The following is a 56040-nucleotide window of genomic DNA, read 5'->3' as shown; positions in this document are numbered from 1 at the left end:
CGTCGGTACAGCCGTTCGCCCCTTCAGGGCGTTGGTGTCCCGCCCCTCAAGCTGTTGCCGTAGGCCCGCGGCCCGCCGCCGTGCGTCGCGGACCGTCAGGGGCGGGGGCGTCCACCCCGTGAGGCGGCCGAGGCCGACGACCGGGGGGTAGACCGGGGAGACCGCCATCACCTCGGCCGGGGTGCCCAGGACGGGGGCGGCGCCCGGGGCGGGGAGCAGGACGACCTGGTCGGCGTAGTGGATGACCCGCTCCAGGCGGTGTTCGGCCATCAGGACCGTCGTGCCCAGGTCGTGGACCAGGCGTTGGAGGACCGCGAGGACCTCTTCCGCGGCTGCCGGGTCCAGGGCCGAGGTGGGCTCGTCGAGGACGAGGACCTCGGGGTGGGGGGTGAGGACCGAGCCGATCGCGACGCGTTGTTGCTGGCCGCCGGAGAGGGTGGCGATGGGGCGGTCGCGGAGGTCGGTGAGGCCGAGGAGGTCCAGGGTCTCCTCCACGCGGCGGCGCATCACGTCGGGGGCGAGGCCCAGCGACTCCATGCCGTAGGCGAGTTCGTCCTCGACCGTGTCCGTGACGAAGTGGGAGAGCGGGTCCTGGCCCACCGTGCCGATGACGTCGGCCAGTTCGCGGGGCTTGTGCGTGCGGGTGTCCCGGCCGGCCACCGTGACGCGGCCGCGCAGGGTGCCGCCGGTGAAGTGCGGGACGAGGCCGCTGACGGCGCCGAGGACGGTGGACTTGCCGACGCCGGACGGGCCGACCAGGAGGACGAGTTCGCCTTCGGGTACCTCGAAGTCGATGCCCTGGACGGTGGGCTGGAGGGCACCGTCATAGGTCACCGATACGTCCTCGAAGCGGATCACGACGGCTCCTTGGGGGTGATGAAGGCGGGGAGGAGGCCCAGGAGTACGGCCGCCGAGGGCCACAAGGGCAGGGTCGGGGCGGTCAGGGGGACCACGCCCGGGTGCAGGGCCTCGGGGCTCCGGGAGGCGGCCAGGGTGAGCAGCGCGGCGACCGTGATGCCGCAGGCGGCGACCAGCCAGGCCCGGGTGTCCCAGGGGTCGGGGCGGTAGCGGGTGCGCGGGGTGCGGCGGCCCCCGAGCCACAGCCCGGCCAGCGCGGCGGTCAGGCCGGCGAGGAGGACGGGGAGGCCGTAGGCGGTGCCCTGGGCGGTGAGCACGCCGTACGTTCCGGCGCAGACGCCCAGGAGGCCGCCGAGGGTGAGGGCGGTGGTGGTACGGCGGACGGGGGCGGGGACCTGTGCGGTACGGCCGTATCCGCGCGCGTCCATCGCGGCGGCGAGGGCGACCGAGCGCTCCAGCGCGCCCTCCAGGACCGGGAGCCCGACGTGCAGGAGGCCGCGGATGCCGCGGTCGGGGCGGCCACGCAGCCGGCGGGCGGCCCGCAGGCGCTGGGCGTCGGCGATGAGGTGGGGCGCGAAGGTGAGGGCGACGACCACCGCCACGCCCATCTCGTACAGCGCGCCGGGGAGGGACTTCAGCAGGCGGGCGGGGTTGGCGAGGGCGTTCGCCGCGCCCACGCAGACGAGGAGCGTGGCGAGTTTCAGGCCGTCGTACAGGGCGAAGACCAGCGCTTCGGCGGTGACCGTGCCGCCCAGGCGGATGCCCTGGGCCCAGTCGGGGAGCGGCACTTCGGGGAGCGTGACGATCGTGTGCGTGCCGGGGATGGGGGAGCCGAGGGCCACGGCGAAGAAGAGCCGGATGAGCAGCACGGCGAGGGCCAGCTTCACGAAGGCGGCGTAGGAGCGGGCCCAGGGGGCGTTCGAGCGGCAAGTCGCCACCACGTAGGCCGAGGTCGCGATGAGGAGGGCGAGCAGGAGGGGGTTGGTGGTACGGGTGGCCGCGACACCGAGGGAGAGTGCCCAGAGCCACCAGGCGCCGGGGTGCACGGCGCGTCGGCCCCGACGTATGTCCCCATGGCTAGCCATTTCTGCGCCGCCGTGTCTGCCAGAACGCTGCCGCGCCCAGCGCTGTCACCACGGCTGTCCCGGCGATCAGTCCGAGTGACGGGCCGTCGTCCGATGGTTCCTTCCGCGGTTCGGAAGCCGCTGATTCGGTGCCCGCCGATTCATCGCCCCCGGCCACCTGCTCCCCGCACCCCTTCTCCGGATACCCCGCGATCGCGCACAACAGCGCGTTCGTGTCGTACCGCAGGGGCTTGGCCACCGAGGCCAGGGCCTGTGCCGTGGTCGCGTCCGGGGCCACCCGTGCGCACGCGGCGCGGCGGGCCGGGGGCGTCTCGCCCGACGGGGCGTCCGCCGCCGTACCGAAGTCGATGACCAGGGCCACCCTCTTCTTGCCGTCCTGCGCGGGCGTCCGCGCGCAGATCACGGCGAACTCGGCGGCGCCCTCCGGCTGGGCCGCGTCCTTCGAGTCCTCGCTCACCGCGAAGCGGAAGCCCTGGACGTCGCCGTCGGAGGGGCGGGCGAGGGAGGGACCCTGGGTCGCGTAGGTCCACCGGTCGCCGTCGCGGTCCCAGAAGGACCAGTAGCGGTAGCCGGTCGCCTGCGCCTGGGCCGCGCCGGTCAGGACGACGAGCGCGGCCAGGAGGAGGGCGAGAGTGCGGCGGGGCACGGTCACTTGCCCTTGTTGCGGCCGCTGAGCAGGAAGCCGATGCCGATGCCGACGACGAGGAAGATGCCGACGTACCACCAGACGCCGAAGGGGCTGTCGTCGTTCTCCTTCTTCTCCTTGTCCTTCTCCTGCTCGGAGGCGGTCGCCGCCGACTGCGGGGCCGGGCCCGTCGCGTTGAGCTGCTTGACGAGGTCCGTGCCGCCGAAGTCACGCGGGTCGGTGCCGGTGGCGTGGGCGGCGAAGATCAGCTGGGCGTAGGCGGCGGGGCCGTTCTGCTTCGCCCAGGTGGCGGCGTTCTTCTCCAGCCACTCCAGGGGTTTGCGGGCGGCCGACTCGCCACCCTGCACGGCGAGCGCGACGACCGCGTCCGCGGCTGGTCCTCGGCGCCGGCGAGGGCGGACTTCAGGTAGCCGTCCTTCTCCAGTGCCTTGCCGAGGTACGCGGCGCCGTTGGCCGCGGCCTGCTCCGGGGTGCGGCGGGAGCCGTCGGCGCAGTCGGCCGCCGCCTTGTCGCCTGCCCGCGTCGTCAGCATGCCCTGGCCCGAAGCGGCGACCACGGCCGCCGCCGTGGCGTCCGCGTTGGCCGACAACCTGCCCTTCTTGTCCGGCTGGTAGGCGAAGGCACCCCCGTCCGCACACGGCAGGGACAGCTTCACCAGGGCGTCGTAGGGCGACTTGCCGTCCTTCTGGACATTCGGGGCGTGCAGGCCGCCCGAGGAGTTGAGCGCGCCGATCACGACGGACGTCGAGTTGGCGTCGCTGGCCCCGCCGGCCGTGTAGCCCCAGCCGCCGTCCTTGTTCTGCACGGACCTCAGCCAGGTCTTCGCCTTGCCGATCTCGGTGCCGTGCCCGCCGGCCGCGGCCAGCGCCTGCACCGCCGCGGCCGTGCTGTTGGTGTCGACCATGGTCTTCGCGTCGCACGCCTTGGCGGGCTCGGCGCGGAACGCCGCGAACGCCCCGTTGGCGCACTGCTGCCCGACCAGCCAGTCGACCGCCGTGGCGGCGGGCCGTACGTCCACCCGGTGCTGCGCGATCAGCGCGAGGGACTGGCGCCAGACGCCGTCGTAGGTCGGGTCGCTCGTGCCGTACAGGCCCGAGGGGAGCGTCACGGACGGCGACGCGGACGGGGACGAGTCGGCGGCGAAGGCGGGCGTGACCGTGCCGATCACGGTGACGGCGGCCAGAACCGCGGCGCTGCGGCGGACGTACATGATCGGCGGATGCCCTTCCCTGAAGGGGCCGGGCAGCACAGGGGAGACCCCCGGGCGGCTCGGCTCCGTATACCTCGACGGTGCCGTGCTCCGGCCGGCTGCCGGGGCACGTGAGCCGGTCACGAATCCGTACGGGGCGATCCGGCTCACCGGCTGTTCGACGACCGGTTCACGGTTGCGGGTCAGCGCCGGATTTGCACCGGCTTCCCCCTGTACGGGTGTGATGACGACGCGGCCACTCTACCGGCCCGTAGGGAAGCGGCTGGGGGGAGGCCGTGAGCGGCGGTAGGTTCGGCCGCATGGGGATCACGGGGAGTGCGGGGAGCGCGGGGCGGCGGCTGCTCGGGTCGGGGCGCGCGTCCGACGTGTACGAGATCGACGAGGCGTGGGTGCTGCGCCACGACCGGGAGGGCTACAGCGACGCACGCGCCGAGGCCGAGCTGATGGAGCGGCTGCGCGCGCACGGCTACCCGGTGCCCCGGGTGCGGCTCGCCGACTGCTCGCGCTCCGAGCTGGTGATGGAGCGGCTGTACGGCCCGACGATGCTGGCGGCCTTCGTCGCGGGCCGGACCGACCCGCGCGAGGCCGGGCAGACCCTGGCCCGCCTGCTCCGACAACTGCACGCCGTCCCCGGCCGGGTGGTCCACCTGGACCTCCACCCGGAGAACGTGATGCTCACCGCCGACGGCCCCTACGTCATCGACTGGGCCAACGCGGAGGAGGGCGACCCCGGCCTGGACTGGGGCATGTCCGCGGTGATCCTCGCGCAGGTGGCCCTGGTCGGCGAGCGGTTCGCCACGCCCGCCCGTGCGATGCTCGCCGCCCTCCTCACCGACCCGTCCGGCCTCACCGAGGACGGCCTCACGGAGGCCCGACGCCGACGCGCGGCCAACCCGACGATGAGTGCGCGGGAGGTCGAAGTGCTCGGGGAGGCGGGGGAGTTGGTGCGGTCGTTCATGGCCTAGGCGGGCTACCGGGGCAGGCGCGAGGTCGGGCCGGCGAAGGCCAGGTGGAGGACCCGGGCGGACAGGAGCCAGGCGCCGTCCGGCGACCTGCGGAAGGTGTCGTCGTAGTGGCCCACCTGGACCAAAGGGCCCGGCGGGACCAGGCCGCCCTCGTGGCCTCGACGCGGTACGTCGTGAAGTACGAGGTCGCCGTCGCGGAGTCGGGGGACGTCCCGCCGCTCGACGAGCCGCTCACCCGCAGGCCACTCCCAGGTGCCGTCCTCGGTGAACGGCTCGGTGACGGAGGACGGTTCGCCGAGGTCGAGGCGGTGGACGAAGTCGGTGACGACACCACGTAGGTCATTGGACGGCCACGTACGCAACCGGCTCGCTCCCCGCCACCGCCTCCGCCCGCCCCAGCTTCACCAGTCGCCGCAGATGCGCCTCGGCCTCCGCGATCGCGATGTTCCTTGATCCGTACGGGATCTGGTCCCAGGGCCGGTTCCACTCCATGCGCTCCGCGAGCTGCCAGGGGGTGAGGGGCTCGGCGAGGAGGACCTGGAGGTCGGTCAGGCGGGACTCGTGGTGGGCCAGCAACTCCCGTACGCGGGCGGGGGCGTCGGTGAACGTGTGCTGGTGGGCGGGGAGGACCTCGGCCGGGACGAGGTGGGCGACGCGTTCGAGCGAGGCCAGGTAGTCACCGAGGGGGTCAGTGACCGTCGTGTCGTCGGGGTCCTCGTACAGGCCGATGTGCGGGGTGATCTCGGGGAGCAGGTGGTCACCGGAGAACAGGCGCCCGTGGCCGGGGAGTTGGGCCGGGTGCTCCTCCTCCAGGTGCAGGCAGACATGGCCGGGGGTGTGACCCGGGGTCCAGATCGCGCGCAGGCGGCGGCCGGCGAGGTCGAGGAGCTCGCCGGGGACGATCTCGCGGTCCGGGGCGGCGGGGGAGAAGCCGGGGAGGGTGCTCGGGCGGCGGGCCGCGCGCAGCGGGGCCACGTGGGCGTCGGGCGCGCCGGCCGCGGTGAGCTTGGCCGCCATGTAGGAGAACCAGCGCTCGGGTCGGGTCGTGCGGGTGCGCCGTACGATCGCCGCGTCCGCCGCGTGCATCGCGATCCAGGCGCCGGACGCCTCGCGCACCTTGCCGGACAGGCCGTGGTGGTCGGGGTGATGGTGGGTGATCACCACGCCATGGATGTCGGCGGGCCCGGTTCCGCAGGCCGCCAGTCCCTCGGCGAGGGTGTCCCAGGAGGCCGGGTCGTCCCAGCCGGTGTCGATGAGGACCGGGCCGCGGTCGGTGTCGACGACGTACACGAGGGTGTGGCCGAGCGGATTGTCGGGGATGGGGACCCGCAGGGACCGGACGCCGCCGCCGTGGTCGTAAGTCTGCGCCATGGGCTCCCCAATCGCCGCGACACGTTCCGGCCGACCGGTTCACTATAACTAGAACAGGTTCCGATGGGGGCCCGAGTCATCTACCAGCAGTCCGGCGAGAGCAGGGAAGGGAAGTGCTCGCACGGGTCCCAGGCCGGCATCTCGGCGGGCTCGGCCTGTCGGACGCGCTCGGGCGTCCAGAACTTCCTGATCTCCTCCGGGCTCTTCGTCTCCCGGTGCACGGACACGCCGTTCTCGCGCTTCACCTCGCCCCAGGCCGATGCCATCCATACGGCGCCGCCGACGGCCGTCGCCATGGCCGTGGCGAACACCGCCCAGTCGCGCCCGCGCACTGCCATCCCGTGCCCCCTCACCGTCTGGCCCAGCGTAGGGGCGAGGTGTGTGCGCTCCGTGGACTCCTCCGGGTGGAACTGGTATCAGTTCGGTGTATCTGATGGATCGTCAGAGTCACGCTCCGGGGAGGCAGTCGGCCATGACCGAGCTCGTGGAACACGGACAGCTGTTCATCGGCGGGGAGTTGAGCGACCCCCTGGGCAAGGACGTCATCGAGGTCGTCTCGCCGCACACGGAAGAGGTCATCGGTCGCGTGCCGCACGCCTCCCCGGCCGACGTCGACCGGGCGGTCGCGGTGGCGCGGAAGGCGTTCGACGAGGGGCCCTGGCCGCGGATGAGCCTCGACGAGCGGATCGAGGTCGTCACCCGGATCAAGGACGGAATCGCCGTACGGCACGAGGAGATCGCCCGCGTGATCTCCGCCGAGAACGGCTCCCCGTACTCCTGGAGCGTCCTCGCGCAGGCGCTCGGCGCGATGATGGTGTGGGACGCGGCGATCACGGTCGCGCGGAACTTCACGTACGAGGAGGCGCGTGACGGCGTCCTCGGCAAGATCCTCGTACGGCGCGAGCCGGTCGGCGTCGTGGCGGCCGTCGTCCCCTGGAACGTCCCGCAGTTCGTCGCCGCCGCCAAGCTCGCGCCCGCGCTGCTCACCGGCTGCACGGTGGTCCTGAAGCCGTCGCCCGAGTCGCCGCTCGACGCCTACCTCCTCGCCGAGATCGCGAAGGACGCCGGGCTGCCGGAGGGCGTGCTGTCGATCCTGCCTGCGGACCGTGAGGTGAGTGAGTACCTGGTCGGGCACCCGGGGATCGACAAGGTCTCCTTCACCGGCTCGGTCGCGGCGGGCAAGCGCGTGATGGAGGTCGCGGCCCGCAACCTCACCCGCGTGACCCTGGAGTTGGGCGGCAAGTCGGCGGCCGTGGTCCTCCCGGACGCGGACGTCGAGACGACGGTCGCCGGTGTCGTCCCCGCGGCCTGGATGAACAACGGCCAGGCGTGCGTGGCCCAGACCCGCATCCTGCTCCCGCGCTCCCGCTACGACGAGTTCGCCGAGGCCTTCGCCGCGGCGGCCGGCGCGCTGGTGGTCGGCGACCCGCTGGACCCGGCGACCCAGGTGGGCCCGCTGGTGGCACAGCGGCAGCAGCGCAGGAACCTTGATTACATCCGGATAGGCCAGGAGGAGGGCGCCAAGATCCTCACGGGGGGCGGGCGGCCGGCCGGGCTGGACAAGGGCTGGTACGTCGAGCCGACGCTCTTCGGGGACGTCGACAACTCCATGCGGATCGCCCGGGAGGAGATTTTCGGCCCCGTCATCTGCCTGCTTCCGTACGGCGACGAGTCCGAGGCGGTGAAGATCGCGAACGACTCCGACTACGGCCTGAGCGGCAGCGTCTGGACGGCCGACACCGGGCACGGCATCGAGGTCGCCCGCCAGGTCCGTACCGGAACGTACTCGGTGAACACCTTCAGCCTGGACATGCTGGGCCCGTTCGGCGGCTACAAGAACTCGGGCCTGGGGCGGGAGTTCGGTCCCGAGGGCTTCGGCGAGTATCTGGAGCACAAGATGATCCACCTCCCGGCGGGCTGGGAGGCGTAGGGGATGGGCGACCGCTGGCACGTCGAGGTCGACCGGTCGGTGTGCATCGGCTCGGCCCAGTGCGTCCACCACGCCCCCGCCGGCTTCCGCCTCGACACCGCCCGCCAGTCCCACCCGGCCGACCCGGAGACCGACGCCAACGAGACGATCCTGGCCGCGGCGGAGAGCTGCCCGGTGGAGGCGATCGTGATCACGGTGCTGGGGAGCGGGGAGCCGGTGTTCCCGCCGGAGGAATAACGCCAGAAAAATCCCTTTTGGGGGGTTCATTTCCGGGTGGATGTTCTATTCTGGAGGTAGGCCTACGGGACGAGTGAGGGAGTTCGAACCGGAGTAGCCGACTCTGGCAGGAGACAGACGGTTTCCGCTGGGGCCGACGTCGACGGTCCGGGCTGAGAGGCCGGAAGGCAGCAGTCAGGCCGGAAGGCGACCCCTGGAACCTGATCCGGGCAATACCGGCGAAGGGAACCCGTCTCGTAGGTCGTTCACGTGCCTACGCCCGCGCCTCCGGCGCCGTCAGGTCGATCAGCCGGCACACCGTCTCGATGTCGATCTTCACCTGGGCGATCGAGGCGCGGCCCGACAGCCAGGTGATCAGCGCCGAGTGCCAGGTGTGCTCGATGACGCGGACCGCCGAGAGCTGCTCGGGCGTCGGGTTCTCCAGCCCCATCGAGTCCAGGATGATCACCGTGGTCTGCCGGGAGACCTGGTCGACCTCGGGCGAGACGCTGCGGTCGGCGAAGGTCAGGGCGCGGACCATCGCGTCCGCCAGATGCGGCTCGCGCTGCAGCGCACGGAACGCGCGCATCAGCGTCTCCGCCACCCGCTCCGCCGCCGTCTCCCCCCGCGGCGGCTTCTTCCGCAGCGTGCCGTGCATGTGCTCCAGCTGGTCCTGCATCGTGGCGACCAGCAGATGCACCTTGGACGGGAAGTAGCGGTACAGCGTGCCCAGCGCCACCTGGGAGGTCTCCGCGACCTCCCGCATCTGTACGGCGTCGAAACCACCCCGGCTGGCGAGCTGCGCGCTGGCGTGCAGGATGCGACGGCGCCGGGCCTCCTGCCGCTCGGTGAGGGGCGGTGAGGCGGGGCTTGCGCTACTGACTTCCGCAGGCATGGATCCCGTTCCGTGACAGTCGGTGAGGCCGGGTGACCGGACAGAGCATGCCAGTGCGTCGGCCGTGGCGTGAATCACCCGATCCATCGCTCACAGCGGCGCTACCTGCCGGTAGATTCAGAGCCTCTTGAACGATCAAGTCTGAAACTTGTTCTAGATTAACGTCCCGCGTAATGTCGCGGGACATCGCAGGGAGAACGCAGGGAGAAGGGGGTCCGGAGTGACCGCTGAGGCCAGGGAGGCCGGGCCCTCGGAGGACCCTGCCGCCGACGGCGGGCGACCGCTCGACATCGCGCTTCTCACCTATAAAGGGAACCCGTTCTGCGGCGGCCAGGGCGTCTACGTACGGCACCTCTCCCGCGAACTGGCCCGCCTCGGTCACCGCGTCGAGGTCATAGGCTCCCAGCCCTACCCCGTCCTCGACGAGGGCGCGGAGTACGCCGGCCGCCTGAGCCTCACCGAACTCCCCAGCCTCGACCTCTACCGCCAGCCCGACCCCTTCCGCACCCCGGGGCGCGACGAGTACCGCGACTGGGTCGACGCGCTGGAAGTGGCGACCATGTGGACCGGCGGCTTCCCCGAGCCGCTGACCTTCTCGCTCCGCGCCCGCCGCCATCTGCGCGCCCGGCGCGGCGAGTTCGACGTCGTGCACGACAACCAGACGCTGGGTTATGGGCTGTTGGGGGACGTCGGCGCCCCCCTCGTCACCACCATCCACCACCCCATCACCGTCGACCGGCAGCTGGAGCTGGACGCGGCGGAGGGCCGGCGCCGGCGGATGTCGGTGCGCCGGTGGTACGCCTTCACCCGCATGCAGAAGCGGGTGGCCCGCCGCCTGCCCTCGGTGCTCACCGTGTCGGGAACCTCCCGCGCGGAGATCGTCGACCATCTCGGCGTACGGCAGGACCGTATCCACGTCGTGCACATCGGCGCGGACACCGCCCTGTTCTCGCCGGACCCCTCCGTGCGGCAGATCCCCGGCCGGATCGTCACGACCTCCAGCGCGGACGTGCCGTTGAAGGGCCTGGTCTTCCTCGTCGAGGCGCTCGCCAAGGTCCGCGCCGAGCACCCCGACGCCCACCTCGTCGTCGTCGGCAAGCGGCCCGAGGAGGGCCCGGTCGCGCAGGCGATGGAACGGTACGGCCTCGAAGGCGCCGTCGAGTTCGTCAAGGGCATCACCGACGCGGAGCTCGTCGACCTGGTCCGCTCGGCGCAGGTGGCCTGCGTGCCGTCGCTCTACGAGGGCTTCTCCCTGCCGGCCGCCGAGGCCATGGCCACCGGGACGCCGCTCGTCGCCACCACCGGCGGGGCGATCCCCGAGGTCGCCGGGCGGGACGGCGAGACGTGCCTGGCGGTGCCGCCGGGGGACCCCGGGGCCCTGGCCGCCGGTCTGAGCCGACTGCTGGGCGACGCCGGGCTCCGGGACCGCCTGGGAGCGGCCGGACGTGACCGCGTCCTGCGGAACTTCACCTGGGCGAAGGCCGCCGAGGGCACGGTGGCGCGCTACCGCGAGGCCATAGCCCGCTCCGCGGGCCACGACGCCGGCCGCGCCACCGGCCGCCTCGCCGCGCCGAGCCCCGCCGGTGCCGCCACCCCGAGCACCGGCCGCCCGGCGGCGACAGGCACCGACCTCGTCGCGTCCGCGACCCCCACAGCTGTTGAAGGCGTCAACTCCGAAAGCAGGGCCACGTGCTGACCGTCGACTTCTCCCGGTTCCCGCTCGCCCCGGGCGACCGCGTTCTGGACCTCGGCTGCGGTGCCGGCCGGCACGCGTTCGAGTGTTACCGGCGCGGCGCCCAGGTCGTGGCGCTGGACCAGAACGGTGAGGAGATCCGCGAGGTCGCGAAGTGGTTCGCGGCGATGAAGGAGGCGGGCGAGGCCCCCGAGGGCGCGACCGCCACGGCCATGGAGGGCGACGCCCTCGCGCTCCCCTTCCCGGACGAGTCCTTCGACGTCGTGATCATCTCCGAGGTCATGGAGCACATCCCGGACGACAAGGGCGTCCTCGCGGAGATGGTCCGCGTACTGAAGCCCGGCGGCCGGATCGCTATCACCGTCCCCCGCTACGGCCCCGAGAAGGTCTGCTGGACGCTGTCCGACGCCTATCACGAGGTCGAGGGCGGCCACATCCGCATCTACAAGGCGGACGAACTGCTCGCGAGGATCAGGGAAGCCGGGCTCAAGCCGTACGGCACCCACCACGCCCACGCCCTGCACTCCCCGTACTGGTGGCTGAAGTGCGCGTTCGGCGTCGACAACGACAAGGCGCTGCCGGTGCGGGCGTACCACAAGCTGCTGGTCTGGGACATCATGAAGAAGCCGCTGGCCACCCGGGTCGCCGAACGGGCGCTGAACCCGCTCATCGGCAAGAGCTTCGTGGCGTACGCGACCAAGCCCCATCTGCCGCGTCTTTCCGAGGACTCCGAGAACGAGGCGGCCGCCAAGTGACCACCCCCCGGACAGAACACCTCGTCCTGCCCGGGGTCCTCACCGCCGAGCAGGCCGCCGCGACCGTGGCCGGCATTCTCGCGGTCCAGCGGGAGGACGGGGCGATCCCGTGGTTCCGCGGGCACCACCTCGACCCGTGGGACCACGTCGAGGCGGCGATGGCCCTGGACACGGCCGGTGAGCACGAGGCCGCCGAGCGGGCGTACACCTGGCTGGCGACCCACCAGAACAAGGACGGCTCCTGGTACGCCGCCTACGCGGACGGCGCCCACGACGACGTCACCGACACCGGCCGAGAGACCAACTTCGTCGCCTACATAGCCGTAGGCGTCTGGCACCACTACCTCTCCACCGGCGACGACATGTTCCTGGACCGGATGTGGCCGTCCGTCTACGCGGCGATCGAGTTCGTCCTCCAGCTCCAGCAGCCGGGCGGGCAGATCGGGTGGCGGCGCGACGAGGACGGTACGGCGACGGCCGACGCGCTGCTGACCGGCTCGTCCTCCATCCACCACGCCCTGCGGTGCGCGCTGGCCATCGCCGAGCAGCGGGAAGAGGCGCAGCCGGACTGGGAGTTGGCGGTGGGGGCGCTTCGGCACGCGATCCGCCGGCATCCGGAGCGGTTCCTGGACAAGGACCGTTACTCCATGGACTGGTACTACCCGGTGCTGGGCGGGGCGCTGACCGGTGCCGAGGCCAAGGCCCGGGTGGAGGAGAGCTGGGAGCGTTTCGTCGTTCCCGGGCTCGGGGTGCGGTGTGTCGTGCCGAATCCCTGGGTCACGGGCGGTGAGTCGGCCGAACTCGCCCTGGCGCTCTGGGCGATGGGCGAGTCCGACCGGGCGCTGGAGATCCTGCAGTCGATCCAGCATCTGCGGGATGTGGAGAGCGGGCTCTACTGGACAGGGTACGTCTTCGAGGACGACGCGATCTGGCCGCGGGAGCTGACCACTTGGACGGCCGGGTCGCTGCTGCTGGCGGTCGCGGCGCTGGGCGGGCACGAGGCTACGTGCGCGGTGTTCGGAGGCGAGCTGTTGCCGCTGGGGCTGGACCCGGACTGCTGCGCCTGAGCGCTCGGGGTGTCAGTGGCGGTGGACCCGGTTCGCGATGGCATGACCCACGAACAGGTACACGACCGCTGCCAGGCCGTACCCCGCCACGACCCTCGCCCACTCCTCGTCGAACGTGAACAGGTCGTGGGACCAACCCGCCAGCCAGCGGGCCGCGTCGTGGATGAACTGGACGAAGTCGTTGGCACGATTGGCGTCCAGCAGGTACATCAGGATCCACAGGCCCAGGACGAGGGCCATGACGTCGGCGACGATCGCTATGACCGTGCCGGCCTGATTCGCACCGTTGCGATATCGAGGGGACATGCCCCCCGGGTAACCTCGGGGGCGCGACCGAAACCCCGTCACCGCAGCCCGAACGGGACATTACGTTCAACTGGCGTTCCCCGTAAGGTCGTTCGACGGTAAAGGCGGTCACCACGATCCTCCTCCCGGAGAGGGCAGGAGAGCCGGTGGCTCTACCCCACCCCCTACGCGCTCACCGAGCCGCAGCTCATCTCCCTCAGCGACAACGGTGACCGGCTCGTCCGCGTCATCCAGGAGGACCCCGAACTGCGCCAGCGCGCCATCGAGCTGGGCTTCCGCGTCCGCTTCTCCGGCGAGGACGGCACCAGCGACCAGCTCAACGACTACCTGGTCGAGCGCGGCATCCAGGTGCCGACCCCGAACCGCGACGAGACCAAGGTGTACGAACCCGACCTGGACGTCCTGGAGAAGATCATCAACACCGTGGGCTCCTGCACTTCGTACTGCGCGCCCGCTACGGCAACGACGAGACGGCCCCGTGCGTGAAGATCACCTGCGAACAGCCCTGGTCCGCAGGAGGTTCCCCGTCGACAACTACTCGGAGGACGAGAAGTTCCCCGCCACCTGCCTGGGCCTGGTGCGCTCATGGAACGACAGGACGGCCGAACTCACCCTGGACCCGGTCGCCATCTTCCAGTGGTGAACACCCGCCCCGTACCTATGTGTTGAGCTCCGCCAGCACCCGCAACGACTCCCGGTCCGGCGCCAGCGCCAGCAGATCCGTCACCGGCCCCTTCCGCCACGACTCCAGCCGCTCGGCGATGCGTTCACGCGGCCCGACAAGGGAGATCTCGTCGGCGAAGGCGTCCGGGACGGCGAGCACGGCCTCCTCCCGCCGGCCGTCCCGGAACAGCCGCTGAATCCGCCGGGCTTCCTCCTTGTACCCCATGCGCGCCATGAGGTCGGCGTGGAAGTTGCGGGCCGCGTGGCCCATGCCGCCGATGTAGAAACCGAGCATGACCTTGACCGGGAGGAGCCCCTCGGAGACGTCGTCACATACCTGGACCCGGGCCATGGGCGCGACGAGGAAGCCCTGCGGGAGGTCGCGCACCGCGTCCCCGTAGACCTCGGGCCTGCTCGGCGACCAGTACAACGGCAGCCAGCCGTCGGCGATCCGGACGGTCTGCGCGACGTTCTTCGGGCCCTCGGCACCGAGCAGCACGGGGAGGTCGGCGCGCAGGGGATGGGTGATCGGCTTCAGCGCCTTCCCGATGCCGGTGGCGTCCGGACCGCGGTACGGGTGGGCGTGAAAACGCCCGTCGAGCTCGACGGGCGCCTCGCGCCGCAGCACTTGCCGTACGACATCGACGTACTCGCGCGTGGCGGTCAGCGGCGAGCGGGGGAACGGCCGCCCGTACCACCCCTCCACCACCTGCGGCCCCGACAGCCCGAGCCCGAGCATCATGCGCCCACCGGAGAGGTGGTCGAGGGTCAGAGCGTGCATGGCGGTCGTGGTCGGGGAGCGGGCGGCCATCTGCGCAACCGCCGTACCGAGCTTGATCCTTGACGTCTGCGCGGCGATCCAGGTGAGCGGCGTGAACGCGTCCGAGCCCCAGGACTCGGCCGTCCACACGGAGTCGTAGCCCAGCCGCTCGGCCTCCTGAGCGAGGGGCACATGGTCCGCGGAGGGGCCGCGGCCCCAGTAACCGAGTGCGAGCCCGAGCCGCATGTCCGCCTCCTGACGCTCCGTCAGTTATGCATTGGGCTTGCGACTGTACGACGACGGCCCCTCACCGGGAAGGGTGAGGGGCCGTCGTCGTACGGCTTGTCTTACGGTTCCCGCGGCTCAGCCGCGCTGGATCCCCGACGTGTCCTGGAGAACACCACGGCGACCGTCCTGCGTCTGCGCCACCAGGGCCGGGCCACGCTGCTCGACGGCCAGGTACCAGGTGCCCGGCGCCAGTTCGGCGATCGGCGTGGGCGAGCCGTCCTCCGCGAACAGGGGGCGCGCCACGGGCACGGCGAACCAGAACGGGGAGAAGTCCGCGGCGGGCGCCTGCGCCTGCTGCGGCTGCTGCGGGGCCTGCCCACCGAAGGGCTGCCCCGGCTGCGGCTGACCGCCGTACGGCTGCTGGGCGCCCGGCTGCTGGGCACCCGGGTAGCCGTAACCACCGGGCGGCTGGGCGCCGTAGGGCTGGGGGGCGGCGGGCTTGGGAGCGGGGATCAGCGCGGCCTGGAGGGCGGGGACCAGGGGGGTGGCGATGGCGGCGCCGGCCATGGCCAGGGTGGCGATCAGCGCGAGGATCAGCCCGGTGCCCGCGTCGGGGCCGGAGGAGGAACTTCCGCCGAAGTTGTTTGCGCCGCCCGCCGGGTCGAAGATGTTGCCGAGCGCGCTCCAAGCGGCGAAGACGGTGAAGGCGACACCGAACTGGCCGAGGTCCAGACCGGCGACCTTGGGCGCCTGCGGCAGCCCCCGGGCGACGACGATGAGCGCGGCGCCGATGAGACCAGCCAGCACGACGCCGAGCAGGAGCGGTCCGCTGCCCCAGGCATTCGGCATCTCGATGCCCTCGGCACCGTCGTCGGAGTAGATGTCGAGGAACGACGCGATGAACAGCAATACCGCTGCTCCGATCACCACGCCGTCGCCTCGAGTGAGGGAGCGGATATTCACTTCAGGTCCTTCGTCAGTCGTCTCAACATCGGCATCGCTGGAGGCGTCGCTGTCACCATGTCGCCGTGAGGCCCTTGTGTGAAGCGCGGGGGTGGCCCCTCATCGTAAGGACGACCTTATCGTCCGACCGACGAGGGTGTCCGCCGGGATCGGCCCGTGGACCATTACCCGCGCAGGAAACTCACGATTCCCTCAGAGATCCCTTGCGCCGCCTTCTGCCGCCACGCGCCACTGGTGAGCAACGCCGCGTCCTTGCTATCGCGCATGTTGCCGCACTCGATGAACACCTTGGGAACCGTTGACAGATTGAGACCGCCCAGGTCCTCACGCGTGACGAGACCGGTGCCGGAGCCGACGTAGTTGGAGGGTGCGCTGCCCGTGACGCGGACGAAGGAACCCGCGATGCGCTCGCCGAGGTCGCGGGAGGGGGTGACGATGGGGCCGGTGTCGGCGGCGCCCTCGTTCACCTTGCCGGGGAGGATGACGTGGAAGCCCCGTTGGCCGGTGCCCGCGCCGTCCGCGTGGATGGAGACGACGGCGTCAGCGCCCGCCTTGTTGCCGATCCGGGCGCGTTCGTCCACGCACGGGCCCCACGGGCGGTCGCCGTCCTGTGTGAACTCGACCGTGGCGCCCTGCTTCTCCAGCAGGGTGCGCATGCGGTGGGCCACGTCCAGCGTGAACTCGGCCTCGCTGTAGCCGTCGTTCGTCGAAGTCCCCGTCGTGTCGCACTCCTTCCAGTTCGTGCCGATGTTCACCTTGCGGTTGATTTCGGCCGTGTGCTGGAAGTTGTTCGGGTTGTGGCCCGGGTCGATGACGACGACCTTGCCCTTGAGCGGGCCGGAGGCGGTGGTGGACTCCGCGGTGGGGGTGGGGCCCGGGGGCTTGTCGTCGTTCGTCGCGGAGATCGTCGGCGCCGTGTCCGACGGCGTCGCGGACGAGGGCCGTACGGCCGCGTTGCCGGAGCCGCCTTTGTTGCCGGGGCCGCCCACGGCCTGGTACATCACCCAACCGAGCAGGGCCCCCGGCACGAGCGCGGCGATCGCGACGGTCAGGGTTCGGCGGCGGCTGCGGCGGGGCTGGGGAGGATCGAAGTCCGGGCCTACGTACGACACGCCTGCCACCTTACGGGCCGACCGCGGCCTGCGCGGGGAAGGCACGGTCGAGCGGGGCGGGAGTTCAGACGCCCGTCCCCGTCCGCTTCAGCACCCGCAGCGATTCCGTCGCCGACACCTCCGTGAAGGCCCCGGACTCCAGCGCCCGCAGGTACACGCGGTAGGGGGCCTGCCCCGTGAACTCGTCCGCCGGGTCCGGGAACACGTCGTGGATGAGCAGCAGGCCGCCTTGGGCGACGTGGGGGGCCCAGCCCTCGTAGTCGGCGGTGGCGTGTTCGTCGGTGTGGCCGCCGTCGATGAAGACCAGGCCGAGGGGGGTGCCCCAGACCTTCGCCACCTGCGGGGAGCGGCCGACCAGGGCGATCACGTGCTCCTCCAGGCCCGCCTTGTGCAGCGTGCGGCGGAACGCCGGCAGCGTGTCCATCAGGCCGATCTCGGGGTCGACCGTCTCCGGGTCGTGGTACTCCCAGCCCGGCTGCTGCTCCTCGCTGCCGCGGTGGTGGTCGACCGTGAGGGCCGTCACCCCGGCCTGGCGGGCGGCGTCGGCGAGCAGGATCGTGGAGCGGCCGCAGTATGTGCCGACCTCCAGGAGGGGGAGGCCGAGGCGGCCCGCCTCGACGGCCGCCGCGTAGAGCGCGAGCCCCTCACCCGTGGGCATGAAGCCCTTCGCCGCCTCGAACGCGGCCAGGATCTCGGGCTTGGGGGCCGGGGTCATGGGGTCCCTCTCGGTCGTACGGGTGTATGGGCGCCCATGGTGCACCACGCCCCCCGTCAGCTCTCTGACGGGGGTGCGGCAGCGTGCCCCGAAGGGGCGCGGGGAACTGCGCGACAAGCAACGACGCACCCGCAGCCGCCGGACGGCGCGTCGCGGCACCCCGCCCCGCGCTACGCGGTCACAGTCGCACCGGGCAACGCCAGATCCACGTCCACCGTCCTGTCGTCGCCCGCGTGCGTCGCCGAAGAGGCGAGCGGCCCGTGGCCGTCGGCCCGCGCGGCCAGGACGTAGGCGCCCTGGGTGGGGACGGTGAGCGTGTAGGTGCCGTCCTCCGAGGAGAGGGTGGCGCCGGCCTGGCGGCCCCGGCGGTCGATCAGGGTCACCTTGGCGCGGGCCACCGGCGTGCCCGTGGCGTCCAGGACCCGGCCGCGGAAGCCGCGCAGTGCCTCTTCGGCGCGCTCCAGGTTGGCGTCCTCCTCGCTGCTGGCGCGCAGCTGCGGGTGGGCGGAGGCCGGGCGCTGCTTCGGGAGGAAGAGGGCCAGGAGCAGGCCGACCGCGACCGCGGCGGTCGCGATCAGGAAGGAGACGCGGAAGCCGTGCATGGTCGGGATCTCCACGCCGCCGACGTTGTTCGCGGTGTTGGCCAGCACCATGCCGATGACGGCGCTGGAGACCGACGTACCGATGGAGCGCATCAGGGTGTTGAGGCCGTTCGCCGCGCCCGTCTCCGAGGCGGGGACCGCGCCGACGATCAGGGCGGGGAGGGAGGAGTAGGCCAGGCCGATGCCCACGCCGAGGACCACGGAGATGACGAGGCTCTGCCAGGGGGCGCTCATCAGGCCGAGGCCGGCGCCGTAGCCGATGGCGATGATGAGCATGCCGAGGATCAGGGTGGTCTTGGGGCCGTACTTCGCCGAGAGACGGGCGTAGACGGGGGCGGTGAACATCATCGTCAGGCCGAGCGGGGCGACCAGCAGGCCCGCGACGACCATCGACTGGCCGAGGCCGTAGCCGGTCTCCTTCGGCAGCTGGAGCAGCTGGGGGAGGACGAGCGAGACGACGTAGAACGAGACCCCGACCATGATCGAGGCGAGGTTGGTGAAGAGGACGGCCGGGCGGGCCGTGGTGCGCAGGTCGACGAGGGGTGCCTTCGTGCGCAGCTCGTAGACGCCCCAGAGGAGGAGGACGACGGCCGACGCGCCGAACAGGCCGAGCGTGGTGCCGGAAGCCCAGCCCCAGTCGCTGCCCTTGGTGATCGGCAGGAGGAAGAGGACGAGGCCGGCGGAGAGGCCGAGGGCGCCGAGGACGTCGAAGGAGCCTTCCGCGCGGACCTTGGACTCCGGTACGACGAGGAGGGTCAGGGCGATGGCGAGGACGCCGACGCCGGCGGCGCCGTAGAAGAGGGCGTGCCAGTCGGAGTGCTGGGCGACCAGGGCCGCGGCGGGCAGGGCGAGTCCGCCGCCGACGCCGATCGAGGAGCTCATCAGGGCCATCGCCGAGCCGAGCTTCTCGCGGGGCAGCATGTCGCGCATCAGGCCGATGCCGAGCGGGATCGCGCCCATGGCGAAGCCCTGGAGGGTACGGCCGACGATCATGGGGAGCAGGGTGCTGGTGAACGCGCTGACCAGGGCGCCGACCACCATCACGGACAGGCTGGCTATCAGCAGGCGCCGCTTGCCGTAGAGGTCGCCGAGGCGGCCCATGATCGGGGTCGCGACGGCGCCCGAGAGCAGCGTGGAGGTCAGGACCCAGGTGGCGTTGCTGGGCGCGGTGCTCAGCAGCTGCGGCAGGTCCTTGATGACCGGGACGAGCAGGGTCTGCATCACCGCGACAACGATGCCCGCGAAGGCGAGGACCGGGACGAGGGGGCCGGTCGCTCTGCCGGTGGGCTGGTCGTTCGTCGTTTGTGTCATGTGGGGGATCAACCCGGTGTGCCTGGGCAACTATTCCGATGCTTTGGCCAGCTAACGATTTCTTGACCTTCTCTTGGGGAACGGGCCTGGGCCTGGGTCCTGCCTGGGTCCTTGGGAGGAGGGGACCTAGGTCCATTTCCTGATGCCAGGAGCGTCGGTCGTTGAGAGCATGACACTCATGCTCCGAGCCGCTGACGCCACCACCCGTACGTCCCGCCGTGGCGCGCCCCCCACCTGGCTGGTGGTGGCGCTCGCCTGCGCCGGGCAGTTCCTGGTCGTGCTCGACGTGTCCGTCGTGAACGTGGCCCTGCCGTCGATGCGGGCCGACCTGGCGATGAGCGCGCAGGGTCTGCAATGGGTCGTGAACGCGTACGCGATCGCCTTCGCGGGGTTCATGCTGCTGGGCGGGCGGGCCGGTGACCTGTACGGCCGTAAGCGGATGTTCCTCGTCGGGCTCGCCGTGTTCACCCTGGCCTCGCTGGCCGGCGGGCTGGCCCAGCAGGAGGGGCAGCTGCTGGTCGCGCGGGCCGTGCAGGGGCTGGGCGCGGCGGTGCTGGCGCCCTCGACGCTGACGATCCTGACGGCGGCCGTGCCGGAAGGGGCGGCGCGGGCGCGGGCCATAGGCACCTGGACGGCCGTCGGCGCTGGAGGCGGCGCGGCGGGCGGGCTCGTCGGCGGGGTGCTGGTGGATGTGCTGTCGTGGCGCTGGGTCCTGCTGATCAACGTGCCGGTGGGCGCGGTCGTGCTGGCCGGCTCGGTGCTCTGGCTCGTGGAGAGCCGGACCGGGGCGGGGCGGCGGCTGGATCTGCCGGGGGCGGTGCTGGTGACGGCGGGGCTCGCGACCTTGGCGTACGGCATCTCGCAGACGGAGGCCTCGGGCTGGACGGCGACGGCCACGGTCGTGCCCCTGCTCGCAGGTCTCGCCCTGATCGGCGTCTTCGTCCTCGTGGAGTCGCGTACGGCGGCTCCGCTGATGCCGCTCGGGCTGTTCCGGGTACGGGCGGTGTCGTCGGCGAACGGGGCGATGTTCCTGTGTGGGTCGGCGATGTTCTGCATGTGGTTCTTCATGACGCTGTACGCGCAGAACGTGCTCGGCTACACCCCGCTGGAAGCCGGCCTCGCACTGGTGCCGAGCTCGCTGGCCGTGCTCCTCGGCTCCAAGCTCGCGCCGCGCCTCATGCCGTGGCTCGGCACGCGCAACGTGGCGGCCGCCGGCACGCTCGTGGCGGTCGCCGGTTTCGCCTGGCAGTCCACGCTGAGCGCGGAGGGCGCGTACGTCACGTCGATCATGGTGCCGGGCATCCTGATGATGCTGGGCGCGGGCCTGGCGGCGACCCCGCTCGCGGCGCTGGCCACGTCCGGGGCGGAGCCGGGGGAGGCCGGCCTGGTGTCGGGGCTGGTCAACACCTCACGCACGATGGGCGGTTCGCTGGGCCTCGCGATCCTCTCCACCCTGGCGGCGGCCCGCTCGGGCGGCAGCGCGACGCCTCAGGCGCTGACGGAGGGGTACGCGCTGGCGTTCCGGACGGGGGCGTGGGTGCTGGCCGGGGGAGTGGTGCTGATGCTGGTGTGGCTGCCGCGGCGGCCGGCCGCTCACTGAGCCTTGCCGACAACCGAGCTGCCCTGCCGGTCACTGAGCCCTCCCCTACAGCCACCCCTGCTGCCGTGCCTCCCGCAGTGCCTCCATCCGGTTGCGGGTGCCCGTCTTGCCGATGGCGGAGGAGAGGTAGTTGCGGACCGTGGACTCGGACAGATGCAGCTTGGTCGCGATGTCGGCGACGGTCGCGCCGTCCGTCGAGGCGTTGAGGACGTCGCACTCGCGGGCGGTGAGCGGGTTGGGGCCGGCGCTCAGGGCGGCCGCGGCGAGGGCCGGGTCGATCACCGTCTCGCCGGTCAGTACGCGGCGGATCGCGACCGCCAGGTCCTCCACGGGGCCGTCCTTCACCAGGAAACCGGCGGCGCCCGCCTCCATGGCCCGGCGCAGGTAGCCGGGGCGGCCGAAGGTCGTCAGGATCAGCACCCGGCAGTCGGGGACCTGGTCGCGCAGCTCGGCCGCGGCGTCCAGTCCGCTGCGGCCCGGGAGTTCGATGTCGAGCAGGGCGACGTCCGGGCGGTGGACGAGGGCGGCGTCCACGATCGCGTCGCCGGCCGACACCTGCGCCACGACCTCGATGTCCGGTTCCATCCCGAGCAGTAAGGCGAGAGCCCCGCGCATCATGCCCTGGTCCTCGGCGAGCAGCACCCGGACGGACTTGGCGGGCCGGTGGTCCCGGGGCATCTCGTTCACGGTGCAAGAGTAGGTCCCGCGGCGCTCCACGGCCCGTGCCGTGCGGCGTAAGCCGGCCCGTCCGGTGCTCGCCCCCGCCGCCCCTACCCGTCCCATCCCTTGAAGGGGCTGCGCCCTTTCGACCCCGCTGGGGCTGCCGCCCCAGACCCCGCTTCGGCCCCGAAAGGGCCTCGTCCTCAAACGCCGGACGGGCTGAAAGTGCCTGAACCGGCGCCGGACCGATCGCTCGCCTCCGCCGCCCCTACCAAACTCCCCCGGAGGGGGTACCCCCAGACGGGCTGAGGCCCGCCGGGTCGCGCAGGTCCGTCAACTCCCATGACTCCAGCGGCAGTTCCGCGGTCACCACGAACCCGCCGCGTGGCACCGGTCCAGCCGTCAGCGTGCCGCCGGCCGCGGCGAGGCGTTCCGTCAGGCCCCTCAAGCCCGTGCCGCCGATGCCCTCGCGGGGTGTCGTGACGGGCGTGCCGGTGCCGTCGTCGGTGACGGTCAGGCGGACGTGTTCCGGGGTGCCGGAGAGGGCGATCTCGCAGTGGGCCGCGTCGCTGTGCCGTACGACATTGGTGACCGCCTCCCGTACCACCCAGCCCAGCAGGGCCTCGGTCCGCGGGGCGAGCGGAGGGCCGGAGCGGTGGATCCGTGGAGTGACGCCGGCTGCCGACAGGGCCGAGCCCGCGCGGTCGAGTTCCGTGGCGAGGGTGGCATCGCGATACCCCGTCACCGCCTCCCGGATCTCCGTGAGCGCCTGCCTGCCGACCGACTCGATGTCGCCGACCTGGGCCAACGCGGCGTCCACATCGCGGGCCGCCAGCCGCCTGGCCGCCTCCGACTTCACCACGATCACCGACAGGGTGTGACCGAGCAGGTCGTGCAGATCGCGGGAGAAGCGCAGACGTTCCTCCTCGACCGCGCGCCGCGCCAGCTCCTCGCGGGCCGCCCGCAGTTCCCGTACCGCCTCCGACAGGGACAGGATCGCCGCCGTCACGATCGTCGAGATCCACGTGGCGTACGCGATGTCCAGGCCGCCCCAGCCGTCCCGTACGAACGCCGTCGCACCGGCGAGCACGGTCACCGCGGCTCCCGTCAGACGCAGCCGCGGCATCCGTACCGCCGCCCCCGTCGCCAGCCCGAGCAGCGGGAAGAACAGCAGCCAGGAGCCGCCGTAGCCCATGCCGAGTCCGCAGGTCACCGCGGCCAGCAGGAACAGCGCCAGCTGTGTGGAGCGGGCCTCCCGCTTCTCCTTCACGAACGCGCGGGTGGCCACGTAGATGTAGAGCGAGTTGAAGGTGAGGAGTCCCAGGCCGCCGATCCATGGGTTGGGCGTCTGGCCCTGGAAGAGGTTGGAGAAGGAGCCCATCCCCAGCAGCAGCCACGGCAGCAGGGCGAAGCTGGAGGGATGCGGGCCAGGGGTGTCCGGGAGCCGTCCGGCCCGCAGCGGGGTCGGCGTGCACGACACCTTGCGCATCCAGGACATGCCCCGTCCCCCGTTCACCGGTTCGGCCTTCGGCTCGGTCTTCGGTTCGGCCTTCGGTTCCGTCCTCAGTGTCATGCCTCGGACGCTAGGGATCGAGGCCCGCGTCCGGCAGGGCCGCTTGTCCGCGCTCCGGCAGGACAAATGTCACGGGTGCTGGACCAGAAGAACCGAGCAGGCGTCGCCTGACGCACCGTCAGGAGCCTTCACAAGTGCGGTGGGCTCGGCTATACAGAGGGCGCCGGACTGGAACGCGTTCTAGATCGGCCCGCGACGACCTCGGTGCGGCCGACGGTGCGGACGGCCGTACCGGGGTCTTGACTCCGCCACTGTCAGGAGCCGTATGCCCATCGACGCAGCCAAGGCCCTCGCCGCCGGACCCCGGACCGGCGAGATCTCCTGGAACTCCAAGGACGTCCAGCTCTACCACCTCGGCATCGGGGCGGGCGTGCCGGCCACCGACCCCGACGAACTGCGCTACACCCTGGAGTCCCGGCTGCACGTCCTGCCCAGCTTCGCCACCGTCGCCGGCTCGGGCTCGCCGGGCGTGATCAGCGGACTGTCCATGCCGGGCATCGACGTCGACCTCGCCCGCGTCCTGCACGGCGGCCAGAGCCTGGTGATCCACCGGCCCCTCCCGCCGGCCGGCACGGCCACCGCGACCAACCGGATCGCCGCCGTCTACGACAAGGGCAAGGCGGCCGTCCTGGTCATGCGCACCGAAGTCGCCGACGCCGACGGCCCGTTGTGGACCAACGACGCCCAGATCTTCGTACGCGGAGAAGGCGGGTGGGGAGGCGACCGGGGCCCGTCCACCCGCCTCGAACCCCCCGCCGGTGAGCCCGACCGGACCGTCGAGCGGGCGATCCGCGAGGACCAGGCCCTGCTCTACCGCCTCTCCGGCGACTGGAACCCCTTGCACGCCGACCCCGAGTTCGCCAAGGTCGCCGGATTCGAACGGCCCATCCTGCACGGCCTGTGCACCTACGGCATCACGCTCAAGACGGTCGTCGACACGCTGCTCGGCGGCGACGTGACCCGGGTGCGCTCGTACGCCACCCGGTTCGCCGGGGTCGTGTACCCGGGGGAGACCCTGCGCATCCGTATGTGGCGGCAGGAGGGCGCCGTACGGGTCGCCGTCAGCGCGGTCGAGCGGGACGACGCGCCCGTCCTCGCCGACACCATCGTCGAACACACCTGAGTCCAGAACGCCGTACGAGGGGAGCCGCACCATGCGCGCAGCCGTACTGCACGAGATCGGCCAGGACAAGCTGGAGGTCCTCGACGACGTCGAGGCGGTGGGCTTCGGGCCCGGCAGGGTGAGGGTGCGGGTGCGGGCCACCGGGCTGTGCCACTCGGACCTGTCCGCGATGTCGGGGGTGCTTCCGCAGCCGGGGCCGTTCGTACCCGGTCACGAGGGTGCGGGCGAGATCGTCGAGGTCGGGGAGGGGGTCACCGGCCTGAAGCCCGGCGACCGCGTCGTCGTCTGCTGGCTGCCCGCCTGCGGCGCCTGTCCCGCCTGCAAGCGCGGCCAGACCGAGCTGTGTCTGGCCGGGTTCATGAACGCCGGCACCCCCAACTTCAGGCGCCCCGCCGGGGACGTCTTCGGCTTCGCCGGCACCGGCACCTTCGCCGAGGAGGTCGTGGTCGACGCCGGCTGCGCGGTGCCGATCCCCGACGACGTCCCCTTCGACATCGCCGCCCTCATCGGCTGCGGGGTGACCACGGGACTCGGGGCGGCCCTCAACACGGCCGATGTGGAGGCCGGTTCGTCGGTCGCCGTCATCGGCTGCGGCGGCGTCGGCATCTCCGCGATCCAGGGCGCCCGGCTCAAGGGCGCCGCCGAGATCGTCGCCGTCGACCCGGTCGCCTCGCGCCGCGCGTCCGCGCTCAGGTTCGGCGCCACGAAGGCCGTCTCACCGGACGAACTGGCCGACGCCAAACAGCAGGTCACCGCGGGCGAGGGCTTCGACTACGTCTTCGAGGTCGTCGGCAGGTCCGCCACCGCCCGCACGGCCTACGAGAACACCCGGCGCGGCGGCACCCTGGTCATCGTCGGCGCGGGCGCCATGGACGACTTCCTCCAGCTCAACATGTTCGAGCTGTTCTTCGACGAGAAGCGGATCCTGCCGTCCATGTACGGCGGCGGGGACGTCCTGCGCTCCTACGAGCGCACGATCGCCCTCTGGCGCGCCGGCCGCATCGACCTCGCCGGCCTGATCACCCACCGGGTGCCGCTGGCCGACATCAACGAGGCCCTGGACCAGATGCGGACGGGCACGGCGCTGCGTACGTGCATAGAGATCTGACATCGGAGGGGCGGCGTTCATCGAAGGGGCCGCATTCATCGAAGGGGTCGTATGTCACTGCCACTTGAGGGCCTGGCCGCGATCGTCACCGGCGCCGGGCGCGGGCTCGGCCGGGCCGAGGCGCTGGAACTCGCGCGGCTCGGCGCGGCCGTCGTCGTCAACGACTACGGACAGCCCGGCCGGGACGGCTCGGGGGAGGCGTCCGCCGGGCCCGCCGAGGAGGTCGCCGCCGAGATCCGCGCCACGGGCGGCACGGCACTCGCCCACACCGGCGACGTCGGCGACTTCCAACAGGCGGGCGCACTCGTCGAGTTGGCCGTCGCCGAGTTCGGCAAGCTGGACATCCTGGTCAACAACGCGGGCATCCTGCGCGACCGCATGGTCTTCTCCATGACGGAGGAGGAGTGGGACTCGGTGATCCGGGTCCATCTCAAAGGCCACTTCAACACCATCCGTTTCGCCGCTGCGCACTGGCGGGAGCGGTCCAAGGCGGCGGGCGGGCCGGTGTACGGGCGCATCGTGAACACCTCGTCGGAGGCGTTCCTCGCCGGGTCCGCCGGCCAGCCCAACTACGCGGCCGCGAAGGGCGCGATCGTCGGGCTCACCACCTCCACCGCCCTCGCGCTCGCCAAGTACGGTGTGACCGCCAACGCCATCTGCCCGCGCGCCCGCACCCGCATGACCGAGGACGTCTTCGCGGGCCTGGCCCAGCCGGAGGACGGGCTGGACCCGCTCGCCCCCGAGCATGTCGCCCCGCTCGTCGGCTACTTGGCCTCACCGGCCGCCGCCCGGATCAACGGCCGGCTGATCGTCGTACACGGCGGCATGGTGGCACTCGTCGAACGGCCGCGGATCGACGCGAAGTTCGACAGCAAGCAGGAGACGTTCACCTACGACGAGCTCGACGCGCTGCTCACCCCGCACTACGCGGAGCGGCCGGCGGGAGAGACGTTCGGGGCGGCGGAGGTGCTGGGGCTGAAGCGGGGGTGAACACGGGAACGGCCCTGCCCCCACGAGGGACAGGGCCGTTGTGCCATGGCCGGCGTGTGGCCTCAGGCCGCCGTCTCGGTCTTCTCCTCGATCGGCTTGCGGTGACGGCCGCGGGGAGCCGTCTCGCTGTCCTGGGCCGACACCGGACCCCGGTGCCTGCCGTGACCGGCGCCCTTCTGAACGTCGTGAACGTCGGCCGGCCCCGGCTGGGTCGTGCTGGCGTTGCTCATCGGAAAACTCACCCCGTCAACATGATCTTTCTTACAGCCGGGCGAGTTTAACCAGACGACCACGGGCCGAATCCAGGCGGCCACGCCAACCGCCACTAGTTCGTTACAAGACCGCCCAACGGCGCTTGCTGCAAGGGCACGGGGCGTGTCCGCGCGGGGGCCGAGGGTGCCTCCGTGAGTGCCGGGTCGGGCCGGTGGTCTTGTGCGGCGCCGTCGTGGCTCGTCGCGCCCGCGCGGCGGTAGCCGCAGTTCGAATCCGGCCCCGCGTCCCTTTGGGGCGCCTCCGTGACCGGAGTTTCCCAGCGCGCCACCCCGCACCCCACCTCGGCCGTCGCATACGGCAGTTGAAGCAACCCTTCCCGACTCCACCACCCCGCCCCGGTCAACCACCCCTCGGGCGCCGGAAGATGACGTACCTGTCGTTCGGCGGGCCGCCACACCCCCACCCGGCCGCCGACGGGCCCGTCGATGCGCAACGCCACCCCGCAGCCCTCCGGCGTCAGCACCTGACCCGGCTGGATCGCGAACGGCGTCACCGCGCAGTCGGGCATCCGCAGGCACTCCGGGAAACGCACCGGCAGCGTGCTGCCCAGCACGCCCCAGCCCAGTCGTTCCCGCCCCGGCGAGGGGGCGTCCGACCGGATCAGCAGCAGACCGCTGTCCGGGTCGGCGAGCAGCAACCGGTCGTCACTGTCGTCCGTGATCTGGAGCAGCGGCGACACCTCGCCGCCCCGCTCCAGGTCGACCACTACGGCCTTCGTACGGCCCCCGGACTCCCGGTCCAGGGCCAGCATCCGCCCGCCCCGCTCCAGCCACACCCCGCCGGAGCAGCGCCCGGGGACCTCCGCGAGCTGCTCCGGCCCGAAGGCGCCGCCCGCCACCAGCCACACCGCGCTGGAGCGCGGGCCCACCGCGAGGGCGTACGCCTTGTCGCCGCCCGGCGCCGGGGGCAGCAACCGCAGCCGGGTCCGCTCGTCCGGGCACTGGACCGCGCCCAGCAGCAGTTCACCGGTGCCGGGCCCGGTCGGATACAGCAGGGAGAAGACGTGCCGTCCGTCGGTCGGGCGGCAGATCAGGACCCGCCCGTCGCCCATCGGCTGCACCTCGGTGCCGGGTTCCTCCGGCTGGTGGGCGGGCAGCGGTACGGCGTACGGCTCGGGGCCGTCCAGGGTCCAGCGCTCCGGGAACCAGCAGTCGCCGGCCGACGCGAGACGGGCGGCGTAGGAACCGTCCGCCGTGATGGTGCATCCCGCCCGGGGCGCGTCGTCGTCCTCGTGCTCCGCCGCAGGCTCGATCGCACAGGCCGTCATGGTCCGGTCACCTCCGGTCACGAAGCTAGTTTTCGCACGCACAGGCGTGGGATCGGCAAGGTTCCGCTTCACACGAAGGGGTGGCCGAGGAACGATTCGCCTGAGGTGACGGGGGTGCTTGTGCTGGGCGGGGCCGGGTCGACGCCGCCCCGATCGCCTGTGCCACTCCTGCGAAGATCACCGCAACCATCGGTTGCGGAACCACGACGGTGATCAGCCACATCCGCGAGAGCGGCGCCGGTTCAGGTGCACAGAGGTGCCCAGGTAGCCTTGCCCTCGTGCCCCGTCTGTCTGAAGTCATCGCCGCGCTGGAGAACCTGTGGCCCGCCGAGCGGGCCGAGTCCTGGGACGCGGTCGGCACCGTCGTGGGCGACCCCGACCAGGGGGTCTCCCGGGTCCTGTTCGCCGTCGACCCGGTCCAGGAGATCGTGGACGAGGCGGTGAAGCTGGGCGCCGACCTGCTGGTCACCCACCACCCGCTCTATCTGCGCGGTACGACGACGGTCGCGGCCTCCACCTTCAAGGGCCGGGTCGTCCACACGCTGATCAAGAACGACATCGCGCTGCACGTGGCACACACCAACGCGGACACGGCCGACCCGGGCGTCAGCGACGCGCTGGCCGGCGCGCTGGACCTGCGGGTCGTACGACCGCTGGTGCCGGACCCGACGGACCCGGAGGGCCGCAGGGGCCTGGGCCGGATCTGCGAACTCGACCACCCGCTCACCCTCCGCGAACTCGCCGCCCGCGCCGCCGAGCGACTGCCCGCCACCGCGCAGGGCATCCGCGTCGCCGGCGACCCCGAGGCGACGGTCCGCACGGTCGCCGTCAGCGGCGGCTCCGGCGACAGCCTCTTCGACGACGTACGCGCCGCCGGCGTCGACGCCTTCCTCACCGCGGACCTGCGCCACCACCCGGCGTCCGAGGCCGTGGCCCACAGTCCTCTCGCGCTGCTCGACGCGGCGCACTGGGCCACCGAGTGGCCCTGGTGCGAGCTGGCCGCCGCCCAGCTCGACGAGATCTCCGACCGCAACGGATGGGACCTGCGCGTCCACGTCTCGAAGACGGTCACCGACCCCTGGACCGCCCACGCGGCATCCGCCCTCACCGACACATCTGGAGCCCCCAACTGAACGCCGCGCCCGCCGACCAGATCCGCCTCCTCGACGTCCAGGCCCTCGACGTCCGCCAGCAGCAGCTCGCGCACAAGCGGAGGTCGCTGCCCGAGCACGCCGAGATCGAGTCGCTGACCAAGGACCACACGCAGCTGCGTGACCTGCTCGTGGCCGCGCAGACCGAGGAGAGCGACTGCGCCCGCGAGCAGACCAAGGCCGAGCAGGACGTGGACCAGGTGCGCCAGCGCGCCGCCCGCGACCAGCAGCGCCTGGACTCCGGTGCCGTCACCTCCCCGAAGGACCTGGAGAACCTCCAGCGCGAGATCGCCTCCCTCGCCAAGCGGCAGGGTGACCTGGAGGACATCGTCCTGGAGGTCATGGAGCGCCGTGAGTCCGCGCAGGAGCGGGTCGCCGAGCTGACCGAGCGCGTCGGCGCGGTCCAGGGCAAGGTCGACGACGCGACCGCCCGCCGGGACGCCGCGTTCGAGCAGATCGACGGCGAGGTGGCCTCGGTGACCAAGGAGCGCGAGGTCATCGCCGCCGCCATCCCGGCCGACCTGCTCAAGCTCTACGACAAGCTGCGCGAGCAGCAGGGCGGCATCGGCGCGGCCAAGCTGTACCAGCGCACCTGCCAGGGCTGCCGCCAGGAGCTGTCGATCACGGACATCAACGAGATCCGCTCGGCCGCGCCGGACACCGTCGTGCGGTGCGAGAACTGCCGTCGGATCCTGGTGCGTACGGCCGAGTCCGGCCTCTAGGAGCCTGTGCTGTGCGGGAGTTCATCGTCGAGGCCGACGGCGGGTCACGGGGCAACCCGGGGCCCGCGGGCTACGGTGCGGTCGTGATCGACGCGGCGACGGGGCAGACCCTGGCCGAGGCGGCCGAGTACATCGGCGTCGCCACGAACAACGTCGCCGAGTACCGGGGCCTGCTGGCCGGTCTGCGCGCGGCGTACGACCTGGACCCGACGGCCACGATCCGCGTCCGCATGGACTCCAAGCTCGTCGTCGAGCAGATGTCGGGCCGCTGGAAGATCAAGCACCCCGACATGAAGCCGTTGGCCTTCGAGGCGGCACGCGTCTTCGCGGCTCCTCAGGTGACGTACGAGTGGATCCCCAGGGAGCAGAACAAGCACGCGGACCGGCTGGCCAACGAGGCGATGGATGCCGGCAAGCGGGGGGAGCAGTGGTCGGCGGCGGCTTCCACGGCAGAGCTTGCGGCGGCGGACGCCAAGGCCGAGGCCGAGGCTGACGTCAGGTCCGAGGTCAGGGCGGCCGATGCGAGGGCGGCCGATGTCAGCGCCGCCCGCACCGTGGCCGCGCCCTCGTCCGGCTGGGCCCCCGCCGACATGGGCGCACCCGCCACCTTCGTACTGCTCCGGCACGGGGAGACCCCGCTCACCCCGCAGAAGCGGTTCTCCGGCAGCGGCGGCACCGATCCGGCCCTCTCCGACGTCGGCCGGGACCAGGCCGAGCGCGTCGGTGCCGCCCTCGCCCGGCGCGGCACCATCCAGGCCGTCGTGGCGTCGCCGCTCGCCCGTACCCGGGAGACCGCGGGCATCGTCGCCGCCCGCCTCGGCCTCGACGTGACCGTCGACGAGGGCCTGCGCGAGACCGACTTCGGCGCCTGGGAGGGCCTCACCTTCGGCGAGGTCCGCGAGCGCTACCCGGACGACCTCACCACCTGGCTGGCCGACCCCGAGGCCCGCCCCACCGGCGACGGCGAGAGCTTCGCGGAGACCGCCACCCGTATCGCCGCCACCCGCGACAAGCTCATCGCGGCGTACGCCGGCCGCACGGTCCTCCTCGTCACGCACGTCACGCCGATCAAGACGTTCGTACGCCTCGCCCTGGGCGCCCCGCCCGAGTCCCTGTTCCGCATGGAACTCTCGGCGGCCTCCCTCTCGGCGGTGGCGTACTACGCCGACGGCAACGCGAGCGTACGGCTCTTCAACGACACGTCACACCTGCGCCCGTAGCCCGGCCGCCGCCCGCGCCAGCTCCTCCACCCGACCCCAGTCCCGCGCCGCCACGGCGTTCGCCGGAAGCATCCAACTCCCGCCCACGCACGCGACGTTGGGGAGGGAGAGATAGTCGGGGGCCGTCGCCGGGCCGATCCCGCCCGTCGGACAGAAACGGGCCTGCGGCAACGGCCCGTTCAGCGACTTGAGGTACGCCGTGCCACCCGCCGCCTCGGCCGGGAAGAACTTCATCTCCCGCACCCCGCGCTCCAGGAGGGTCACGACCTCCGACGTGGTGGACACCCCGGGCAGGAACGGCACCCCGGACCCCCGCATCGCCTCCAGCAGTACGTCCGTCCAGCCCGGGCTCACCAGAAAGCGGGCCCCGGCGGCGACGGCGGCGTTCACCTGGTCCGGCGTGATGACCGTGCCGGCCCCGACCACCGCGTCCGGCACCCCGGCGGCGACCTCCCGGATCGCGTCCAGCGCCGCCGGTGTCCGCAGCGTCACCTCGATCGCGGGGAGCCCGCCGGCGACGAGCGCCCGCGCCAGCGGTACGGCGTCGGAGACGTCCTCGATGACGACGACGGGTACCACGGGCGCGAGATCCAGCACGGAGGCGGGCAGGGGAGAGGCCATGCCCTCATCCTGCCGACGGTGAGCACTGTGCGCAAAGGTCATTGCGCACAGTGCAACGCGCGCCTCGTGCGGACCCGCTAGTGGATCTCCGCCACCAGCACATCCAGCGTCCACGCCTTCCCGGCCCTGGCCGGCGCCTCCACCTCCACCTCGTAACCGAGGTCCCGCAACGCCTCCACCAGCTCGGCCGGACCCTTGGGCGCGACCCCCGCCGTCAGCAGGCTCCGTACGATCCGCCCCTTCGTGGCCTTGTTGAAGTGGCTGACGACCTTCCGGGTCGGCGCATGCAGCACCCGTACCGTCGCCGTCCGCCCGGCCACCTCGCCCTTCGGCTTCCACGCCGCCGCGTACGCCGACGACCGCAGATCCAGCACCAGCCCGTCCCCGGCCGCCTCGGGCAGCACCTCCGCCATCGGCGCCCGCCAGTGCGCCCCCAGCGCCCCGAGACCGGGCAGCTTCACGCCCATCGAGCAGCGGTAGGAGGGGATACGGTCGTTGACGCGCACGGCCCCCCACAGCCCCGAGAACACGAGCAGCGACCGAGCAGCCCGCCGCTTCGCCGCCGCGTCCAGCGACGCCAGGTCGAGGGCGTCGTACAGCACGCCGGTGTAGATCTCCCCGGCCGGCCGCGCCCCGGCCGTGGGCAGCTCGACGTTCTTCGCGACTTCCCCCCGCAGCCCCTCACTGAGCCCGAGGACGTCCCGCGCCTTGTCCTCGTCGCCCCGGCACAGCTCGACCAGCTCACTCAGCACGGCCTCCCGGGCCCGGGTGAGCCCCGGCAGGGACAGCGACTCCAGCTTCAGCGAGGCACCCCGGCCGGACGAGGCCTTCCCTTCGGAAGGCGGCAGCAGGACAAGCACACGTACTCCTTCTCTCGAACTCCGCCCACCGAGGGTACGGCGTACCACCCGGCGCCCCTCGCCCCACGTGCGGCTCATACCCGCTCCTCAACGCCGAAGGGGCTGGATTGGGCCGACAGCGGGGGCCTGGGGGCGCAGCCCCCAGGGATCGGGCGCCGCTCGGGCTCGGGCAGCAGCCCCTGATGGTGGTAGTGCCGCACGGTCCGCGTGGTGACGCCGACGGCGGCGGCGAGTTCTCCGATCCGCATGGGATCAGTAGAAACGTTGACGTCGCGACAGGGTCAAGCGGACGGCTCGGCGCCTGACGCCGGTCGTGCTGCTGTGCCACGATCGAGGGAACGGTATCCGATCTCTCGGTCAGGTGATCTTCCTATGTCCCAGTCCGGCGAGCGACAGAAGGAGGGGCGTGACATGACTGCCATGGCCCATGAGCCGCTCACGCAGGAAGAGGTCCTGCTGGAGGGCTTTCTCGCCCTGGAGACCCCGGAGGGTTTCCGGGCCGAGTTGATCGAGGGGGAGATCGTTGTGACACCGCCGCCGGACGGGGATCACGAGGATTACATCGAGCTGATCGTGAATCAGGTGTACAGGCGTTCCCGGACCGACATGCAGTTCTCCGGGAACAAGGGGCTGAAACTGCAGAGCGGAGGCGGATGCCCGAAGGACCATGTGATCCCGGACGGCACCTTCGCTCCCAGGAAGCTGCGCCTCTACAGGGGCGCCGAATCCTGGATGCCCTGCGACGGCGTCGCCATGGTGCTTGAGGTGACATCCACCAAGCCCAGGGCCGACCGCGAGGCCAAGCGCCGGTGCTACGCCCGCGGCGGCATCCCGCTCTACCTGCTCGTCGATCGCGAAGCCACCTCGATCACGCTGTTCAGCGATCCCGAGAAGGACGACTATCGCGAGCACTCCACCCGCCCCTTGGGCAAGCCGCTCAGTCTTCCGGAGCCTTTCGGCTTCGAGCTGGACACGGCGGACTTTCTCTGACGCTCCCGGTGTTGCGCCTCCAGGACGACGAGAGGGGCGCGAAGTGGGGGAACAAGCGCTGTGGACCAGGGCACGGCTCGGCCGGGGCGGCCCCCCGCTCGACCTTCTGACCGCCCGCTTCGACCGGCACGTCTACGCCCCGCACGCCCACGACGAGTTCACGATCGGCGTCTGCGTCGCCGGCAGCGAGATCATCGACTACAGGGGCGACCACATACGCCCAGCCCCCGGCTCCATCGTCGTACTGGCACCGGGCGAGATGCACACGGGCGGCCCGGCCGCCGCCGAGGGCTACGCCTACCGAGCCCTGTACGCCGAGACATCCCTCCTGACCGACGGCACCCGCGGCACCGCCGTCCCGTACTTCAGTGAGCCCCTCCTCGCCGACACCGAACTGTCCACCGCCCTGCGCATCGCGCACTCCGAACTCGCCGCCTGCCCCGACCCCTTGGAGGCCGAGTCCCGCATCCCCTGGCTGCTGACGGCCCTCGCCCGCCGCCACTCCACAGCACGCGCGGCGAGCGACACGGTGCCCGGCGCCGGCCACATCGCGCACGCCCTGCGCGACCGCCTCGCCGACGAACTCACGGCCCCGCCCTCCCTCGCGGCCCTGGCCGCCGACCTGGGCCTGTCCCGCTACCAGCTCCTGCGTGCCTTCCGTACGACGATGGGGATACCCCCGTACGCCTGGCTGGCCCAGTACCGGGTGACCCGGGCACGCGGCCTCCTGGAGTCCGGCCTGCGGCCGGCCGAGGTCGCGGGGATGGTCGGCTTCGCGGACCAGGCGCACCTGACGCGTTGGTTCCGGCGGGTGCTGGGCGTGACTCCGGCGGCGTACCGCAACAGCGTTCAAGACACCGCGGCCTGACCCGGCCGAAACTCGCCGCATGACTGCACGCGGCTGGTTCCTGTTCGCCCTGATGGGCGTGGTCTGGGGCATCCCCTATCTGATGATCAAGGTGGCGGTGGCGGAGATCTCCCCGTCGGGGGTGGTATTCACGCGGTGCGCGCTGGCCGCCGCGCTACTGCTCCCCTTCGCGATCCGGCAGGGGGGCCTGACCCGGACGATCCGACGCCACTGGCGCCCGATGCTGGCCTTCGCGTGCATAGAGATCATCGGCCCCTGGTGGACCCTGACCGACGCCGAACGCCACCTGTCCAGCTCGACAGCGGGTCTGCTGATCGCAGGCGTACCGATAGTCGGCGTGGCCCTGTCCCGCTTCTTCGGCAGCGCGGAGCACCTGGGCACCCGCCGCCTGACAGGGCTGGTCCTGGGCCTGGCCGGCGTAGCGACCCTCACGGTCCCGCACCTCACCGGCGGCGACGCCCGCTCGCTGGCCGAGGTGCTGCTGACGGTGCTGGGCTATGCGACGGCCCCGCTGATCGCGGCGCGGTGGCTGAGGGACGTGCCGTCCGCGCATCTCACGGCGGCGTGCCTGTCGCTGGCGGCCCTGGTGTACGCCCCCGCGGCCGCACTGACCTGGCCGGCCGCCGTGCCCTCCGCCGAGGTCCTGGCCGCCCTGGCCGCCCTGGGCGTGATCTGCACGGCGGTCGCCTTCGTGGCGTTCCTGGAGCTGATCAAGGAGGTGGGGCCGACGCGCGCGACGGTGTTCACGTACGTCAACCCGGCGGTGGCGGTGGCGGCGGGCGCGGTGTTCCTGGACGAGCGCCTGACGCCCGGGGTGCTGGCCGCGTTCCTCCTGATCCTCGCCGGATCGGTCCTGGCGACGGCAGCCCCTCGCCGGCCGGTAACATGGTCCCCACGGCAGACGAGCCGGGCGGGCGGCCGCGTGGAGTCCCCTAGGGGGCTTCCCGAGGAACGTCCGGGCTCCACAGGGCAGGGTGGTGGCTAACGGCCACCCGGGGTGACCCGCGGGACAGTGCCACAGAAAGCAAACCGCCCGGTGCCTCGGTACCGGGTAAGGGTGAAACGGTGGTGTAAGAGACCACCAGTGCTCAGGGTGACCTGAGCAGCTAGGTAAACCCCACCCGGAGCAAGGTCAAGAGGGGCCGCCTCCTCGAAAGAGGGGCGTCCCTGCGCGGACGTTCGAGGGCTGCCCGCCCGAGTCCGCGGGTAGACCGCAGGAGGCCGGCGGCAACGCCGGTCCTAGATGGATGGCCGTCGCCAGGGGGTTCGTGAGGACCTCCTGGAACAGAACCCGGCGTACAGCCCGACTCGTCTGCCGCTGCCTGCGGCTTTGCCTGGGAAAGGGCCTCTGACCTGCGTCGGAGGCCCTTTCCGATCTTTCGGGGGCTTGCCGCGTTAGGCAGCGAAAAGTCCCTCGGGAGTCCCTCGGACAGCGCTGAAAGTCCCTGAAAAGTCCCTGGAGCGGAGGGGCGTGCTCGGGGGGTGACGGACCGCGCAGCTCCCGGAGCCGGGGTGCTACTCCAGCCGGTCCGGGAGCCGGGCCGACGGGCATGTCCTCTCCCAGACCCGGTGACCGGGTGGAAAGCCCATCGCCGTGAGGGTGTTGATGAGCAGGCCATGGGCCAGGAAGGCCGTCGTCTCCTTCTCGGCGGCCCCGAGCGGCAGATGGACGGTCTCCCGGAGCCTCATCCAGCCGGCCCGCACGACCTCGCCGAACTCGTGGTCGTCCTCCGCCTCGGCGGCCGCCACGGAGAGGTATGTCTGCAACTGCATCCGGAGCCGCTCGGGGTGTTCCGTGATCAGTCGCGTGTACGCCTGTGCCATGGCGAGCAGGGCCGCCTCGCCGTCCAGGCCCTCGGCCGCCTCCTCGAGGGCCAGCCGCGTCTGCTCCAGGCAGCGCGACGAGGCCGCGACGAAGATCGCCTTCTTGCCCGGGAAGAGGCGGAAGAGATACGGCTGCGAGACCCCCACACGCCGGGCGATCGCCTCGGTGGACGTACCGAAGTAGCCCCGCTGCGCGAACTCGGCGATCGCCGCCCGGATGACGCTCTCGCGCCGCTCCTCCGCGCTCATCCTGACCATGCGCTCACGCCTCTTCGGACTCCGTGGCCGCCGGACGGGGCCGGTGCGGGATGCCGAGGGCGCACAGCGCGCCGCCGAGGACCACCGCGACGCCCACCCACACGGCGGGGTGCAGTCCGTCGACGAACTGCCGCGGGTCCTGTGTGCTGCCGTGCGCCACGAACACGGTGCTCAGGACGGCGATGCCGAGCGCGCCGCCGATCTCCCGGACGGTGGTGTTGGCGCCGGACGCCTTGCCCGCGTGTTCCCTGGCGACGGAGCCGAGGACGACCGCGGCCGTCGGGGCGAAGACGAACCCCATGCCCACACCGGCCACGATCATCGGGCCCACCAGGGAGGAGTACGCCGTGTCGGTGTCCGCGACGAGGTTGATCCAGCCCAGGCCGACGCCCTGGAGGAAGAGGCCCAGCGCCATCAGGCGGCCGCCGCCCACCTTGTCGGTGATCAGGCCGGCCACCGGTGCGACGAACATCGGCATCAGCGTCCAGGCGAGGGTCCGTACGCCGGCCTCCAGCGGGGTGCGCGCGGGCACGATCTGGAGGTACTGGGCGAGCAGGAACAGGGAGCCGAAGACGCCGAAGTACATGGCCGCGGAGACGATGTTGGTGAGCGTGAAGGCGCGGACGCGGTAGAAGGACAGCGGCAGCATCGGCTCGGGGGTGCGGGCCTCCCAGGCGACGAACACGGCGAGCAGCACCACGCCCGCGGCGAACGCGCCCAGGACCTTCGCCGAGGTCCACCCGTCCGGCTCGCCGTGCACGATGGCCCACACCACGGCGCACAGCCCGCCCGCCGCCAGCAGCATGCCGACCAGGTCGAGGCGGACGCCGGGCAGCGAGCTCTCCCGCAGGGCGAACAGCACCAGCGGGATCGCGATCACACACACCGGCACGTTGATCCAGAAGATCCACCGCCAGTCGAGGCCGTCCACCACCGCGCCGCCCACCACCGGGCCCATCGCCACGGCCAGGCCGCTCACCCCGGACCAGATGCCCAGCGCCATGCCGCGCAGCCGCTCCGGCACCGCCTGGGACAGCAGGGTCAGCGACAGCGGCATCACGGCGGCGGCGCCGAAGCCCTGGATCGTGCGGAAGGTGATCAACTCGGCGCTGGTGTCCGACAGACCGCAGCCGATGGAGGCCAGCGTGAACACGACGATGCCGACGACGAAGACCAGGCGCCGGCCGAACCTGTCTCCGAGTGCGGCGCCGGTCATCAGCAGACAGGCGAAGCTGAGGACATAGGCGTTGACGAACCACTGCAGTTGCTGTGTGTTCGCCGCCAGGTCCACGGCCAGTGTGCGCAGGGCCGTGGAGACGACCAGGTTGTCCAGCGCGACCATGAACATGGGCACGCTGCACGCGACGATGGCGAGCCACAGGGGTGTACGGCGGGCCGCCGGGGCTGCCGTGTCGGTGACCGGCCCGTCGAGGACCGCGTTTTCTTCGGACAGTGTCATGGCGGGGTTTCTCCTAGCGGAAAAGCCGGTCCGGCGAGGGGGATCAGGCGCCGGCGTGGTCCTGTTCGGCGAGTCGGCGTCGGGCGTCGGGCCAGGTGATGGGCAGGTCGGTCGCCGGGACCTGCCAGAACGTGAAGACCGAGTCCTTCATCGTGGGACGCAGCCCCTTCATGATCGATCGGTGCGGTTCGGTCCTCGCGTACGTGTACAGAGCGTCCTTGTCCTCCCAGGCCGACAGCGTCCAGAAGGTGCGCTTGAGCGGCTCGGCGATGAGGGAGGCTCCGTACGCGCCCGGGGCGCCGGAGACTTGCTTCCATGCAGCGAGGGACTGAAGGAAGAAGCGTGGAACGTCCTTGAGGGAGCGCACCTCCAGACGGGACGCCATGACGAACGCCTCGGCGTCCGGTGCGGGCTTGTTGACGGTGGTCCAGCGCAGGGTGGGCATGACCGCGGCCTTCTCGAGTGAGCGGCAGGACGAAGAAGAGGGACCCGACCGGATAGACTGGATACCTCTACTCTCTATATTAGACAGTAGAGGTATCCAGTTTCCAGAGCGGGGCCGATCCGATGCGCATCTCCGAACTGAGCCGCCGCAGTGGCGTCTCCGTCACGACGATCAAGTACTACCTCCGTGAAGGTCTGCTGCCGGCCGGCCGCCAGACGGCGGCGACCCAGGCCGAGTACGACGAGCACCACCTGCGCAGGCTCCGCCTCGTCCGGGCGCTGACCGGCGTCCGCGGTCTGTCCGTCAGCGCCACCCGTGAACTGCTGGGCGCCCTGACGGAGCTCACCGGCGACACCCACCGCCAGCTGGGCCTCGTCCTCGGCTCCCTCCGGCTGGCCGAGGAACCCGCCGCCGAGGCCTCCGCGTCCGGCGACGTCGACGCGCTGGTCGAGGAGTTGGGGTGGGACGTGCACGAGTCGGCGCCGGCCAGGACCGCGCTGGCCGAGACCCTGACCTCACTGCGATCGCTCGGTGTCCCGCTGGACTGGCATACGCTCGTGCCGTACGCGCGGCTGGCCGAGCGGACCGCGGTCCTGGACCTCGACCAACTGGGTGGAATCGAGGACCCGTTGGAGATGGCCGAGCGTGCCCTGCTGCTGACCGTGCTCCTGGAGCCCGCGCTGCTGGCGCTGCGGCGCCTGGCGCAGGAGAACGAGTCGGCGCGGCGTCACGCGGGGGACTGACCCCGCAGCTCCCGCAACAGCTGGGCCGCCGCCTCCTTCCCTGAGGAGAACGCGGCCTCGTGCGAGCCGATCTGGTCGTGGTACTGCTGCTTGGAGTGGAAGTAGGAGCCGCAGAGCTTGACCCTGGGGCCTTCGTTGACCCCGTAGATGGTCTGCTGGACGGTGCGCATCGCCATGTCGATGACCGGATGCTCGTAGTGGAAGGTGCGGATGACGGACTCCTCGCGCACGTCCAACGGGTAGTCGAGGGTGACGAAGTAGTCCGTCTCCGACTCGAGGCCGTGCATCTTGTTCATGTAGTACGCGACATACGGGCGCGGCTGCCCGTCCACGGACACCTTGCCGTAGTTCCAGGCCTCCCAGCGCGAACGGTCGGCGGGCATCACGGACGGGTCGGTGTGCAGGATCACCGTGGAGCCGTTGTAGCGCAGGGGGGCCAGCAGGTCGCGCTGCGCCGGGGTGGGGTTCTCCAGCAGGGCCCGGGTGACGTCGGCGTGGGTGGCGGCCACGGCGTAGTCGAAGCGCTCCTCGCCGGCGGCGGTCCGTACGATCACCCCGTCCGCGCTCTGCCGGATTCCGGTGACCGGCTCCGACAGCCGGGCCTTCGGGGCGATCGCGGCGACCGCCTTGCGCACGTACGAGATCGAACCCCCGGCCACCGTCCGCCAGTCGACCCGCCGGCCGCCGAGACCGCCCTCGTCGTGGGCCATGAAGAAGGCGATCACCGTCGTCGCGGGTATCTCCCACACCAGCTCGGCGGGTACCGACCACACCGCGCTGCACAGCAGGATGAAGTAGCCGTACCGGAATTCCTGGCTGTATCCGCCGCGGTCGAGGTACTCGCCCATCGGCATGTTCGTGCGCTTGCGGAAGAAGTCCTTGCGGCCTTCCTCGTGGAAGCGGCGGGCCTCGTGCCAGATCGTTCGGAACGACTCGGGGTACCGGGCGCGGACCTCCTCCTCCGGCAGGTCCATCTCCTCGCTTCCGTACTGGAATCCGGCGTCCAGGTCGAAGAAGTTGAACCCGCTCGGCAGATGCTTCGCCTCGACGCCGAGTTCGTCGAAGAAGCCGCTCAGGTTGGGGTAGGCGGGCGGGTTGAAGACGACGAAGGCGGTGTCGATGCCGAGGGTCCGGCCCGCGTCCGCCACCTCCACGGTGTTGGCGTGGCCGCCGTAGCGGTCCTCGCGTTCGAACAGGGTGATCTCGGCGTGCTCGCGCAGGGCGTAGGCGGCGGACAGGCCGGCGACTCCGCCGCCGACCACGGCGATGCTGGGCTTGTCGGACATCGGGGTCTCCTAGGTATCGGTGGTGGGGAGGAGTGGGTCAGCCGGTCAGAGTGGTGGTGAGCAGTCCGGAGCCTTCGGTGTGCTCGGTGGCGACGGCCACCACGTGGTGGGGGGTCGGGTGGACGAGGTCGAAGTGCCAGTGGGCCGAGGGGCGCTGGACGTCGTCAAGATGGATGCGGGGGCCGGTCAGGCCGGTGAAGGCGATCGAGGAGAGCTCGCGGCGCAGGCCGGTGCCGAGCGCCTTGAGGTAGGCCTCCTTGAGCACCCAGTACGCGGCGACCCTGGCCGCCCGCGCCGCGTCGTCCTCCATCGCCCGCAGCGCGGCGCGCTCGGGGAGGGCGAAGTGCCGGGGCAGATGGGCCAGCGCGTCGGGACCGGCGGGTGAGCCCTCGGTGTCCACCCCGCAGGCCCGGCCGCCGTCGGTGACCACGCAGGCGATCAGGCCGTCAGTGTGCGAGAGGTTGAAACGCAGGCCGCAGCCGGCGGGTGAATCCGGCTCCGGCCTGCCGCCCTCGGTCGTACGGAAACGCCAGGAGCCGACCGGGAGGCCGGAGCGGTCGCTCAGCGCATGGCGCGCCAGCAGCCGTGCCGCCACCCGGCGCAGCCGGCCGCGTGGTGCGAGCGGGCGCTCGCACCGCGCCCGCTCGCTGTCGGTGAGGAGGGCCGTACCTCCCATGCGCGCCACGAACGCCTCCGCCGCGGCCTCCGGCAGCAGCCACAGGTGCCGGTGGGCCATCTCAGTGGCGGGCCGCGGACAGGTCGCCGCGTTCGGCGAGCGGGAACTGCCAGTACGAGAACAGCCGGTTCTCCCGGTGCAGATGCCGCAGCACCCGCATGCCCTCGTCGACCGCGGCGGCATCGGTGACGGCCTCGTGCGGTCGCAGGTGCCGCCGCAACCGCTCCAGTTGGAGCAGCAGCAGCGCTCCGCTGGGCAGCGGGTCCTCCAGCGCGGCGGCCGAGTGGACGTGGGTGTGCACACAGGCGGCCGTCGCGTGCAGCAGGCAGTACTCCTTGGCCAGGTCGAAGAGCTCCGCGGACTGGCCGAAGTCGCGGCCGAGGGCCGCCTTGAGCGCGGCCGTGCGTTCCCGGAGGGAGACGGCGTGACCGAGGAGTTCCTCCGCGACCGCCGCCGACCGCTCCAGCCACGCACGCTCGTCGCGCTTCGCCTCCCCGGCCAGCCGCCGCAACCGCGCGAGCGCCGCGGGCGCGGCCAGCAGTGCGTCGTCCCGGCCCCGGCTGAACAGCTCCTGGTCCCAGGGCCGGTACAGCGGCAGCTCACGGTCGATGCCGAAGAGTACGGCCGCCCGCTCCTCGGCCTCGGCGCGCAGCCGGGGGTCCGCCTCGGCGGCCGTGGCGAGCAGTCCCCCAAGCTGGAGCGCGATGTTCTTGAGGTTCACCACGGTGTTGCCGTCGGCGAAGTTGGCCACTGGCAGGTCGCGCATCATCTTCTGGTGGATGGCGTAGTGGGGATGGTCGCGCAGGTAGAAACGTGCGCCCAGGACGACGTTGAGCTGCGCGAACGTCCGCTCCAGCAGCGTCGGTACGAAGTACTTCACGACCGAGGACCACACACTCGTCTGCTCGGGCACCACCTGCAGGGCCCGTACGGCACCCAGGCTGACCGCGTCCGCGACCATCAGGTCGGCGAAGCACTCCACCAACTGGCGGCGCGAGTACGGGATGTCGCTGACCGTCCGCCCGAAGACCTCGCGGCCCTCGGTGAAGTCGAGCGTCACCCTGAGGCCGGTGTCCACCGCGGACAGCGCGATCCCGCTGATCAGCGCGCGGGCGGTCTGGGAGGTCTTGAGCGCGATCTCCAGCCCCTGCCCGGCGCGGCCGAGCAGCGCCGAGTCCGGAACGAAGACACGGTCCAGCCGGAAGCCGCTCATGTCGAGGCCGCGCAGGCCGTGCATCCGCTCGCGCGGCAGCTCGTCCACGGACCCGGCCGGAGTACGGCGCTTGTCCAGGACGAACACCGAGTAGCCGCCGGGTCCGCCGCGCGGGTCGGTGCGGGCGTGGACGCTGAGGCCGTCCGACACCCGGCCGTTGCCGATGAGCCATTTCTCACCGGTGAGCAGCCAGCCACCGTCGGTCTTCTCGGCGGTCAGCTCGTTGGCGGTGAGGTCGCTGCCGTGGCGGCGTTCGGACAGTCCCCAGGCGTAGCGCGTGCCGTGCTGGATCGCCTCGACCAGGTCCCGCTTCTGCTCGTCGGTGCCGGCGGTCCAGGCGGGCATGAAGCTGAGGCTGGTGATGATGAACGCGGTGGCGGTGGTCGGGTCGCGGCGCGCGATCAGCCGCATCAGGTTGAAGCCGATCTCCACGTCCCCCGCCTTGCCGCCCTGGGCACGCGGGAGCGAGTAGTCGGCCGCGCCCCAGCGCTGGAGCAGGTTCACGAACTCGTAGGGGTATTCCTCGCGTTCGTCGTACTCCAGCACGCGGGTGTACGGCATCCGGCTCGCGGGGTCGTGCGGGTCGCCGAGGTGGCGCTCAAGCCGGTGGGCAAGATCCGTGAGGTCTGCCTTTGGCACGGGTGTCTCCAACGGTCAAGGGGCGAGTTTCACGGGCACGGCGCTGAAGAGGTGGTTGCCGGCGTGCAGTTCGGCGGTGATGTCGAGGGCCGGGAGCTGCGCGGCGCCCTCGCGGCGCGGGTCGGTGCCCTCGGCGCGGGCGAGGAGGTGGGCCAGACAGGCGCCCAGCCAGGCGGGAGTGAACCGCGGGTGCGCCGGGTTGGCCCACCACAGGTGCAGACAGCAGGTCGCGGCGTGGAGCCAGGCGAACCGCTCCGCCAGGTCGACCAGGCCGGTGTCGCGGTCGGCGCCGTCCACTTCGGCGGACAGTCCGGCGACGGCCGCGGCGAGCCGTGTCACCAGGTGCGCCGTGCCGTGCTCGCCCTGTGCGGTGAGCCTGGCGAGTGCCTCGGGCGCGACCGAGCCGAGAGCGGCGGTCACCGGATCGTGCCCGCGGCTGCTCAGATCCAGACGCTCGGGGGCGTAGGCGGGCAGGGGTGCGCTCAGGTCGAACACGGTGCGTACGAGCTGTGCGGTGTCCGGCGCGACCGGGCCCGACACCGCACGGGACACCGCCGGCAACTGCCCCGCGAACGAGCGCAGGTTCGCCAGGGTGCTCGTGTCCACCACCCGGACGACCGCCGCGTCCCGCTGGAGCTTCTGGAACAGGCCGCCGCCCGGGCCCTCGGTACGCAGTACCGAGCGGGTGGCCAGCACCGTGCCGCAGCGGCGGATGGTTTCCTCGGCACTCTCGGCCACCACGTGCTTGGCCGCGCAGCCCCAGACACTGAAGGTCTCGGGGGCCGCGTGGATGCCACGGGCGGCGGCCAGTGCGGTGGCGTCGGCGGCCAGCAGGGCGGCCGAGGCCACGGCCAGCTCGCGCCGCGGGTACGCCGACGCGAGGACCGTCGTACGGCCCGCCCGGCGACCGGCCGCGAAGTCCAGGGTCAGCCTGAGCGCGGTGTCCGCGCAGCCGAGGCTGCCCGCCATGCTCATCACCCGGACCACCTGCTGGGCCTTCATGACCGACTCCAGGGCCTGGCCCTCGCGCCCGACCAGCGCGTCCGCCGGGACCGGGAAGCGGTCGAAGCGCAGGTGGGCGAAGTCGATGCCGCGCATACCGCTCGCGGGGACCGCCGGGCCGCGCTCGACGCCGACGTTCCCCGTCAGGTCGAGCAGCACCGCGGAGAACGCCCCCGGACCCCGCTCGCCGGTCCGCGCCACCAGGTACACCGCCTCGCAGCGGCGGCCGAGACCCACCATCCACTTCTCACCGGTCAGCTCCCAGCCGTCGGCGGTGGGTTCGAGGCGCGCGGTGTTGGACAGCAGGTCGCTGCCGTGGCCGGCCTCGGACAGGGCGAAGCCGATCGCCCCGCCCCGGGTGAGGATCGCGGCCGCCTGCTTCCGCTGCTCGGGCGATCCGTGCAGCGCCAGGCAGGTGGCGGCGGTGATACCGAACATCGTGGACGGCATGACGTTCAGATCGCGGCGGGCGGCCGTGCGCACCAGCAGCATGCTGCGGTCGAAGGTCTCGAACCGGCCGTCCCACTGCGGAAGCAGGTAGTTGAGGTGGAACCCCGCCTCGACCAGCTCGGCGCACAACTCGTCGGGGAACGCGTCCCGTTCGTCGCGGGCGACGGCCGCCGCGAAGCCGTACGGGTTGGTGTCGTCGTACGGATCGCCGAGCAGCCGCTCGATCTCCTCGGGGCTCATCGGGCACCCTCCAGGGAGGGAGACTCCAGCGGCACCGGCCGGTAGTCGGCCGCCGAGGCCGGGATCCGCACGCCTGCCAGGCGCAGCTGGGCCAGCCGGGTGTGGAAGGCCGCGCCCCGCATGAGGTGGTGGGCGATGTCCGCCACCCGGCGGTTGCCCGGGGCCTTGAGGTAGCTGGCGGTGACCCAGTCGTTGAAGGCGCCCATGGCCGGGCCGCACCACACCTGGTAGTCCAGGACGCGGTCGGGGTCGCCGACCGTGGACCAGCGTGAGGCCATGCCCAGGTACCAGCGGAACACGAGGGCCATCCGGCGTTTGGGGTGGTCGGCGGCGCGGGCGAGCTGTTCGGGATCGCGGCGCCGGAAGTAGCCCACGCACTCCTGCCAGACGTCCTCCAGCGGGCGGCGGAAGATCTGGTCCTCCAGCTTCTTCCGCTCGGTGTCGGGCAGCGCCTCCAGACCGTCGTACCTCTGGTAGAGCTCGTACAGGCGCTTGGCCCGCATGGGGAACAGCGTGCCCTTCTTCAGCACCTGGAGTTCCACGCCCATTTCGAACATGTCGGCCGCCGGTGCCATCTCGCAGTCGGCGATCCCGGTGTCGGCGAGCAGCGCCTTGGTGGCCCTGGACGCCCCGGACTCGACACAGGACTGGTTGACGGAGCCGGTCACCGCATAGGCGGCGCCCATGGCGAACGCGGCGGCCACCGACGACGGGCAGCCCAGGCCGCCCGCGGCGCCCACCCGGACGGGGGTGGGGTAACGGTGCTCGCGCTGCACGGTGTCGCGCAGCCGGAGGATGGTCGGCAGGAGGGCGGTGAGCGGGCGGCGGTCGGTGTGGCCGCCGGAGTCACCCTCGACGGTGATGTCGTCCGCCATCGGCACGTACTTGGCGAGTTCGGCCTGCTCGGCGCTGATCAGTCCCTGGTCGAGCAGGGCGCGCACGAGGGTGGCCGGAGCCGGGCGCATGAAACGCTCGGCGGTCTCCGGACGGGAGATCTTGGCGATGAGACGGTGGTCGGCGACGACGGCACCCGACGACGGGTCCCGGCGCAGGCCCGTCAACCGGTAGCGCACCACGTGCGGGCTGAGGTTCATGAAGGCCGACGCCTCCACGCAGCGCACGCCGTGCCGCAGGAAGAGTTCCACCGCCTCGCGTTCCAGGCGCTCCTCGCTGGGGCTGTGGATGAGGTTGACGGCGTAGGGGAGTCCGGGGATCTCGGCGGCGAAGCGGGTGAGGGCCTTCTCGATCGTCTCCGGCAGCAGCCCGGCCGCCCCGTAGGAGGCCAGGAAGCCCTCCCTGGCCAGAGCGATCACCAGGTCGGCGGAGGCGATGCCGCCGGCCATCGCGCCCGCCATGTAGGCGTGAGAGACGCCGTGGGCCGTGAGGAAGGCGGGTGAGCCCAGGCTGCGCGGGGGCAGCGGGGCGGCCGCCGCCAGCAGCGGCAGTCCAGGGCCCGACGTGGCCTGTCCGCCCGCGACCGCGCCGATCCCCGACGGCGTCCGGACGATGAAGCAGGGGTGTTCGAGGTCGGACAGGGCCTGGTGGATGCCGGCAGGATCGGTGCCGGGGCCGGCCTCTCCGTGCCACCGCCACGGTGTGGTCTCCGTGTGCATGACTGGGGTTGTCTCCTCGGTCCGTTTCAGGCCTGGTCGCGGGTGTCGTCGGGGCGGACCTCGATGGCCACGTCGGTCAGCTCGTAGATGCGCAGGCCCGGCTTCCACAGATCGGCGTCGGCGGTCACCAGCAGCCGCTCGCCGTCCCGGCGGACCTCCTTGACGTGCACGTCGAAGGTCAGCTCGCCGTCGTTGCGGAGGATCTGGCCCCGGTACTTCCAGCTCATGGCCACTGAGGTGGCGAGCGCGAAGCGCGGGTTGCCGATTCCGTCCGCCAGCCCCTGATCCATGACGTAGAGCCGCAGCGCCTGGAGGACCGCCTCCACGCCGAGGGAGCCGGGCATGACCGGGTCGCGGTGGAAGTGGCAGTCGAAGTACCACTCGTCGGGCCGGATACGGCGGCGGCCGTGCAGGTAGCCCTTGCCGTGCCTGCCGCCGTCCTCCACCAGGTCGACCTGGTCGACGAGGTGGAAGTGGCCGCCGGGGAGGTGCAGTCGGCCACCGCTCGGGTCGGTGAACTGCGCGGCCTCGTCGGGCAGTTCGATACACCGTACGGCACTCGGTTCGTTCTGCTCGATCCAGGGCGCGACGTACGTGCCGTTGTCCAGGCCGCCCTGGTTGGCGAGCGCCGCCTCGCTGAAGTAACCGAAGAGGGACTCGCCGGTGTAGAAGACCTCACCGTCGGCGGAGAGTTCGTAGCGGAAGTTCTGGAGCACGGCCCCCGAGACCGCGCTGGTCATCAGGAGCGTGGAGTGGTGGCGGATGGTCTTTCCGCGCAGGTCGACGTCCTTGACCAGGGTGGCCTTGCCGTCGAGGTTGCGGATGGAGTACTCGGTCTCGGGCTGCTTGAGGGTGGCGCCGAGGTAGTAGCCGAGGAGGATGGCCGCCTGGAGCGAGGTCTCCATGTAGACGCAGTTCGGCATGTGAGGGTGGGAGTTCTCGAGGTAGTACCAGGCGTCGGTGGGCGAGTCGTACTCCGTGACCATCTCGGCGCCTGGCTTCAACTCACCGCGTGTGCCCCGCAGTTGCATGATGCGGTCGACGAACTGGAAGTCGCCGTTGGGGATGTACGGTGCCCGGCCCTCCTTGTAGACGTCGAACTCCGGGCCCATCGCCGTGCCGAGGTCGCCCTTGGCGGCGTGGGCGAGGTGGAGTTCGTTGATCATCGCCGGTTCGCCGGCGCGGTTGCGGCGGCCGAGGAACTCCGGGACGCCGCCGAGCGGAGGCCGGTACGCGGTGCCGTCCTTCTCACGGATCTGGATGCCGAAGTTACGCATTCGGATCACCGGCTTGTCGCCCAGGTACACCAGGATGTCGGCGATCACGGAGGGCCGTGGGAGCAGGGTCAGCTCCATGACTTCGATCTCGTAGCGGATCTCGGAGTGCGCGGGTGTGATCTGGCCGCGCACCTGCACCTCCGTCTCCAGACCGATGATCGTCTGGAAGCGGGCGTCTGGCAGGACCAGGTGCATGCCCAGGTGGAGGAGGTAGGCCTGGAGGGTCTGCACGGCGCCTTCCGCGACCATGGAACCTGCCAGCACCGGGTCGTCCGGGAAGTGGCACTCGAAATACCAGGCGTCCGGCTCCAGCCGCTTGTACGCGGTGATCGCGCCGATGCCGCGCGGACCGCCCGTGCGGTCGATGCGGATCTCGTCGACCATGCGCAGGCGGGCGTCCGGCAGGCGCAGGGCGGGGTTGAGGCCGGGGTCCTGGGCGTGGTGCGGACCGAAGACCTCGCCGGGCCTTCCGTCCGCCAGCGCCTCCAGGTCGGCGGCCGTGAGGTGGTTGTTGTCCGTGTACGCCAGCGGCTTGAACCAGGTCTTCGTGAGGGCGGCGCGACGCTGCCGGTCCTTCTCGGTGAGGACGACGCCGAGCGGGGTGCGCAGCTCGGCCTCGCTGAAGAAGCCGGCGCAGGCGTCCTTGAGTTCGAGGATCAGCTCGCCGTCGGCGTAGCAGAGGTAGCTGAAGAAGAAGAGGGTCGTGTCGCCCTGGCGGACGAAGCGGTTGATGGAGATGTCGTAGCGCAGGGTCTGGCCGGTGCGGGGCAGGTCTCCGTGGAAGACGAGCTTGCTGTCGAGGAGGCGGTAGACGCGCTCGCCCTGGTTGCGGAAGTCGATGCCCAGATAGCTGATGAGCAGAAGGTCGCACTGGCCGGCCTCGATGGCGACCGCGGGCGGGACTCCGCCGTCCACCGCGTACCAGGCGTCCTCGGGGACGTCGTACTCGGTGCGGATGAAGGAGGGTTCGTAGACGCCGGTCTCGGCCTTCAGCGCGGTGACGCGGGTGACGAAGTGGTACGGCGGGGCGGGCAGGCGTACGCGCTTGCCATAGGCGTCGACGGGGGCGAACTCGGGTCCGAAGACGTCCGCGAGGCGCCCGGTGGCGAAGGCGAGCAGTTGCTGTTCGTCCCAGATGACGCCGGGGGGCCTGGGGGCGGACGGCTCGGGAGCGGTGGTGGGCGGTGCGGACCCGCTGGCGGCGGGGGGCCGGTGCGGTGGCGAGGAGAGGGCGCTCGGGGCGGGGCCGGGCAGTGGTGTGGGCAAGGCAGAGGGGGCGGGCCGTGTGACGGCGGGGGCGTCGAGCAGTGCCTCCGTGCGGGACAGGGTGTGTTCCTGGAGCACGCGCTGCGTCTCCATCACCACCGAGTGCGTGGCCATCACCTGCTGCCGTATCTCACTCACCAGGTCGGCCCGTACCAGGTCGGGCGCGGCCGGACCGGTCGGCATCCCGGACGCGGCGGGTTCGCCGGTCGGCCGGGGCGCGGTGGGCCGGGCGGGGGATGCCGGCGGCACGGATGCCGGTACCGCTGCGGCGGCGACCGGCTCCGCCCAGGGCAGGAACGCGAGCGGCTCACCGTCGAAGGTGATGCCCTCCGCGTCGTCGAGGGTCGGGTCGGCGGGCATGGGGTCGGAAACCTCCAGCGAGACTGCCGTGGCGGGAGTGGGGTACGCGGCGGGAGCGGGCCGCGTATGCGTGACGTCGGCGGTGGCGCCCGCGGACGGTGCCGGTGCTGCGGCGGGAGTGAGGCCGGTGGCCGGGGCGGGCATCGCAGGACCGGCGTCGGCGCTCACACGGACGGACGACACGCGTCCCGCGGCAGGCACCGTCCCGGCGTCGGAGGTGCGGCGTGCGGGCGTGCCGTCGGCGGCGGCTCCCACGGACGACGCGTGCTCCGGCCGTCGGCCGGTGGCCGTAGGCTCCGCCGCCCGCGCCGCGATCCCGGCCGGAATCGACGCCCCACCGCCGACCGGCACCCGCAGCCTGGCCGGCCGTGCGGCCGGGGCGGGATCAGGGCCGAGGAGTCCGGCCAGGTCCACCGGCAGTCCGTGGGCGGTGAGCCGGGCCGCCAGCTGGGCCACGGACCGCGCGGCGGGGACACCACGCCGGTCCACCGGCATCGCCACGTGCCCGGCCTCGCCGAGGGTGTCGTGCACCCAGCGGGTGCAGGTGGCACCGGGCCCGGTCTCGATGAAGTACCTGAAGCCCCGGTCGTACGCGGCGCGCACCAGGCGCGGGAAGTCGATCGTGCCGTGCAGGGTGCGGGCGATGCGCCGGGCCACCTCGGCCCGGTCCAGGCCGGGGACGGTGTCGTAGTCGTAGGCGCTGAGCAGTTCCAGGCCGTCCGGTGAGCCCGTGGGGTGGTCGTTGAGCTCGGCGAGGCCGTCCAGCTCGGCGTCCACGACCGGGCAGTGCATGACCGATCCGACCGGGGAGCGGGCCGACGGGCAGCGCAACTCCTGGATGAGCGCCCGGCATTGGGCCGGGTCGCCCGCGATGACCGCCTCGGTGGGCGTGTTGACGTGGGTGAGGAACACCCGGTTGTGGCGGGCGAGGGCCGCGCGGATGCGCTCGGCGGACTCCAGGAGCACGAAGCTGCCCCAGACCGCCTCGTCAGGTGTGTCCTCCGGCAGGTTCCACAGCTCGCGGACCGTGCGACGCGGTCCGGTGAGCCGGTCCTGGAAGAGGGGCGTAGCGCTGATCCGGTCGTCCCGGCGGGCCGTGCGCTGCCAGCCGCCGGTGGCGAACAGCATGCTGGACTCGCCCAGGCTGTACCCGAACGCGCCGTGCGCGGGCACGCCGAGCAGTTCGCGGACCAGGTCGGTGTAGAGGATGGCGAAGGTGGTGCCGGTGGCGAGCATGAACGGGATGTCCTCGCCCAGCCGGCCCTCCAGGGCCATCAGCTCCCGTCGCCCGGGCGTCTCCTGGGCGCGCGGGTAGAGCTGCGCCGCGCGGAACATGCGGTCGGGGTCCGTCGCCTCCGCCTCGAAGCGGGTGAGCAGGGAGGGAAAGGCGCGGAACAGGTCCTGGCCGAGACCGGGGTAGGAGTTGAAGGCGCCCGGGTAGACCAGGGCGACCTTGCCGTCCGGGCCGATCGGCCGGGGCGCGAAGCAACTGCCCGCCGGGGTGGTCCACTCCTCGCCCTTGGCGTACGCGCCCCTGAGGTCGCGGGCCGCCGACTCCAGCTGTTGCCGCAGCTGTTCGCCGTCCCGGCCGACCAGGACCACGCGCAGGGCACTGCCCGGCAGCCGTTCGGCGGCGGCACGGCCCAGCCGGTAGGGGTCGGCCCCCGCGTCGAGCAGCCGCAGGTGCCGGCTCACCTCGTCCAGGAGACCGTCCAGGTCGGGCGCCCCGAGAGGCAGCAGGACCGGCGCGCCCGCCCGGCGCCAGTCACAGGGGACGTCGTCTCCGCGCGTGCGCTCGGCGGACAGCACCAGGTGGCCGTGCGCGCCGTCCTGGCCGATCACGCTCACCGCCGCGTACCGGCGCTTGCCGGCACCGCCGCGCAGCCACGGCCGGGACGTGTCCGGCACATGGAAGGCGGACGCCGCGAAGTGCTCGGCCAGCTCCGGCGCGGGCCTGCGCCAGCCGGGCGCGCCGGGGACATGACCGTGGTGCAGGCACAGCACCGATCGCAGCAGCCCCGCCATCGCCGACGCGGCCTGCGTGTCACCGAGCTGCGCCTTGGCACTGCCGAGTGCGACGGCACCACAGCCGGCGGGGTACACCCGCGCCAGCGCGGCCAGTTCGGCCAGGTCCTGCGCCGCCGTCCCGCCCGCGTGCGCCTCCAGATAGCCGACATCCCCCGGGCCGATCCCGGCGGCGGCCAGCGCCTGCCCGGCACCTCGGCCAACGTCGGTGCGTCCGCCTCGGGCAGGACACCCCCGACGGGGGCCGAGTGCCGTACGGCGAGGGAGTCCACCCGGGCGTAGGCGGGCCGTGTCCCCTCACCCGGGCGTGTCACGACCACCGCGCCCGCACCCTCGCCGATGCGCACGCCCTGCTGCCCGTCACCGAAGCTCAGGCCCGCGCCCGCGACCGGGTGCACACCGCGCAGCAGCAGGCTCTCGGGTGAGGCGGCCAGGTCGACGGCGCCGACCAGCACGGCCTCCACGCTCTCGTCGAGCAGCAGCAGTTGGGCGATCTGGAGGGCCTCGGCGGTGCCGGCGCCGTCGGAGGAGACGGTGAAGGACGGGCCGGTCAGGTTCCAGAGTGAGGAGATCCGGCTCGCCATGATGTTGCCGATGTAGCTCAGCACCTCGTTGGCGACGATCGGCTCGTGCACCGCGTCCCGGGCGACGGTGGCGAGCGCGGCGCGCTGTTCGCCGGTCAGGCTCAGCCCGGCCTCGTCGTAGGCGCGGCGCAGGAAGTCGCCCAGGCCGTGGCGGGCCAGGTGCAGATGGGCGCTCGGCTCGATCTCCATCGCCACGACGACCGCGACGCGACGCGGTTCGGGTGCCTTCCGGCCCGGCGGTACGTGCCGGTCGTACCCGGCGTCGCGCAGCGCCTCGTCGGCGACCTTGGACATCAGGGCGTGCTGGAGGTTGTAGTTGCGCAGATCCGCCGGAGGGATGCGGTGGTCGGCGGGGTCGAGGTCGACGCGGTCGACGAAGCCGCCCTCGGGGAGGTGGGCGCGGTCCAGCCCGGCCCGCGCCAGGGTGCCGTCGGCGGTGTCCTCCAGACCGCGCCAGCGGTGTTCGGGCAGCGGCTGGAAGGAGTCCGTACCGTCGTAGAGGGCGCGTTCGAAGGCGGCGACGGAGTCGAGGGTGCCGAAGTGGGCGCCGAGTCCGACGACGTCGAGGGCGGGCGGGACGACCGGCCCGGACACCTCGGCCGTGGCCTCCTGGGAGAGCACCACGTGGGCGTTGGTCCCGCCGAAACCGAACGCGGACACGGCTGCCCGACGCGGCCCCGGACGCTCGTCCGGCCAGGCGCGGCCCGCCCGTACCAGCGGCAGACCGTCGGTGAGGGGCTGCTCGACGCCGATCGTCGGCGGCAGGTGCCCCTGCCGCATGGCCAGGATCACCTTGAGCAGACTGCTCAGGCCCGCCACGGTCAGCAGATGGCCGAGGTTGCCCTTCACGGAGCCGAGCGGCGGCACGGCGCCCCGCGCGCCGAACCAGTCGGCGACGGACTCGGCCTCCGTGCCGTCCCCGACGGGTGTCCCGGTGGCGTGGCACTCCAGATAGTCCACCTGCTCGGGGCCGAAACCGGCCCGCGCGTAGGCGAGTTCGTACGAGCTGCGCTGACCGGCCGGATTCGGTACGAGCAGATGGCGGCCCGCGCCGTCGTTGGACAGGCCGATGCCGTCGACGACCGCGTGGATCCGGTCGCCGTCGGCCAGGGCGTCCGCGAGGCGCCGTACGGCGACCATGCCGGCGCCCTGACCGGTGAGGATGCCGGTGGAGCGGGCGTCGAAGGGCTGGCTGACGCCGTTGTCCGGATAGGCGTGCAGGTCGGAGAAGGACAGGTGGATGAGGTTCGGTTCCGGCGCGCACACCCCGCCGGCGAGCACCAGGTCGGCCTGCCCGGCGGCCAGATGGTCGCAGGCCAGCTTCAGGGCGTACAGAGCCGAGGAGCAGGCGGCGTCCAGGGCATAGCGCGGGCCGCCGAGGCCCAGGGCGGCGGCAGCGATGCGGGCGGGGGCGCCGCTGACGCGGGCGTCGGCCGGGTGCACGGCGGCCGGGTCGAGGAGGCAAGCGGGGGCCGGTGCCCGGTGCCCGGACCGGCGTACCCCGTCCAGGACCGCCTCGTGGACGAGGGGCAGGCTGATGCGGGCCGAGGCCGGGGTGGGGAAGGAGTAGTCGCCCAGCACGAGGCCGGTGCGGGCCAGGAGGTCGGGACGGTCGGCGTGTCCGCTGTCGCGCAGGGCCTCGCGGGAGACGTGCAGCGACCAGTGGAACACGCGGTCGAGGCGGGCGAGGTCCTCGGGACGGAGCCGGAAGCCGTTGGGGTCGAAGTCGAAGCCGGTGACGAAGCCGCCGCGCAGACAGGTGATGGTGTGCGCGGGGTCCGCGTCCCGGGGGTCGGGCGCCGGGCCGAAGACCTCCGGGCCGCCCTCCGTCCGGCTGTCGACGCCGTCGCGCAGGTTCCTCCAGAAGGCGTCGGGAGTGTCAGCCCCGGGAAACAGGCAGGACATCCCGACGATCGCGAACTTGCTCATAGCAGCGTTTTCCTCCAGGGACCCGGTCCCGGCGGGCGGTAGGTGAGGCCCGCCCGCCGGGACCGGTGGTCCGTCGGTCGGCTCAGCGGCTCGCGAACTTGTCGGCCAGCTGCGGGGTGGACACAAGGGAAACGCCTGCGAACCGGGTCAGCACGCGCCCGTCCGGAGCACACGCGGTCACGGTGAGCGCCGCGCTCGTGCCGTTCGTGGACTCCGGCTCGACCACGACCACGAAGGGCACGCCGTCCGGCAGCGCCTCGTACAGATCGACCCGGGACACGGACATCGGCAGGCTCGCCGTGTCGCGGTGCAGCCGCATCCACACGAGCGCGGCCTGCAGCAGCAGGTCGGCGGTGCCGGGTGCGTACCGGCCGGTGCCGAACGCCCCGCCGGCCGTGCGGTGTTCGGCCAGCGCGCACTCCACGACCAGCCGCGCCTCACCCGGCTCCAGCACCCGGCGCAGCCCACGCAGTGAAGCGCCGTGGAAGAGCGTCCCGTCGGTGTAGAACCCCTGCGCGTCAGTGCCGTCGCCGAGGGCGGGCAGCCCGGGCAGCGTCGGCTGCGGTGCCGGGGAGGTGCCGAGCAGCACACGGGCCGCGTAGTGCGGCCGTACGGCACCGTCCTTGCCCACCGAGCGGACCGCTACGTCGGCCTCGCCGCCGTCGGGCGTCGGGTCGACGGAGAGCTGGAACCGGCAGCCGTCGAGAGAGTCGTCGAAGACCACGCCCTTGTGCACCGCGAAGTCCCTGATCTGCGCGACGACATGACCGGTCAGCCGCTCCACGGCACCGGCCGCCCAGCCCAGGGCCGCCGCGGCGGGCAGCACCGGAGCGTCGCCTATGACATGGTCGGCGACCAGCGGATCGGTGACCAGGGCGGACAGCTCCCGCTCCAGGACGGCCGGCTTGGGAGCGGTGCGCTCGGGCGCCGACAGGGGAGTGGTCGGTCCGAGGACCGTGACCCCGTCGCCGGCGCGTTCGGGCGCGAACTGCTCGGTGAACAGCCGGGTTCCCGTCTCCATCGGGATCAGGGCGATGCCCCGTTCCTCGAACACCGCCTTGATCTGCGGCGACACCATGCCGCTGTCCCAGGCGCCCCAGTTGAGCGAGGAGACATGCGCCTGCGGATGACTGCGCTTGAAGGCGCTCGCCCAGGCGTTGAGCACGTCGTTGGCCATGGCGTAGTCCGACTGACCGCGGTTGCCGTAGAACCCGGCGACCGACGAGAACAGCAGGACGTGACGCAGCCGTTCGGCGGGCAGGGCGGCGACCACGGAGCGCAGACCACCGAGCTTCACCGAGAACACCCGCTCGATCTCGGCCGCCTTCTTCGCGGAGATCAACTGGTCGGCCAGGACCCCGGCACCGTGCACCAGACCGGTGATCCGCTCCCGGTACGGGGCCAGGGCCGCGGCCGTCGCCGTGGCGTCGGTGATGTCCACCGCGAGGTACTCGACCTCGCTCCCCGCGGCCCGGATGCCGGCCAGGGTCTGCCGGACCTCGCGCTCGCCGACGACCGCCTGGTAGAGCTGCTCCACCCGCTTCGGAGTCGGCTTCTCACCCGTCTCCTTGAGCCGGGCCACCGCGGCCGCCTTCAGCTCGGCGGCATCCGTGATGCCGCGCGCCCACTCGGGTTCCTCCCCGAGCGCGGTGCGGCCGAGCAGCAGCAGTCCCGGCCGGTGCGCGGCGGCCAGGGCCACGGCGCAGCGGGCGGTGATGCCGCGGCCTCCTCCGGTGACGACGAGGAGGTCGTCCGAGGTGAGCGGGGCACCGGGAGCGGCCTTCGCGAGGGGCTCGGCGCCGAGCGTGAGCGAGACGCGCCGGGTGCCGTCGCGGCCGACCTGGACGGGGCCGGTGGCCGCGTCGTACACCTCCTCCAGGACCAGGTCGGCGGCCTCGGCGGCGTCCAGAGCGGGGGCCAGGTCGACGGCGCGGCAGAAGACCTCGGGCGCCTCGACGGCCAGGGTCTTGACGAGTGCGCCGATCCCGCCGGCGGGTGCCGCGTCCTCGCTGACCCCGCCGAGGCCGAAGGTGCCGTCGAGCCGGGTGACGGTGACGAAGGCGGCCCGGTGGCCGCTCGCCGCCGCGTCGGTCAGCGGGCCGACCAGATGCCGGGCGACGAGCAGCGTGTGCGCCAGCCTGCGCACACCCTCGGCCCACGGGAGCTCGTCCGCGGCCGCGAAAGCCAGCGCGAGGTGCACCGGCCCGTCGCTCAACTCCTCCGTCCGGGAGGCCAGTTCGGTGGCTCCCCAGCCGGTCAGGGGCAGGTCCGCCGCTCCGGTGACACGCTGCGGCACACCCGGCAGGCGCAGCACCCGCACCTGCCAGCCCGCCGCGCCGAGCCGGGCCGCCGTGACCTCGGCGGCCGTACTGCC

The 56040-nt window shown here is 72.2% G+C and carries 46 protein-coding genes, 1 other RNA gene and 5 pseudogenes; 20 read left to right on the top strand and 32 right to left on the bottom strand.

The genetic code is table 11. From position 1 onward, the window contains the following. From ADK36_RS36680 to ADK36_RS36665, 4 genes and pseudogenes are all read right to left on the bottom strand, one after another. A partial coding sequence (locus ADK36_RS36680) for an ABC transporter ATP-binding protein (protein ID WP_159391246.1) occupies positions 1-858 on the bottom strand: 858 nt, incomplete at its 3' end. Next, on the bottom strand, positions 855-1943 hold the full coding sequence (locus tag ADK36_RS36675; RefSeq protein ID WP_048586024.1) for an energy-coupling factor transporter transmembrane component T: 1089 nt from the start codon (positions 1941-1943) through the stop codon (positions 855-857). The genes ADK36_RS36675 and ADK36_RS36680, both read right to left, overlap by 4 nt. Next, a complete protein-coding gene (locus tag ADK36_RS36670; RefSeq protein WP_048586032.1) occupies positions 1936-2589 on the bottom strand; it encodes an SCO2322 family protein in 654 nt (217 codons plus the stop codon). The genes ADK36_RS36675 and ADK36_RS36670 overlap by 8 nt, the downstream gene beginning before the upstream one ends. 2 nt (positions 2590-2591) lie before the next feature. After that, positions 2592-3799: pseudogene (locus ADK36_RS36665) on the bottom strand (prenyltransferase/squalene oxidase repeat-containing protein). A 299-nt stretch (positions 3800-4098) separates the two neighbouring features. On the opposite strand from ADK36_RS36665, the gene ADK36_RS36660 reads away from it, so the two are divergent. Further along, on the top strand, positions 4099-4764 hold the full coding sequence (locus ADK36_RS36660) for a phosphotransferase (protein ID WP_048586023.1): 666 nt from the start codon (positions 4099-4101) through the stop codon (positions 4762-4764). A gap of 5 nt (positions 4765-4769) precedes the next feature. Here the strand turns inward: ADK36_RS36660 and ADK36_RS36655 are convergent. From ADK36_RS36655 to ADK36_RS36645, 3 genes and pseudogenes are all read right to left on the bottom strand, one after another. After that, a pseudogene (locus ADK36_RS36655) lies at positions 4770-5126 on the bottom strand (nuclear transport factor 2 family protein). Further along, a complete protein-coding gene (locus tag ADK36_RS36650) occupies positions 5104-6135 on the bottom strand; it encodes an MBL fold metallo-hydrolase (protein ID WP_053200664.1) in 1032 nt (343 codons plus the stop codon). The pseudogene ADK36_RS36655 and the gene ADK36_RS36650 overlap by 23 nt, the downstream one beginning before the upstream one ends. An 80-nt stretch (positions 6136-6215) precedes the next feature. Further along, positions 6216-6473, bottom strand: a complete 258-nt coding sequence (locus ADK36_RS36645; RefSeq protein ID WP_048586021.1) for a hypothetical protein — start codon at positions 6471-6473, stop codon at positions 6216-6218. A 134-nt stretch (positions 6474-6607) separates the two neighbouring features. Here ADK36_RS36645 and ADK36_RS36640 point away from each other — a divergent pair, with 134 nt between their 5' ends. Together ADK36_RS36640 and ADK36_RS36635 are read left to right on the top strand one after the other, a co-directional pair. Continuing rightward, positions 6608-8065, top strand: a complete 1458-nt coding sequence (locus ADK36_RS36640) for an aldehyde dehydrogenase (RefSeq protein ID WP_048586020.1) — start codon at positions 6608-6610, stop codon at positions 8063-8065. A 3-nt stretch (positions 8066-8068) separates the two neighbouring features. Next, entirely contained in the window at positions 8069-8302 is a 234-nt protein-coding gene (locus tag ADK36_RS36635; protein WP_048586019.1) for a ferredoxin, read from the top strand. Between the two features lie 253 nt (positions 8303-8555). Here the strand turns inward: ADK36_RS36635 and ADK36_RS36630 are convergent, their stop codons facing one another. After that, positions 8556-9176, bottom strand: coding sequence for a TetR family transcriptional regulator (locus ADK36_RS36630; RefSeq protein ID WP_048586018.1), 621 nt, complete (start codon positions 9174-9176; stop codon positions 8556-8558). Between the two features lie 220 nt (positions 9177-9396). Here ADK36_RS36630 and ADK36_RS36625 point away from each other — a divergent pair, with 220 nt between their 5' ends. From ADK36_RS36625 to ADK36_RS36615, 3 genes are read left to right on the top strand one after another with little or no spacing between them, the layout of a single operon-like run. Then, positions 9397-10872 (top strand): glycosyltransferase family 4 protein, encoded by a 1476-nt coding sequence (locus tag ADK36_RS36625; RefSeq protein ID WP_053200662.1) that lies wholly within the window; start codon positions 9397-9399, stop codon positions 10870-10872. Next, positions 10866-11624, top strand: coding sequence for a class I SAM-dependent methyltransferase (locus ADK36_RS36620; RefSeq protein ID WP_048586016.1), 759 nt, complete (start codon positions 10866-10868; stop codon positions 11622-11624). The genes ADK36_RS36625 and ADK36_RS36620 overlap by 7 nt, the downstream gene beginning before the upstream one ends. After that, positions 11621-12691, top strand: coding sequence for a prenyltransferase/squalene oxidase repeat-containing protein (locus ADK36_RS36615; protein ID WP_048586015.1), 1071 nt, complete (start codon positions 11621-11623; stop codon positions 12689-12691). The genes ADK36_RS36620 and ADK36_RS36615 overlap by 4 nt, the downstream gene beginning before the upstream one ends. Positions 12692-12703: 12 nt before the next feature. Here the strand turns inward: ADK36_RS36615 and ADK36_RS36610 are convergent, their stop codons facing one another. Continuing rightward, positions 12704-12997 carry a hypothetical protein gene (locus ADK36_RS36610; protein WP_048586014.1) on the bottom strand — a complete coding sequence of 98 codons (294 nt, stop codon included), beginning with the start codon at positions 12995-12997 and terminating at the stop codon, positions 12704-12706. Positions 12998-13345: 348 nt separating this feature from the next. Between ADK36_RS36610 and ADK36_RS49230 the strand changes: the two genes are divergently transcribed. Continuing rightward, on the top strand, positions 13346-13483 hold the full coding sequence (locus ADK36_RS49230; protein ID WP_159029306.1) for a hypothetical protein: 138 nt from the start codon (positions 13346-13348) through the stop codon (positions 13481-13483). After that, positions 13476-13640, top strand: coding sequence for a hypothetical protein (locus tag ADK36_RS49225; RefSeq protein WP_159391245.1), 165 nt, complete (start codon positions 13476-13478; stop codon positions 13638-13640). Before ADK36_RS49230 ends, ADK36_RS49225 begins: the two co-directional genes overlap by 8 nt. Positions 13641-13655: 15 nt before the next feature. On the opposite strand, the gene ADK36_RS36605 is transcribed toward ADK36_RS49225, so the two are convergent. From ADK36_RS36605 to ADK36_RS36585, 5 genes are all read right to left on the bottom strand, one after another. Then, positions 13656-14666: an LLM class F420-dependent oxidoreductase gene (locus ADK36_RS36605; RefSeq protein WP_053200660.1), complete on the bottom strand. Its 1011-nt coding sequence runs from the start codon at positions 14664-14666 to the stop codon at positions 13656-13658. A 117-nt stretch (positions 14667-14783) separates the two neighbouring features. Then, complete coding sequence (locus tag ADK36_RS36600; protein WP_048586012.1) at positions 14784-15611, bottom strand: DUF5336 domain-containing protein; 828 nt, start codon at positions 15609-15611, stop codon at positions 14784-14786. 164 nt (positions 15612-15775) lie between these two features. Next, positions 15776-16723 (bottom strand): N-acetylmuramoyl-L-alanine amidase, encoded by a 948-nt coding sequence (locus ADK36_RS36595; RefSeq protein WP_048586011.1) that lies wholly within the window; start codon positions 16721-16723, stop codon positions 15776-15778. A gap of 64 nt (positions 16724-16787) precedes the next feature. After that, positions 16788-17438, bottom strand: a complete 651-nt coding sequence (locus tag ADK36_RS36590) for a class I SAM-dependent methyltransferase (protein WP_053200658.1) — start codon at positions 17436-17438, stop codon at positions 16788-16790. A 170-nt stretch (positions 17439-17608) separates the two neighbouring features. Further along, entirely contained in the window at positions 17609-19351 is a 1743-nt protein-coding gene (locus tag ADK36_RS36585; RefSeq protein WP_048586009.1) for an MFS transporter, read from the bottom strand. A 178-nt stretch (positions 19352-19529) separates the two neighbouring features. Here ADK36_RS36585 and ADK36_RS36580 point away from each other — a divergent pair, with 178 nt between their 5' ends. Next, a complete protein-coding gene (locus ADK36_RS36580; RefSeq protein WP_048586030.1) occupies positions 19530-20951 on the top strand; it encodes an MFS transporter in 1422 nt (473 codons plus the stop codon). A 45-nt stretch (positions 20952-20996) separates the two neighbouring features. On the opposite strand, the gene ADK36_RS36575 is transcribed toward ADK36_RS36580, so the two are convergent. Together ADK36_RS36575 and ADK36_RS36570 are read right to left on the bottom strand one after the other, a co-directional pair. Beyond that, positions 20997-21629 (bottom strand): response regulator transcription factor, encoded by a 633-nt coding sequence (locus tag ADK36_RS36575; RefSeq protein WP_048586029.1) that lies wholly within the window; start codon positions 21627-21629, stop codon positions 20997-20999. Between the two features lie 250 nt (positions 21630-21879). Then, positions 21880-23109: a sensor histidine kinase gene (locus ADK36_RS36570; protein WP_107086945.1), complete on the bottom strand. Its 1230-nt coding sequence runs from the start codon at positions 23107-23109 to the stop codon at positions 21880-21882. Between the two features lie 340 nt (positions 23110-23449). Here ADK36_RS36570 and ADK36_RS36565 point away from each other — a divergent pair, with 340 nt between their 5' ends. The 3 genes from ADK36_RS36565 to ADK36_RS36555 are packed head-to-tail and all read left to right on the top strand — an operon-like array spanning position 23450 to position 26405. Continuing rightward, positions 23450-24307, top strand: coding sequence for a MaoC/PaaZ C-terminal domain-containing protein (locus tag ADK36_RS36565; protein WP_048586008.1), 858 nt, complete (start codon positions 23450-23452; stop codon positions 24305-24307). Between the two features lie 31 nt (positions 24308-24338). Further along, positions 24339-25415: a Zn-dependent alcohol dehydrogenase gene (locus ADK36_RS36560; RefSeq protein WP_048586007.1), complete on the top strand. Its 1077-nt coding sequence runs from the start codon at positions 24339-24341 to the stop codon at positions 25413-25415. Positions 25416-25466: 51 nt separating this feature from the next. After that, positions 25467-26405: a 3-oxoacyl-ACP reductase gene (locus ADK36_RS36555; protein ID WP_048586006.1), complete on the top strand. Its 939-nt coding sequence runs from the start codon at positions 25467-25469 to the stop codon at positions 26403-26405. 62 nt (positions 26406-26467) lie between these two features. On the opposite strand, the gene ADK36_RS49730 is transcribed toward ADK36_RS36555, so the two are convergent. Beyond that, the gene (locus tag ADK36_RS49730) at positions 26468-26635 is read right to left on the bottom strand and encodes a hypothetical protein (protein WP_199830328.1); all 168 of its coding nucleotides are present in this window, start codon (positions 26633-26635) and stop codon (positions 26468-26470) included. A gap of 95 nt (positions 26636-26730) precedes the next feature. Further along, positions 26731-27945 carry a hypothetical protein gene (locus tag ADK36_RS36550; protein ID WP_053200657.1) on the bottom strand — a complete coding sequence of 405 codons (1215 nt, stop codon included), beginning with the start codon at positions 27943-27945 and terminating at the stop codon, positions 26731-26733. Positions 27946-28223: 278 nt separating this feature from the next. On the opposite strand from ADK36_RS36550, the gene ADK36_RS47170 reads away from it, so the two are divergent. From ADK36_RS47170 to ADK36_RS36535, 3 genes are read left to right on the top strand one after another with little or no spacing between them, the layout of a single operon-like run. Beyond that, on the top strand, positions 28224-29078 hold the full coding sequence (locus ADK36_RS47170; RefSeq protein ID WP_048586004.1) for a Nif3-like dinuclear metal center hexameric protein: 855 nt from the start codon (positions 28224-28226) through the stop codon (positions 29076-29078). Continuing rightward, the gene (locus ADK36_RS36540) at positions 29075-29818 is read left to right on the top strand and encodes a zinc ribbon domain-containing protein (protein WP_199830329.1); all 744 of its coding nucleotides are present in this window, start codon (positions 29075-29077) and stop codon (positions 29816-29818) included. Before ADK36_RS47170 ends, ADK36_RS36540 begins: the two co-directional genes overlap by 4 nt. An 11-nt stretch (positions 29819-29829) precedes the next feature. Beyond that, positions 29830-31038, top strand: a complete 1209-nt coding sequence (locus ADK36_RS36535) for a bifunctional RNase H/acid phosphatase (RefSeq protein ID WP_048586002.1) — start codon at positions 29830-29832, stop codon at positions 31036-31038. On the opposite strand, the gene eda is transcribed toward ADK36_RS36535, so the two are convergent. The 3 genes and pseudogenes from eda to ADK36_RS47165 form a co-directional block, all read right to left on the bottom strand. Next, the gene (gene eda / locus ADK36_RS36530; protein WP_048586001.1) at positions 31021-31659 is read right to left on the bottom strand and encodes a bifunctional 4-hydroxy-2-oxoglutarate aldolase/2-dehydro-3-deoxy-phosphogluconate aldolase; all 639 of its coding nucleotides are present in this window, start codon (positions 31657-31659) and stop codon (positions 31021-31023) included. The two genes, ADK36_RS36535 and eda, sit on opposite strands and share 18 nt — an antisense overlap. 77 nt (positions 31660-31736) lie before the next feature. After that, entirely contained in the window at positions 31737-32519 is a 783-nt protein-coding gene (gene yaaA / locus ADK36_RS36525) for a peroxide stress protein YaaA (RefSeq protein WP_048586000.1), read from the bottom strand. Positions 32520-32671: 152 nt separating this feature from the next. Next, positions 32672-32767: pseudogene (locus ADK36_RS47165) on the bottom strand (MerR family DNA-binding transcriptional regulator); the annotation flags it as partial. Between the two features lie 163 nt (positions 32768-32930). On the opposite strand from ADK36_RS47165, the gene ADK36_RS36520 reads away from it, so the two are divergent. From ADK36_RS36520 to rnpB, 4 genes and pseudogenes are all read left to right on the top strand, one after another. Then, positions 32931-33509: a Uma2 family endonuclease gene (locus ADK36_RS36520; RefSeq protein ID WP_048586027.1), complete on the top strand. Its 579-nt coding sequence runs from the start codon at positions 32931-32933 to the stop codon at positions 33507-33509. A 43-nt stretch (positions 33510-33552) separates the two neighbouring features. Then, the gene (locus ADK36_RS36515) at positions 33553-34377 is read left to right on the top strand and encodes an AraC family transcriptional regulator (RefSeq protein WP_048585999.1); all 825 of its coding nucleotides are present in this window, start codon (positions 33553-33555) and stop codon (positions 34375-34377) included. Between the two features lie 19 nt (positions 34378-34396). Further along, positions 34397-35176 (top strand): annotated as a pseudogene (locus ADK36_RS51680) (DMT family transporter); the annotation flags it as partial. 103 nt (positions 35177-35279) lie between these two features. After that, positions 35280-35692: RNase P RNA component class A (gene rnpB / locus ADK36_RS36685), an RNA gene on the top strand. Positions 35693-35892: 200 nt separating this feature from the next. On the opposite strand, the gene ADK36_RS36505 is transcribed toward rnpB, so the two are convergent. From ADK36_RS36505 to ADK36_RS36495, 3 genes are read right to left on the bottom strand one after another with little or no spacing between them, the layout of a single operon-like run. Further along, positions 35893-36459 carry a TetR/AcrR family transcriptional regulator gene (locus ADK36_RS36505; RefSeq protein WP_053200655.1) on the bottom strand — a complete coding sequence of 189 codons (567 nt, stop codon included), beginning with the start codon at positions 36457-36459 and terminating at the stop codon, positions 35893-35895. A 4-nt stretch (positions 36460-36463) separates the two neighbouring features. Beyond that, positions 36464-37918 (bottom strand): MFS transporter, encoded by a 1455-nt coding sequence (locus tag ADK36_RS36500; RefSeq protein WP_078916644.1) that lies wholly within the window; start codon positions 37916-37918, stop codon positions 36464-36466. Positions 37919-37961: 43 nt separating this feature from the next. Then, positions 37962-38363, bottom strand: coding sequence for a DUF3291 domain-containing protein (locus ADK36_RS36495; RefSeq protein ID WP_048585996.1), 402 nt, complete (start codon positions 38361-38363; stop codon positions 37962-37964). Between the two features lie 122 nt (positions 38364-38485). Between ADK36_RS36495 and ADK36_RS36490 the strand changes: the two genes are divergently transcribed. After that, complete coding sequence (locus ADK36_RS36490; protein ID WP_048585995.1) at positions 38486-39106, top strand: MerR family transcriptional regulator; 621 nt, start codon at positions 38486-38488, stop codon at positions 39104-39106. Here the strand turns inward: ADK36_RS36490 and ADK36_RS36485 are convergent. The 8 genes and pseudogenes from ADK36_RS36485 to ADK36_RS36455 all read right to left on the bottom strand — a co-directional run. Next, on the bottom strand, positions 39091-40392 hold the full coding sequence (locus tag ADK36_RS36485; RefSeq protein WP_048585994.1) for an NAD(P)/FAD-dependent oxidoreductase: 1302 nt from the start codon (positions 40390-40392) through the stop codon (positions 39091-39093). The genes ADK36_RS36490 and ADK36_RS36485 overlap by 16 nt on opposite strands. 37 nt (positions 40393-40429) lie before the next feature. Next, positions 40430-41128, bottom strand: coding sequence for a 4'-phosphopantetheinyl transferase family protein (locus ADK36_RS36480; RefSeq protein WP_048585993.1), 699 nt, complete (start codon positions 41126-41128; stop codon positions 40430-40432). A 1-nt stretch (position 41129) separates the two neighbouring features. Then, the gene (locus ADK36_RS36475) at positions 41130-42920 is read right to left on the bottom strand and encodes an acyl-CoA dehydrogenase family protein (RefSeq protein ID WP_053200653.1); all 1791 of its coding nucleotides are present in this window, start codon (positions 42918-42920) and stop codon (positions 41130-41132) included. Between the two features lie 15 nt (positions 42921-42935). After that, complete coding sequence (locus ADK36_RS36470; protein ID WP_048585991.1) at positions 42936-44612, bottom strand: acyl-CoA dehydrogenase family protein; 1677 nt, start codon at positions 44610-44612, stop codon at positions 42936-42938. After that, entirely contained in the window at positions 44609-46225 is a 1617-nt protein-coding gene (locus ADK36_RS36465) for a PfaD family polyunsaturated fatty acid/polyketide biosynthesis protein (protein WP_048585990.1), read from the bottom strand. Before ADK36_RS36465 ends, ADK36_RS36470 begins: the two co-directional genes overlap by 4 nt. 26 nt (positions 46226-46251) lie before the next feature. Continuing rightward, positions 46252-51294: a hypothetical protein gene (locus ADK36_RS50715; RefSeq protein ID WP_234330021.1), complete on the bottom strand. Its 5043-nt coding sequence runs from the start codon at positions 51292-51294 to the stop codon at positions 46252-46254. 224 nt (positions 51295-51518) lie between these two features. Beyond that, positions 51519-53642 (bottom strand): annotated as a pseudogene (locus tag ADK36_RS49220) (beta-ketoacyl synthase N-terminal-like domain-containing protein); the annotation flags it as partial. A gap of 106 nt (positions 53643-53748) precedes the next feature. Then, on the bottom strand, positions 53749-56040 hold a 2292-nt coding region (locus ADK36_RS36455), incomplete at its 5' end, for an SDR family NAD(P)-dependent oxidoreductase (protein ID WP_159391244.1).

The organism is Streptomyces viridochromogenes (assembly GCF_001270495.1).
GTDB classification, from domain to species: domain Bacteria; phylum Actinomycetota; class Actinomycetes; order Streptomycetales; family Streptomycetaceae; genus Streptomyces; species Streptomyces viridochromogenes_A.
The sequence above is the reverse complement of the archived record's forward strand: the minus strand, read 5'-3'. Positions and strand labels throughout refer to the sequence as shown.

Bases quoted from the DNA above. Each gene is read 5' to 3' on its own strand.
- ADK36_RS36675 (WP_048586024.1), bottom strand. From the start codon at position 1,943: ATGGCTAGCCATGGGGACATACGTCGGGGCCGACGCGCCGTGCACCCC.
- ADK36_RS36660 (WP_048586023.1), top strand. From the start codon at position 4,099: ATGGGGATCACGGGGAGTGCGGGGAGCGCGGGGCGGCGGCTGCTCGGG.
- ADK36_RS36650 (WP_053200664.1), bottom strand. From the start codon at position 6,135: ATGGCGCAGACTTACGACCACGGCGGCGGCGTCCGGTCCCTGCGGGTC.
- ADK36_RS36645 (WP_048586021.1), bottom strand. From the start codon at position 6,473: ATGGCAGTGCGCGGGCGCGACTGGGCGGTGTTCGCCACGGCCATGGCG.
- ADK36_RS36640 (WP_048586020.1), top strand. From the start codon at position 6,608: ATGACCGAGCTCGTGGAACACGGACAGCTGTTCATCGGCGGGGAGTTG.
- ADK36_RS36635 (WP_048586019.1), top strand. From the start codon at position 8,069: ATGGGCGACCGCTGGCACGTCGAGGTCGACCGGTCGGTGTGCATCGGC.
- ADK36_RS36630 (WP_048586018.1), bottom strand. From the start codon at position 9,176: ATGCCTGCGGAAGTCAGTAGCGCAAGCCCCGCCTCACCGCCCCTCACC.
- ADK36_RS36610 (WP_048586014.1), bottom strand. From the start codon at position 12,997: ATGTCCCCTCGATATCGCAACGGTGCGAATCAGGCCGGCACGGTCATA.
- ADK36_RS36605 (WP_053200660.1), bottom strand. From the start codon at position 14,666: ATGCGGCTCGGGCTCGCACTCGGTTACTGGGGCCGCGGCCCCTCCGCG.
- ADK36_RS36590 (WP_053200658.1), bottom strand. From the start codon at position 17,438: ATGACCCCGGCCCCCAAGCCCGAGATCCTGGCCGCGTTCGAGGCGGCG.
- ADK36_RS36585 (WP_048586009.1), bottom strand. From the start codon at position 19,351: ATGACACAAACGACGAACGACCAGCCCACCGGCAGAGCGACCGGCCCC.
- ADK36_RS36580 (WP_048586030.1), top strand. From the start codon at position 19,530: ATGCTCCGAGCCGCTGACGCCACCACCCGTACGTCCCGCCGTGGCGCG.
- ADK36_RS36575 (WP_048586029.1), bottom strand. From the start codon at position 21,629: ATGCCCCGGGACCACCGGCCCGCCAAGTCCGTCCGGGTGCTGCTCGCC.
- ADK36_RS36570 (WP_107086945.1), bottom strand. From the start codon at position 23,109: ATGTCCTGGATGCGCAAGGTGTCGTGCACGCCGACCCCGCTGCGGGCC.
- ADK36_RS36565 (WP_048586008.1), top strand. From the start codon at position 23,450: ATGCCCATCGACGCAGCCAAGGCCCTCGCCGCCGGACCCCGGACCGGC.
- ADK36_RS36560 (WP_048586007.1), top strand. From the start codon at position 24,339: ATGCGCGCAGCCGTACTGCACGAGATCGGCCAGGACAAGCTGGAGGTC.
- ADK36_RS36555 (WP_048586006.1), top strand. From the start codon at position 25,467: ATGTCACTGCCACTTGAGGGCCTGGCCGCGATCGTCACCGGCGCCGGG.
- ADK36_RS49730 (WP_199830328.1), bottom strand. From the start codon at position 26,635: ATGAGCAACGCCAGCACGACCCAGCCGGGGCCGGCCGACGTTCACGAC.
- ADK36_RS36550 (WP_053200657.1), bottom strand. From the start codon at position 27,945: ATGACGGCCTGTGCGATCGAGCCTGCGGCGGAGCACGAGGACGACGAC.
- eda (WP_048586001.1), bottom strand. From the start codon at position 31,659: ATGGCCTCTCCCCTGCCCGCCTCCGTGCTGGATCTCGCGCCCGTGGTA.
- ADK36_RS36520 (WP_048586027.1), top strand. From the start codon at position 32,931: ATGACTGCCATGGCCCATGAGCCGCTCACGCAGGAAGAGGTCCTGCTG.
- ADK36_RS36505 (WP_053200655.1), bottom strand. From the start codon at position 36,459: ATGGTCAGGATGAGCGCGGAGGAGCGGCGCGAGAGCGTCATCCGGGCG.
- ADK36_RS36500 (WP_078916644.1), bottom strand. From the start codon at position 37,918: ATGACACTGTCCGAAGAAAACGCGGTCCTCGACGGGCCGGTCACCGAC.
- ADK36_RS36495 (WP_048585996.1), bottom strand. From the start codon at position 38,363: ATGCCCACCCTGCGCTGGACCACCGTCAACAAGCCCGCACCGGACGCC.
- ADK36_RS36490 (WP_048585995.1), top strand. From the start codon at position 38,486: ATGCGCATCTCCGAACTGAGCCGCCGCAGTGGCGTCTCCGTCACGACG.
- ADK36_RS36485 (WP_048585994.1), bottom strand. From the start codon at position 40,392: ATGTCCGACAAGCCCAGCATCGCCGTGGTCGGCGGCGGAGTCGCCGGC.
- ADK36_RS36480 (WP_048585993.1), bottom strand. From the start codon at position 41,128: ATGGCCCACCGGCACCTGTGGCTGCTGCCGGAGGCCGCGGCGGAGGCG.
- ADK36_RS36470 (WP_048585991.1), bottom strand. From the start codon at position 44,612: ATGAGCCCCGAGGAGATCGAGCGGCTGCTCGGCGATCCGTACGACGAC.
- ADK36_RS36465 (WP_048585990.1), bottom strand. From the start codon at position 46,225: ATGCACACGGAGACCACACCGTGGCGGTGGCACGGAGAGGCCGGCCCC.